This is a genomic window from Streptomyces sp. NBC_00490, from assembly GCF_036013645.1.
Classification (GTDB): Bacteria; Actinomycetota; Actinomycetes; order Streptomycetales; family Streptomycetaceae; genus Streptomyces; species Streptomyces canus_F.
Map to the genome: position 1 here is coordinate 8,198,990 of NZ_CP107869.1, position 57,030 is coordinate 8,256,019.

Below are 57,030 nucleotides of genomic sequence, written 5' to 3' on the forward strand. Positions count from 1 at the left end.
TGTACACGTCGTCGCAGACGCCCTTGCGCAGCGGGATGAAGGTGGCCATCTCGCAGGAGACGGTCTTCCACGTGTCGCCGTCGCGTTCGAAGGCGAAGGATCGGGAGATGCTGCCGCGGATGCGCATCGGCAGGACCAGGCGTCCGCCGGGGGCGAGCTGGTCGAGGATCTTCACGGGTACGTCGCCGGCGCCGACGGTGAAGATGATCCGGTCGTAGGGGGCGTGCTCGGGCAGCCCGGCCGCGCCGTCGGCCATCACCGCGGTGGCGTTGTCGACGCCGGCCTCGGCGAGGTGCTTGCTCGCGCCGGAGACGAGGTCCTGGTCGACGTCGAGGGTCCACACTTGCCCGCCGGGGGAGACGATCTTGCCGAGAAGGGCGGCGTTGTAGCCGGTGGCGGCTCCAGCCTCCAGGACCTTGTGACCGGGCTGGGCGCCGAGCTGTTCGAGCTGGGTGGCGACGATGGACGGCGCGGAGATGCAGGAGATCATCTCCCCGTGCTCGTCGTGCTTGATCGGGACGGCGTCCTCCTTGTACGCGCTATCCAGGTCGACGCCGGGCAGGAAGGCGTGCCGGTCGGTGGTGCGGAAGGCGTCGATGGCCGCCTTGCTGCGCAGGTGGCCGCTGTCGACGAGCCGCTGGGCGAGGGCTTCGCGCAGCTGGTTGGGGTCGGTTACGGATGTCACGGAGGTCTCCATTCGAGGGAGGCTAGGGTCCGCTGAGGCGGACTTGGGGGTAGACACGTCAGCTCCTTCTCCGGTGGAGAAGGCGACGCGACGGCCGAGCCATGCGGTGGCGGCCTGCGCGTCGGCAGGCACGCCCGCACGGTTGAACGCGAAGATCGCGTGATGGGCGATGACGGCCCGGATTCCGCGTATCAGTCGGCCGTCTGCGGCGAGCCGGCGCAGGCGGCGGCCAGCGTCCTCGAACTCGGCGACGCGCTCGACCCAGCCCGCTTCCGCGTCTGGGCGCAGGGCCGCGTCCGCGTTCATCAGCCGCCGCATCGCGGAGACGGCTCTGTCCAGTGCGGGCCCCTGGGGCGGGGTGACGGTGGGCCGCAGGGCGGCCCACCGGGCCCATACGTCTCCGGCTTCGAAGGGGTCCAGTCCCGCCGCGCGGATCATGGCGGACAGCAGCATCACGCTGCGCTCGCGGGCGCCGGGGGTGCCGGTCTCGGCGAGCGCGGCCGGGCTGTCGGCGCAGAACACGTCGTGCGCGACCTCCATGCCCTCGGGGCCGCCAAAGGCGTGCGTCTCCGGCTCGTAGATCCCGCCCACCCAGCCGCTGATCACGTGGTCGGCGACGAGCTGGTCCAGCAAGTCGGCGACGGGCTGTTCGGTACGCAGGCGCACGCCGGCGTCCTTGCGCAGGAAGTGGAAGCGGCGCCCGGCCAGCGCGGTCGCCAGAGCCCGGGCGGCGTCCGCGTGCGGGTCGGGAAAGGCCACGGAGGCGTGCCACCAGGACGTGTCCGGGGGGACGGGCAGGTTCTCTTCGTCGAGGGTCATGAGGGGGGAACTCCTTGCGAGACGGCGGGGTGGGATCAGGTGAGCAGGAGGACGCGGGTCCAACCGGTGTCGTCGGTGGCCTTCAGGGCAAGTTGGGCCCCGGCGCGGCCTTCCATGAATCCGGGTTTGGGCAGGTGCTCCCAGTCGGCGGCCAGCCGTCGGTGCAGGTCTTGGATGATCGGGGTGAAGCGTTCGGGGCTGGTGCTGTCGGCGGCGACCGCGCGGGTGAGAGTCAGCAGCCCGGCCCAGCCGTGGCAGAGCGACGAGTCGGTGATCCGGGCGAGCCGCAGCGGGTCGGTCAGGATCGCCTCGATGGTGTCCTCGGCCGCTTGGCGCCGTACAGGGTCGCCGAGGGCAAGCGCGGCGAGCTGCTGGGCGCGGGCGATGCCGGGCTGGCCGTAGCACCAGGACTGGCGGGCCGGCTCCGCTGCGGGCGGCTGGTCGGCGTCCATGTGGGCTGCGGTGGACCAGTAGTGGTCGCCGTGCCGGTCGAGCCAGGTCGCGAACGTGCCGACGGCCTCCTCCTGGCCGGGGACGCTGACTCCGGCGCGCAGGGCGAGGGAGAGCACGGCCAGGGGCCCCGCGATGCCGTGGGCCATGCCGTTGTTGCCGTGTCCGCCTGCCATGTCCTTCCCGTCGGGGCCGACCGGCGACCACCAGCCGGGCAGGATCCTGCCGTCACTGCGGGCGGGGTGTGCGAGCGCGACGAGGCAAGCGAGCACGTTGGGCAGCCGGGGCGCGATCGGGCGGCGGGACAGCAGCAGTGCGGCGAGCCCGGTCATGCCGCGGATGAGGTCCCATTCGGCGAGGTGGGGCAGCATGCCGGCCTCCTGCCGGCGGTGGGCGGCGGCGAGCCGGGCGTCCACGACGCGGTCGACGGCCGCGCGGACGTCGTTTGCGGCCCCGTGGGCGCGGTCCAGGACGAACTCCAGGGCGGGTGCGCCGTGGAAGAGGCTGGCGTTGCTGCCGGTGCTGACGCCCCGGACGGTGGCCTGGGCGAGGTGGCGGCGGGCGGTGGACAGGTCACGGCGCTCGATGTCGAGCAGCGCCATCCCTAGGGCGCCCTCGGACAGGTCCTGCGTTCGGGGCACGGTCGTCGTGGTCATGAGCACCTGGCCAGGGGGACGACGATGCTGTGGGCCCGGCCGCCGATCCACCCGTCGGCGTCCGGCGGGGGCGCGTCGTGCAGGGTGGCGATGCCGAAAGGGCTGGCGTCCAGGTGCGCGCGCAGGAGGTCCAGGTCGACGTCGCGGGTGAGGTCGAGGGGCAGCTGCTGGTCGTCCTCGGCGAGCAGGACCCGATCCGGCACGCGGAACCGGGCACGCCAGGCATGGAGTTGGTCCGCCCACTGCTGGAGTGGGACGGTGCGGGCAGGCAGCGTACGGCTGCGGATCTTCCACCGGGCGGTGGTGAGGATGGTGCGACGGTAGGTGAGGGCCGGGGTGAAGGGCAGGGTCCAGGCGGCGCCCCAGTCGAACCAAGTCACCTGCGGGGACGAGGCCCGGCTGATCTCGCCGAGGAAGCGGGCCATCGGCGGGGTGTAGTTGTTCCACAGGAAGTTGATGGCGGTGGGGGCCAGCAGCTCCAGCGGCTTGCCCGTCGCGGACTCCACCAGCTGGGGGCGGCCGTCCGCGACGGTGACCGCCAGGTCGCGGGGGAAGAGTACGTGCGGTTCGGGACGGCGGAATTCGCCGACGCTGACGATCCGGGGCAGGGCCTGTGGTGCGCGGGTGAGCAGGTCGGCCGACACCCGCCCGGCGTGGAAGGAGAGCTGCGCGAGTTCCGCCTCCGGATCGACGGTGGGCAGGTTCGCGTACGCCGTCTCGGTGCCGGGCAGGAGGTGCCAGAACCGACCGGTCATGGATCCGGCTGAGCGGGAGACGGTCAGAACGTGCAGCCGGAAGTCGCCTCGGTCCAGGGCCGGAAGAGAGGAGGCGTGGACCTGTGCGGCCAGTTCGAGGTGGGGTGCCAGGGCTTGGGGCTTGTCGCCGGCCGCTGCTTCCAGCTCCCCGATCATCGCCCCCGTCAGCGCGACGGTGCGGCTGCCTTCGGCGGCTGCGGTGCCGGCCAGCTCCAGCAGCAGGCGGTCGCGCCGGGACATTGGCCGGGGCGGTTCGCTCGCCGTGACGAACCCTGCCGGGAAGCCCACGCCACGGTCGGGGTCAGTCACCGCTTCCACTGGCACCGCGGTGTTCTCGCCGTAGCGCTCGGAGAACTGCTCGATCCACCGGCGCCAGGTCGGTGTCCCGTTCGGATGGGTGACCAGGCGGGCCAGGACGGTGGCCGCGGTCTCCGATTCGGTCAGCACTTGCTTGGGTAGCCGCACGTCGGCGTCCAGCCGCAGGTCGCACGCTGTCCGCATGCCAACTGCCTGGGTGTGCGTTGCAGGCGGTAAGACGTCGGTGGGGTTGGCGATGGTGGCGGGAGCGCGCAGGGAGGAGCGCAGCAGCCGCACCCGCAGCAGTTCACCCAGTAGCCGGTCGCGCGCCGTGTCGCTCACGGCGGGGAACTCCGCGGCCAGTTTGTCGGACAACTGGCGGTACGTGATCGGCGATCGCGCGAGGTCGAGTACGAGACGCAGCGCGGGGCTGAGGGCGAGGCGGAACTCGGCATCGCCCTCGGACGGTACGTGGATGTGCTGGTCGCGCTGTCGGATCAGGGTGTTGACGCAGACCTCGGCGTCGGCCATGCGCGCAGCGTCGCTCTCCCAGGCACTGAGTATCTCTTCGAGCCCCACCGGGTCGGGGCGGGTGACCGCCTGGTGCTTCTCACCGAAGCGCATGGACGTGGCCTGGGCGAAGCCGAGCGGGGCGACGCCGGCGAACAGGCCGTAGGGGGTGGAGCGGCGGGCGTAGCGGATCGCGTAGCGGGCGGTGGCCAGCGCCGCCCGGCGCATCCGGCGCACCTTCGGTGTGCGACCGTCGATGATGGCCTGCACCTGGTCCGCCAGGTGAGGGCTCGCCTGCGACACGGTCCGGCGGAAGTCGGTGTCGGACCACACCGTGCTCAGCCACACGCGCCACTCCTCCACGGGCGCCGTCGTCGCCGGCCAGGGCGGCAGGGCGGGCTCGGTCGTGTGCACCGCGGCGCGCAGCATGGCCTGCCCCGCGCCCTCGTACAGGCTGGACCGGTGCCGTGTCATCAGCGCTCTCCTCATCTTCTGCGTGGCGTGGCGGGGCGGGGCGGGGCGGGCCGGACGGGGAGAGCCCCGTCCGGCCCGCGTTGCCGGGGTGTCCCGGCTTACGAGGTGGTGCAGGCGCTGGGGCAGGAGCTGCCGCAGGTGTCGCCCGTGCTGCACATCAGGACCGTCTCGGTCGTCGGCGTGCCCTCGATGAAGGTGATGTCGAGTCCGAACGGGTCGGTCTCATCGGTGGTTGCCAGGTCCGACTGCACGGGGGCGGTCGGCCTCTCCGTCTGCACGGCGGTCATGCTTGCCTCCTAGTGGCGATGGGTGGTGCGGGATCCCGGGACCCGGTCGGGGCCCGGAGCTTGGTGGCAGGCGAAGGCGTCGCCTGGTCCAGGACGTCTGGGAGTCGATGGGCCCCGTGCCGTCAGGCTGCTACGGGCTGCGCTTCCTGGTGGGCCTTCGCGGCCTGGTTCAGGACCTTGGTAAAGTGCTCGGCGCGTTCGTCGCCCTCGGCCTCCTGGGCGCGGAGGTCTCCGAAACGGGCCCAGTAGCGCCGGCAGACGTCGCTGTTCATGAGCATGGAGGCGTAGAAGGGCAGCTGTCCGTCGCGGACGAAGCCCAGGCGGTCGCGCAGGCTGAGGGTGCAGATCTGCTGGTTGGCATGGAGCAGCTGCATGTACTCCTCGACGTCCATGTCCTCGGGGGCCCAGAGCTTGGCGAGGTCGGTGTTGGTGGACATCTGCGCCAGCCAGTCGAGCTGGTTGCGGGCGACGACCGCCTCGTTGCGCTCGGCCTGGTGCCGCGCGTCCTGCCTGAGCCGGGCGGCTCCGACCACGGCGGTGGTGACGGAGACGGCAGCACCGGCAGCGAGGACGGCGGTGGTGAGCTTCATCTGTCAACGATCCTTTCGCAGAGCGGAGTTGCGGCCGGGAGGCCGACTGGTGGAGAACCTGGGGTTCCGCTGCTTCACGCGGCCCCCGCGAGGACGACGGTCGGGGCTTCATCGGCAGAGCTATGCGCGGTGTACCGGCGGCGCACCGCCTTCAGAGCGACAGCGATCGGCGGCAGACCCACGGTGGCCCTGCGTGCGTCGACTGACTCCGGCGCGCGCAGCGGGCACAGCTCGATGCCGTCGGCGCACAGCAGGAGCTGGGTGCCGTACTCCTGGTCCCGCCCGCTGGTGATGAGGGCTCGGTCGTGCAGGTGCGCCCAGTGCTGGACCAGCGCGTCGCCGGCCTGGACCGCACGTCCCAGCAGGGTGGTGGCGGCGCGCTGGAAGTCGGGTTCGTCATCGCTGTGCAGGGCGATGCTCCAAGCGGCGCGGGCCGCGTCGGTGCCGACGAGGCGGTGGCCGGGCCAGTCGTGGTCGGCCAGGATGCGACGCAGCACCTTGGTGTTGACGTGGTCGGTGTGCCGGCCCTGTCCGAGTTGGACGGCGTCGAGCTGGTCGCGCACGCGCTTGGCCCGGTGCGCGGCCGATTCCGTGGCGCGGGCGATCAGCTCGCGGGCGAGGTCGGGCCGCTGCGGTTCGTCAGTTGTCACGCGTTGCTCCGATCATCCGGGGCCGGCTGAGGCGCGTGGACCTGGCAGCTGATCAGCGCGCGGAGCCCGGGGCGGTGCTCGGCGGGGAGTTCGAGGCGGGCGACTCGATCGCCGTCGCGTCCCGGGCCGGATCCGCACACGTCCCAGCCGTTGTCGGTGAGCCGACGCAGGAGGGCAGCGAGGGGTTCGGCTTCGAGAGTGTGGCGGGCCAGCGTCTCGGCCCGTACGACTTGGAGGTCGAGTCGGGCGGCGAAGTCGGACGCCCACAGGGTGATCAGGCGGGTGATGTCATCGGACTGGCCGGGCAGGGTGTGGACGCTTTGGAGGAAGAGGCACGGACCCTGGCCCCATCCGAGGTTTTCGGGGTCACGCTCGGGGATCATGCAGGCCAGCAGCTTTCCGTCCTCGTACAGTCCGGCGGACATGGTCTGCGCCTCGCGGAAGAGTGCCGGGATGTCGGCGCGGGCGGGTACGGGCAGGCCGTGCATTGTGAGCCAACGCTGGCGGTCCTGGACGAGGGCCGCAGCTTCCTCGCGCTCGGCCGCCGTGCGCAGCATGCGCATCTCGTAGATGGCGGCCGGCGGCGTCTGCGTGAAGGGGACGGGGGCGGAGCGGTCCTCGCTGGCCGTCGAGGTCGTAGGTCGGGTCACTGGCTTGCCCCGTTTCGCGTCGCGTGGGCGGCCTGCTCGGCCGGCAGCAGCTGCCAGCTGTGCGCCAGGACCACCAGTTCGGCGGTGTCCTGTGCGCCCGTGTCGGCGAGGAGCTGGTCGAGCGCGGCGCGCTGGTCGGCCGGGGCGAGCTTGGCGGCGACGGCGATGTCGCGCGTATCGCTGTGCTCAGCGACGGTTCGCAACAGCAGCAGCTGCTCGGGGCTGAGCTTCGGAGCTGGCCTGTCCGCCGTGGGAGAGGCCACCTGCTGGGTGGTGAACAGGCGGTGCACGATGACGGGGGGCTTGCAGCGGGGCGGGCAGTGGAGGCTCGCGCGGATGTCGCGGATGTACTGGCGGACGGTGACCGCCGAGAGCCCTGTCTTCGCGGCGATCTCTTGGGATGCACAGCCGTTCGCGAGGTGTTGGGCGACGCGCTGCAGCGTCGGCGTCAGAGGGGTGATCGGTGCGCTGGTCGTCACGGGCGGGGTCACGGTGTCTCCTTCTCGGCTGGAACGGACGGTCACCGGGGTGGGTGCCGCCGGTCCCCGCGGGGGACGGGGCCCGGCAGCACTGGCCCGTGCGCGGCGGTCGGGATTCACGGGGTGCCGCGTACGGGGGCTCATGCGGCGGTCGGGTCGGGGCGTGCCCAGGCGGCTTCGGCGGCGAGGCGTTCGGACCACTGGATGTGGTCCTCGTCGAAAGCGGCGTCGGCCAGGCGTATGCGCTGGACCTCGCCGGTTCCGGCGGGCGGGTAGGTGTGCTGGATGTCGCGCCACAAGCGCTGGAGAACGTAGTCGCGGTCGAAGGCGTGGGCGCCGTGCAGTTCCATGGCGTCCTGGGCCGACTGCGCGGCCCACTGGTGGCCGAGGTACTTGGCGTTGATCAGGTCGGCGTCGCAGGGCAGGCCCTGGTCGAGAAGGTGCACGGACTGGTAGGCGAGTATCCGGCCGGCGCGCAGGCGGGCCTCCATGCCACCGATGCGGTCCCGCAGTACGGGCAGGTCGGACAGGCTGGCCCGATAGCGAGGACGGGTCTTCAGACGAGCAGTAGTGGCGGCCACGACCGCTTCGTGAATGCCGAGGCTCACGGCGGCCAGGTTGGGACGGCCGTACAGAATGCTGCTGCTCTGGGCCACGCTCAGCCCCTGGCCGATCTCTCCGACCACGTTGTCCTCGGGAACACGGACGTGATCGAGGTCGAGTCGGCCGGCGGAGAAGCCGTGCAGACCAAGGCCGGGGCGGTGCTCGGGGACCGAGAGCCCGCGGCGGCTTGATTCGACCATGAACGCGGTCAGCGCCTGGGAGGTGCTCACGCCCGCCTCGGCGGTGCGGGCGACGACGAGGTGGGCACCGGCGAGGTGACTATTGCCGATATGGACCTTGCTGCCGGTGATCACCCACTCGCTGCCGGCGCGTTCGGCTGTGGTTTCGATGCCACCGATGTGCCCGCCGGCATGTGGTTCGGTCACGGCGATCGATAGCAGCAGGGAACCGTCCGCGACACGGGGCAGCCAGCGGCCCTTCTGCTCGTAGGTGGCGAAGTGCAGCAGGGCGCCGACGGGGATCAGGGTGGCCTGCAGGATGGCTGCGGCAGCCGCCGAGATCCGCGCGATGCGGTGGACCAGGATGGTCTTGGCCACATGTCCGGCACCCAGCCCGCCGAAGGAGGCCGGGATGGTGACGGCGAACCAGCCCCGTGCGGCCATCAGGTCGGCGACCTTGCGCTCCACCCTGCCCGGAGCGGCCTCCATACGCGCGACGCGCGACGCGATGTGCTCGGCCGCGAAGGCGTCCGCCTCGTCCCACAGCACTTCGTGGCGGGCGGTGAGGTAGGGGCGCAGCGCCGGTGGCGGTGTAGTGGGTGTGGCGGACATGGTCTCCCTCTCCCTGGGCGAAGGTCGCAACGTGGAGCGGCCGGGGATCGACTACGGCTCCCGGGTGGGGGTGGTGGAACGGCCTAGCGGACGGGGGCGCGGACCATGTGGTCCATCACCTGGGCACCGGCGTTGATGACGATGTCCCTGAGCCGTCGGGCCTCGCTCAGGGGGCGCTTCTCGGGGTCGATGACGCACACCGTGCCCAGCACGGTGCCGCTGTCATGGACGAGCGGGGCGCCGAAGTAGGAGCGGATCCCGACGGCGTCGGCCACGTGGTTGCCGCTGAAGCGCGGACTGGCGTGCACGTCGTGCAGCGGGAGAGCCTTCTTGCGGGCCATGACGTCCGGGCACCAGCCGTGGTCGCGACTCATGGTGCGGCCGACGATGAAGTACCCGCTGTCCGCTGGCGGCTGGTGCAGCCCGACGAAGGTCTGCTCCTCCAGGAAGAGATTGACGAACCCGTACAGGAACCCGGCCTTGGCGGCCATGTCGCGGGCCAGGTCGTCGAAGTCCTCGCTCGCCACGGTAGGCACGCTCAGGCGGTTGAGCAGCTCGTACCGCTGCGCCAGCTCCGGTGCCTGCTGGGTCTGCGGCCCGGTGACGGCGGTGGCGGGCGGGGTGATCAGCCCGCGGTCGGCGTCCCGCGTGCCGCGTCGCGGCAGGGACAGTGCGGGTGGGGCGGTCGGCGATGCGAGGTAGGGGTTGGGGTGATGTGACATCAGGCGTCCTGGAGGGTGGTAGTGGGCGTGTGGTGAACGCGACTCACGGAGGCGTTCTTCACGGCGTGGCCGACGAGGTTCAGCAGGACGCCGGCGACGTGGTTCGGGTCGCGGGCGTCACAGGTGATCACCGGTACGGAGGCAGGGAGTTCGAGGGCGGTGCGGACCTGCTCGGGCTGGTAACAGTGCGCTCCGTCGAACTGGTTGACGGCGACGACGAAGGGCAGGCCGATGTCTTCGAAGAAGCTGATGGGGGTGAAGCTGCTCTCCAGACGGCGGGTGTCGACCAGGACGACTGCCCCGACGGCGCCGCGGGAGAGGTCGTACCAGAGGTCGACGAACCGGTCCTGACCGGGCGTGCCGAACAGGAACAGTTCCAGGGGTACGGGCGCGTCGGGCAGGCTGAGGCGGCCGAAGTCGAAGGCGACCGTGGTGGTCTGCTTCGCCTCGATGCCCGCCAGGCTGTCCACGTCTGCGCTCGCCTCGGTCAGGTACTCCTCCGTGCTCAGCGGCGCGATCTCGCTGACGGCGCCTACGGCGGTGGTCTTGCCCGCGCCGAAGCCCCCGGCGATCACGACCTTCAGCACGGTCGGCGCGGCGCCGGCGCGCGGGTGCGGCGAAGTACGCAGCACCGCGGCCGGGTCATCCGGCCTGGGGGTAGGCGATGGCATCAGGCCACTTCCTCTTCAAGCCCGCTGAAAGGGCTGCCAGCAGTTGGGTAGACGGACCGGATTCCGCGCCCGTATCGGCATAGGGGTGGGTGAGGGGGACGACCAAGGCGTCGGCGTCCAGGAGGTCCGAGACGAGGATCTTGACGGCGGTGACGGGCCGGCCAAGTCGTCCTGCCAGTTCGACCACCGATCGTCGGCGCTCCCGGCACAGGGCGAGGATCTCCTCGCATTCCTCGGCCTGTGCCGGGCCGGGCCTTCCTGGTCCTGCTTCCAGCACGGTTTCCAGACCGAGCAGGTGCCGCGGCCTGGTCCGCCCGCGCGTCAGGGTGTAGGTCCGCACGAACATCGACTCCTCAGTCGCGCGGCCGTGTGTGCTCACCGGACCTCTCCGCCCCTGCCGACGCGGACCGGGATCACCATGTAGGGGGCGAACTTCTGGACGAGGCGCCCCATCTCGAATCCGACGGTGCCCGCATCGGCGTCCGTGGTTGCGATGACGGCAAGAATCGTGTCCACCTCACCGCGTTCGTTGCCGGGGTGGTTGTCGAAGGCCGCGCTGCGCCCGGCGCTCTGAACGAAGAAGAGGCAGTCGTCGCGCTCGATGATGACCTGCCGGGCCGGCCTCTTCTTGTGGCTGGGGCCGGTGATGTTCGCCGCGAGGGAGGCAACTCCGCTGAGGGCGGCCGACAGTTCGTCCGCCCAGTCCTTGTCGACGTCGCTGTCCAGCAGCCGCAGTCCGTCGCGCGACAGCAGGACGGCGTGCGTGACGCCCGGGACGTCGGAGGCGAACTGACGCAACAGCCAGGCCATGTTGTCCCGCTGTCCGCTTGCAGTTGTCTCGGTTACGGGCGCGTCGCCCGTCACGTTGTCCATCGCGGGGTGGGTGCTCATAGGGATCGCTCCAGAAGGGGGAAGGGCGCCCGTGGATGTAACGGGCCACCGGGAACGTCGAGGGACGGGGGCTCAGGGCGCGGGCTGCTCTGTCGAAGCGGCGGAAGAACCGGCTCTCCCGCCGGCCTGGATGCCGTTGCGGAAGGCGGCTGCGAGCCCTGGCGTCGCCCCGGTCACGGGGGCTTGCTCCCGCTCGCGCGATGGACGGAACGAGCCAGCCTGACGTCTACGCGTGGGAAGAGCGGGCGCATCAGCAGAGTGACCTGCCTCTACGGCTCCTGGTGCCCCCACATTGCCGGGGTGTGTGACCTGGCCTGCCGTCGGGACGGCTGGAGCCGCGGCGACCTGCTGCGGCGGAGCGGATGGGCGGGCTTCCTGGTGCCGCGCGGTCGCATCGTCGACAGAGGGAATCGCTACCAGGAGCCGTGCCGGGATGACGACGAGGGCGGTGGTCCCTCCTGTTACGTTCTCCTGAAGGAGAACAGACAGCCCGTGCGACTGGGCGATCTTCGCGGCGACCAGCAATCCGAGTTGGCCAGCCCGGACTTGGCCGCTGACGTCGACTTCGTCGGGGGCTTTGAGCAGGTGATTCATCTGCGCCCGCGTCTGCGGATGCATGGGGATAGCCCGGTCCTCGACTTCGACCGCCAGCCCGTTCGCCACGCGCTGCGCACGCACCATCACCTTCGTCGCGGGATCGGAGCACTCGCAGGCGTTCTCGATCAGCTCGGCCAGCAGGTGCGTCAGGTCCGGGCCCACATGGCCGGGAAGACCTAGCTCGGCGCCCACGGACCCGGCGGCGACGGACACACGTGGATACTGCACGACCTCGGAGACGGCGCCGCGCAGTGCCGTCGCGACGGGAACGGGCCGGCGCACGCTACGCAGGGACTGGCCACCCAGCACCGCAGTGCTCTCGACCTGGCGACGCATCCGCGTCACGAGGTGATCGATCTCGAAGATCTTGGCCAGTAGCTCCGGGTCGTCGGTCAGCATCTCCAGCTCGCTCAGTGCCTGAAGCGCCTTGCCGACCAGTGCGTGCTCGCGCATGGCCAGACGGCGCAGCACTCCCAGGAGGACGACGGACTGGGACTCGTCGTGCACCCGTATCAGCGACGCGATGGCCTGCACCTGGAGGGCACTCAACGCCGTGTTGATCTCGGCGTTCGGAATGGCCGACGTTGGCGCCTGCAGGTCCGGCAGCGGCGGGCGTCCCCCGCGGCACAGCTCATCCGCCGACCACTGCACCGACTTCTCGACGGCCGCCGCTGCCCCCGCAACCGCTGCCAGTGCCGCTGCCCAGTCCTCCTCCGCGGTCGCCTGCACGGCCCCTGCCGCCGCACGCGCTCCGCGAGCCGCCGCCGTGGCGACCCCGGCCAGTCCGCAGACCAGGCAGGCCAGGAGCCACCCGGGGCCTACGGCGGACACCGACCAGAGGGGGAAGGCAGCACCCAGCAGCGCGGCTAGCAGCACCAGGGGCAATGCCACGGCGCGGCGGACACGGTGCAGCGTGAACGCGTCGATCGGAGGCCGCCGTCTACGGTGGCCGGTAGCGGCCGGCCGTGCCGGGAAGGCGCTGTCAGGCATGGGAATCCTCGTCAGGTGGGGGTGACTAAGCGTGTTGCGGCGTCAGGTCTGCGCAGATCTGGCGTGTGCTGCGTGGGGCTGAACGGGGCGTCGGAACCGCGACCGCGCCGCGGTCGTGTGAGGACTGCGTCGACAGGAGCTGAAGGAGCCGGGCGCTCTGGATCAGGCCCATGTGGCTGAACGCCTGCGGAAAGTTGCCGAGCTGGCGCCGTTGGACGGGGTCGTACTCCTCGGCAAGGAGCCCGAGGTCGTTGCGCAGAGCGAGGAGGCGTTCGAACTGGGCGTGGGCCTCGTTGAGGCGGCCGACCAGAGCCAGGGCATCGACGAGCCAGAAGGAGCAGAGGACGAAGGTGCCCTCATCGCCCTTCAGGCCGTCCACCCCGGTACGATCACCGATGGTCGGGTAACGGCGCACGAGCCCGTCCGGCGAGGAGAGTTCACGACACACTGCGTCCACGGTGCCGATGACGCGGGGGTCGTCGGGCGGCAGGAAGCCGACGCGGGGGATCAACAGCGTGGCGGCATCCAGCTCCTGGGAACCGTAGGACTGGGTGAAGGTGTTGCGCACCGGATCGAAGCCCTTGGTGCAGACCTCGTGGTGGATGGTTGCCCGCAGCTCGATCAACGGGGCCACGTCGATGTGGAGGGCACCGGCCTCGGCCAGGCGGATGGTGCGGTCGACCGCCACCCAGGCCATCACCTTGGAGTGGACGAAGTGCCGACGTGCTCCGCGGATCTCCCAGATGCCCTCGTCGGGCTCCTGCCAGCGCTGTGCCAGAAGCTCGATGAGTCGCTGGTGCAGCACGGCGGTGTCGGCGCAGTGGGCGACACCGCTCTCGTGTGCGAGGTACAGGGTCTCGATGACCTCGCCATACACGTCGAGCTGCAGTTGATCCGCCGCCCCATTACCGACCCGTACCGGGGTCGAGCCCTCGTAGCCGGGCAGCCAGGACAGCTCCCGTTCCCGCAAGTCACGCTCTCCGGTGATCCCGTACATGATCTGCAGGTTCTCCGGATCACCGGCCACGGCGCGCAAGAGCCATCGCCGCCATGCCTGCGCCTCCTGCCGGTACCCGGTCCCCAGGAGCGCGGCCAGCGTCGTGGAGGCGTCCCGCAACCAAGTGAAGCGATAGTCCCAGTTCCGGTTTCCGCCGATCTCCTCGGGCAGCGACGTGGTCGGCGCCGCGACGATCCCACCGCTCGGCTCGTACGTCATCGCCTTCAGCGCGATCAAGGATCGGACCACGGCCTCGCGATATGGCCCCTCGTAGGTGCACTCCCGTGTCCAGTCCTCCCAGAACGTGAGTGTCTCGGTCAGCGCGGACTCGGGGTCGGGAACGTCGGGCGCCGCTGCGTGGGACGGGCACCAGCTGAGGACGAACGCCACGCTCTGCCCGGCGGCGACGGAGAAAGCACTGACCATGACGCCGTCCTTCTCCACCTGCGGGACGCAGGTGTCGAGCCACAGAGCGTCCGCGCCGGCCTCCGCGACCATGCGCCCACCGACATCGTGAATCCACGGGCTGACGCTGCCGTACCCCGGCCGTGGACGCATGGCCGAGATCATGGAGACCTCACCGGTCAGGCCCTCGACGATCCGGATCACCTGCGGTGCCCCGTCGCGCGGTGGCATGAAGTCCCGGACACGGACCGAACCGGCCTCGGTGCGCCATACCGATTCGAGGACGAGCGAGTCACCGCGGTACCGGCGCTCAGCGACTGCTTCGGAGCTGGAACGGTCGGCAGGAGCGGCCGGAGCGATCCGCCAGGTGCCGTGTTTCTGCGTGCCGAGCAAGCCGGTGAAGACGGCCGGCGAGTCGAACCGGGGCAGGCACAGCCAGTCGATCGAACCGTCATCGCAGACGTGGGCACTGGTCTGCATGTCGCCGATCAATCCGTACTGCTCGATGCGCCGAAGCCGTTTCATCGTGTCGATCTCCGTGAGCCCCGCAGGTCCGGGGCGGTATCGGGACCGCCGCAGCGGCCGGGAACGGTGGGAAGAGGAGAGGCCGGTGGTTACCGGAGCGAGGAAGGGGCGTTCCGGGGCGGCGGCAAGTCCTCGTCGGCCCCCGCAGGGCCGGCCGCGCGCTCGCCGCGAAGAACCAGCCAGGCCATCGGCCCGAGGACCAGCCCGATGACGACGGCCCCGGTCACCGTCATGTCCGCGGTACCGAAGCGGCGAAGACCAGACAGGCCAGGGCGACGGCGAAGACCGCCCCGCGCAGCGCGTTGATCTGCGGCTTCCGCCAGCGCCGCCCGCGCTTCGATCGGATCGGCCCGGGACCGCCCCGTTCCACGTGTGCCATCAGCTCCCGGGTGGCTTCGGCGAGCTTGACCAAGTACACCCGGCTCGGCATGTAGCCCTCGGGAATGCTTTCGGAGCAGAGCCGTTGCGCTCGCACCAGGACGGGGCTGCCCACAGCGGTCCGTGCTCCCAACTGGGCGACATGACCGCGCAGAAGCCGAACGAGGTCCTCCACATCGGCAGCGTTCTCGGGCAGCGGTGAATCCTCGCCCAGCACGAGCGTTACCGTCTCCGACGCGGCAACCACGTGATCGCGCTCTGGCGCCAGCACCACGGTGGCGGACTCTCGCCGCCCGCGCCCGCCTCCGAGCTGGCTGTCGCCCCGGCGAGGGTCCAGCGAAAGGCGCATGACACAACTCCTGTTCGGATCAAGCCAAAGTGAGCCCAAGTCACCAAGTGGCACCGAGGACTGACGTGCGAAGTGAGTGATCTGGTCGCTACGTTGAGCGAACCGTGAATCACGGCCGAGCGGTATGCCCACACCGCCCGCAGGGCCGTCAAAGGCGTCAAAGATCATTTCGGAACCGAGGGGCAGTCCATGGCCCGTGAACGCAACGTCGCCCTCGCCGCACTTCTGCGCGCTGCAGGCTGGTCCCAGCCACAAGCCGCCGCCGCGGTGGCCCGCGTGGCCGCTGAGAGCGGAGTGCGCGAACTCGACGCGATCTCCCGCTCGCACATCGCCATGTGGGTCCAGGGCACAAAGCCCAGCGGCAGAGCACCGCATATCCTGCGCGAGACGCTGTCCCGCAGACTCGGCCGCCGCCTCTCCCTGGCCGATCTCGGGCTGGAAGAAGAGCCGACAGGCACGACCGACTGCGGTTCCGACTGGAGCGTCGACCCTCTGACCGCACTGGCCGAGCTGGGAAGCGACGATCTCGACATGCACCGACGCAAGCTGCTGGCCACCGCCGCCTACTCCGCAGCCGGCCTTGCCCTGCCCACTACCTCGTGGTGGGCAGCCGCCCCCGCTGCAGCGGCGAACCGCCGACCGGCCTCCTCGCGCTCGGTGACCCGGGCGGACATCGACGACGTCCGCGATCTCACGGTCTACTACTCCGCGCGCGACCAGCAGCGAGGCGGCGCATCCGGCCGCAAGGCCCTCGCCAGCCACCTGCTCGACGGTGCGGTACCGCTGCTCGGCGGCCGATTCCGCACAGATCAGCTCCGCCGCGACACGTACTCCGCCGTGGCGGAGATGACCTACCTCGCCGGTTGGATGGCCTTCGACGCCAGCGAACACCGCACTGCCCAGCGCTACCTCACCATTGCCGCCCGCATCGCGGCGGAAGCTGGAGACGGACCGCTCGGTGGTCACGTCCTGCGCGCCCTCGCCCACCAGGCCGTGGACCTCGGGCATCCACGCCGGGCACTGGCCCTGGCCGACGCCTCGATGTCCCGCGACCACTACGGCCAGGCCAGCCAGCGTGAGAAGGCGTTGCTGGCGATCGTCCATGCACGCGCCCTTGCGTCCGACGGCGACCGGGCCGGCACCCTCGCGGCCATTAGCCGCGCGGAGCGGGACCTCGCCCGCGCCGACGCCACCGAGGCACCGGCCCGCGTCGGCTTCTTCCAGGAAGCCTCCCTCGCCCACGAGACGGCCTGCGCTCTGCGCGACATGGGCCAGCCTCGGGACGCGGAGATCCACTTCAAGCGCAGCGTGGCCACGCGCCGACGCCAGCAGTTCGCCCGTACCCACAGCGTGACGCTCGGCTACCTCGGCGCTGTCCAAGTCCAGCAGGGACGCCTCGATGAGGCATGCGCAACCTGGAACGAAGCACTCGACGCCATGGCCGGTATCCAGTCCGGGCGTGCCCGCGACGTCATCGTCCGCATGCAGAGCGACATCTCGCCCGTCCGGCAGCGTGGTGGTCGCCACGTCGCCGAACTGGACCGCCGCGCGCGAGGCATGTTGCGCGCCATAGGCTGACCACAGAACGGTTTCGCGGCGCTGACCGGAGGCCGCCGCGCACGCTACGCCCAGGGAGAGGAACGAGCGCTGATGTCGACCTACGAGGTCAAGTCGATCGCAACGGTCGTCGGCGGCCACACCCGCGTACAGGACGACTACCAAGGCGGGGTCGAATCGATCATCCGGCTCGACGACGCGTATCCCCTCGAAACGCTGCAAGGAATCGAGGAGTTCTCCCACCTGACCGTGACCTGGCGCTTCCATCTGGCCCGACCCGAAGACGTCCAGCTCCACGCACGCAGTCCAAGGGGAAACCAGAACTGGCCGGCGACCGGTACGTTCGTCCACCGTAACCACCGGCGCCCCAACCAACTGGCGGTCAGTTACCCGCGGTTGCTCAAGGCCGAAGGCAGGGACCTCCTGGTCACCGATCTCGACGCCGTCGATGGGACGCCCGTGATCGACCTGGCACCGTACTTCGAACAGATGGGGCCTCAGGGCTCGATCCGTCAGCCAGCATGGCCTGGCGAGATGCTTGAACCGAACTACTGGGCGAAGGCAAGCGAACGGCCCTCCGGCAATCCCCTGTAGGGGAAGTGGCTGAGCTGCCCGACTCGTCAACCGCATGGCCGGGAACCAGTTGGAAGTCTGGCTCAACCCGCAGCCCTCGCGTACCGGAACTCACACCACGTCTCCTTGCCGCTGCTCTCCCACGCGTCTGAGATCGCATCGACAAGCCGGATCCCGCGACCGGATTCACCGTCGGGCCCGGCTTCCTTGAGTACGGCTGGGGCCGGGTTGTGATCGGTGACCGAGACGCGCACCACGTCGACGGCCACCGTGATCCGGAGCACGACTTCTCCCTCACCGTGAATCACGGCGTTGGTGACCAGCTCCGAGACGGCCAGTACGACGACCCCCGCCACCGGCTCCGAAACACGGCACCGCCGCAGGAACGCCCCGGCTGTCTGCCGCATCTCCCCAACTTTCGCGAGATCAGGGAGAAAGGCCGCCTGACAGCCATGGGAAGCCGCCGGTATGCCTGCCCTCGCCGATGTGCTGTGCCGGTCTTCGTGAACCGACCTCGCGCATGACATGCCTGCCACGTCGGCAAAGCTACGGATGCCCCCGCCGGGCGGGGTCTCCTCTTGGAGCCTGGTCATGGGGGCTATCGCACCGCGTGGCGACGCCGTCGACCAGGGGAATCCCGAGGGGGAAATATCTGTCAAGGGGGAAAGTTGGAGGGGGAATTGAGGCCATGATTGGATTCCGCCCACCAACAGAGGTCACACTCATGCCAGATCCGTTCGCCGACCTGCTCCTCCGGCTCCGGCAGGAGGCGGGCAGGACGCAGGAGGAGCAGGCAGACGCGATCAACGCTGTCTCCGGCCGGGACACCATGACCCGCCGAGAGATCAGCCGCTATGAGAACTTCGAGAACGTCCCTACCAATCACACAATCGCCCACATCGCGGCGGCCTGCGGTGTGCCCTTCGAGGAGCTACAGCGGGCGGCCAAGGCTGCCCGCGCTCGGAAGAGAAAGGGGCATGCCAATGCGGAGGAGGACCGGGACGCCGTGAAGCGTCGCACGCTGCTGGGTGGCGCCGCTGTCGGCGTGAGCGCGGCTGCCGAGCCCTGGGGGCGCCTCGCCTTCGCCCTCAGCAAGGGGTCCAAGATCGATTCGCCCTCCGCCGTCGCGCTCATCGACCGGGCCGCTGAACTACACGTCCAGGAACTCAATCTCAGCGCCCGGCGGCTACAAAGCACGGTCGAGTCGCATCTTGACGCGATCACCGCGGCTCTGCCTCGTGCCGGCGAGCACGAGCGGGCTCTCACTATCGCCGCCGGAGAAACCGCCGCCCTGGCCGGTTGGGTTGCCTGGGACCTGGGTGAGCACGACAAAGCCGACGCCTACTACAAGGTCACGTCGCAGTGTGCGACGACCGCCGGGCACCCTCCGCTCCGAGCCCTGGCCCTGACCTACAGCAGCTACGGCGCCTCGACGCCGAAGGCGAAGTTGGAGTTCCTTTCCCAGGCGGCCAGCGATGTGCGAGGCCACGGCAACGCTACTGCTGCCGCTTGGGTCCTCGGCAGGCACGCCGAGGAGGCTGCGGCGGCCGGTGACGAGATGGGGGCGCTCCGGGCGTTGGAGCGAGCGCGCTTCGCCTACGACTTCGCGGATCACACCAACGAGCAGGCGTGGGTCCGGTTCGTGACCCCGTACCGCATGGACTCGCTGGCCCTCTCTGTATACGGGCAGTTGGGGCGTCCCGAACTCACCGCTGCAGCAGACACCGCAGTCGACCGCCTCGGAGACGAACTCCCGGACGGAGGCGTCGTGATCCTCGGTGATCTCGCTTCGGCCCTGCTGCGTGGAGGTGACGTCGACCAAGGGGTCTACGTGTCACGCCAGTTCGCCGCAGCAGCTCAGGCCAAACCCAACACGATGGGCAAGGAGCGCGCATCGACTATCGCAGCGTCGCTCCCAGACCGTGAGCAGGAGCTCGGCAGCTATCTACGGCAGTTCGCTTCCTGAGTCCCCACACGCCGTTGGCGGGTAAGCCCAGGACGCGAACGCCGTCGTACGGCCGGCCCGGCGCTCCGCAGAACCTATGCCGTCTCCTCGACAACCCAAGACAGGTATGCCTCCGACCCTCCGGTCACGGGCAGCGTGATCCACTGGGGAACGTCGTACGAGTGCTTCTCGTGCAGCCACGCCTCCAGTGCCGGGAGACGGTCCGTCGTAGTCACATACGAGATCCGCCACTCCTGCGCCGTCTCGACCTTCCCCTTCCACCAGTAGAAAGCTGTGATCGGCGCATCAATGTGAACGCCTGCTGCCAGCTTGCTCTGGACCGCGCCACGGGCCAGCGCCTTCGCCTGATCCTCGTTGTCGCTGGTCGTCTGCGCGATCACAATCTCGTTGGCCATGCGACTACCTCTCCAGCTCGGGTACCGCGACCCTACCCAGCCGTCCAGCGCGCATCGAAGTCGGTAGCTACCGGTGAAGGCGGGCGGGACTCAACCAGCGACCTGGACCACTGAGACAGGCAGCAGGCCATTCAAACGCTTGGCGACCTGAACGCGTGGACCGCATAGATGCGTGACCTCACCGGGGTGTTGTGTCGTCCGTTGGGCTTCGTACTGACCGCAAGGCAGGCCGGCGAGCCCCTGACTTCCGAGGGCGACAGCGCGTCGGCGGGTGCCTAGCGGAGAGCGAGCGGCGGCCCGGACGAGGTCGGCCGATAGGGCGAATTCTTTCTGTGTCCTCAGGCTGACTCGGCATTTCGCCCATGGCAGACGAGAAAGGGGCTCGAAGGACTGGAACCCTCTCCGGGTGTATGTCAACGTACAACACCTCGGAAGTGCGAGGTCGGTAAGCGACCCGCCTGGAGATCCAATGAGGAGTATTTCCGCCGATGCGCGTCCTCCGATCAGTCCGGCCGACCGCCCCTGTCCGCTTACTCTTTGTGCGATACACGGTGGACCGTTCATGCCGGATCCACATACGGGGGCGGATCGATTGGCGTCGAGGCTGGCAGTCGGGGCGAGCCTCTTTTTGGAGCGCGAGCGCAACATAGACCAAGATTGCCGGTTAGCCAAACCGGCGATCGTCGCGACCATTGAGCAGGTCCGCATTTGGCTGTACTTGGCAGTGGAGCCGTAGCGGACACAGAAGAAGGCAGCGCTCCCCAAACCCCCGGGGAGGGAGAGGAGGAGCATCGGCTACCGCAGCGGTGATACCCGCGGCACCCTTCGCTGAAGCGCAGCGGCCCCTCCGCCCGCGTGCAGTTTCCACACCTCAAGGAGAGTGAGTACTCTGTCCGATCCCATCAAGAAACTTCCACCGAACTCGAAGGGGAAGGTTCGATACCGGTTTGTTGTCGACGCAGGAATCGACCCCGATACTGGTAAGCGTAAGCAGTTGAGGCGCACCTTCGACTCGTTGAAGGAAGCTAGGGTTGAGTACGCGAACATAACTAACCGGCGGCATGATGGGTCGCTTGTGCCGCCCAACAAGATCACCGTGAATGAGTGGCTTGACCGATGGCTGGCCATGAAAGCGGAGGATCTCGAAGAAACCACCATCTACAACTACGGCATTACCCTGGACCGAGTTCGGGGGAGGCTCGGTAATATCCGTCTCCAGGACCTTACTGAAGAGCACGTGGAAGAGTGGAGGGACTGGGCGCTGGCGCATGGCCGCGTGCGTGGTAAAAGGGCCGGGACGCCACTCAGTGTCACGAGTGTGGATATGAGCCTCGCTCGGCTGAAGGAAGCGCTGGGGAGAGCCGTTACCCGGCGGTTGGTGTACGTCAATGTCGCTGCGCACGTGACCATTCCCCGGAGAGCGCGCAAGGAAGAACGGAAGACTAAAGAGGAGGTGCCGCCCTGGAACGTCCAGGAGGTTCAGAAATTCATCCATGGAATTAGGGGTGAGCGTCTCTATGCTGCGCTTCTTCTTTCGCTGATGGGGCTTCGTCCAGCTGAAGTCTGCGGCCTCCGGTGGGAAGACGTTGACTTGGAGAACGCCACGATCGTCATTGCCAACACGCGCACGATGATGGGCAACCGGTACGTGGTGGAGAAGGACACCAAGTCTCTTGCGGGTGAGCGGGACCTGCCGCTGCCGGCGCTGGTACTGGGAGCCCTCAAGGCATTCCGGGCTCTCCAAGCCGAGGAGAGGCTTGCTCTGGGGGAGGCGTACACGGTGTCGGGCTACGTGCTGGTACATGAGACGGGCGACGCCTTCACGATCAAGCAACTTCGCCGACGCGCGTACCGGCTTATGGAGCTTCTCGGGCTCCGTCGCGTCAGGCTCTACGACGCACGCTCGTCGTGCTTCACCTTCCTGGCCAACAACGGCGTCCCGGACCACATCCTCGCGCGATGGGCCGGACATACGAACGTAAAGACGACCAAGCGGTGGTACGTGAAGCCGGATGTAGAAGATCTTCGCGGAGCCGCCACCACTTGGGATGGCCTGCACGGGGGTGCGGCAGAGGGGCAAGAGTGAGCCACGCGGACTATGAGCCGAGCGACTTGCGCGCCGTATGGCCTGCAGGAATGGGGCGAGGGGACTTCGGAGACCGCTTGCTGGTTTTGGACCGGTGGCTGTAACTGAGAGCATCCGGCTACGGCCAAGCCTTCTACCAAGCGTTCACCGTGTGGTGTTTAAGCTGCTGTTGGGCGGGATTTCGGAAGGTTTCCAGGTGGATCACGCCGAGCCTCGTTCGTGCCACCACACTCGATGCTGCTTCCTGAACCGCCTGGAGGCCGTGATCAAAGAGGAAAGCGTCGCTCGTAGCGACTGAAGGAGGGCACTCGCCCGGAGGGCCCACTGCCGACACGGCCACGAGTACATGCCGGAGAATGTATACCTGGGTTCTCGTTGGCAGGACCGGAGCGGGGCAAGGCCCGCTAGGTCCACCCCGGCGATGTGACATCTCGTGACAGATGAGAGGCTCAGACGGGTGAGCGAGACACCACCGAACACCTTGCAATACCGCTTTGACGGGCCGGAAGACGCACCTGTCCTGATCCTGGGACCCTCCCTGGGTACCACATGGCACATGTGGGACCGGCAGGTTCCCGAGCTGGCCAAGCAGTGGCGGATCTTCCGGTTCGACCTGCCGGGGCACGGCGGCGCCCCCGCCTACCCGGCGGGCTCGGTCGGCGACCTCACCGCCCGGCTGCTCGCCACCCTGGACCGGCTCGGCATCCAGCGCTTCGGCTACGCGGGCTGCGCGCTCGGCGGCGCGGTCGGCCTGGAGCTGGCCCTGCGCCACCCGGAGCGGGTCGCCTCGCTCGCGCTGATCGCCGCCTCGCCGAGATTCGGCACGCCGGACGAGTTCCGGCAGCGAGGCGTGATCGTGCGGACGAACGGGCTCGACCCCATCGCCCGTACCTCCCCCGACCGCTGGTTCACCGGCGGGTTCGCCGCCGCGCAGCCCGCGATCACCGACTGGGCCGTGCAGATGGTCCGCACCACCGACCCGGGCTGCTACATCGCCGCCTGCGAGGCCCTGGCGTCCTTCGACATACGGGCCGACCTCGCCCACGTCGGCGTGCCCACCCTCGTCCTCGTCGGCTCCGACGACCAGGTCACCGGCCCGGCGGAGGCCCGTACGCTCGTCGCCGGCATCCCCGACGCACGGCTCGCCGTGGTGCCGGGCGCCTCCCACCTCGTACCGGTGGAGCAGCCCGCGGCCGTCACCGACCTTTTGGTCCGGCACTTCTCCACGGCCTGGCAGCCCGCCTACGACTCCGCCACCGGGCAGACGGCCATCCCGGCCGCCCCGGTCAAGCCGGTGCTGGCCGCCCCGCCGCAGCTCTCCCCGATCGCCGAGATCGCCCCCGCCGTACCGGCGCCCTTCGTGGGCGGGGGACGGCCCGACCCGTACGACGCCGGGATCAAGGTGCGCCGTGAGGTGCTCGGCGACGCGCACGTCGACCGGGCGCTGGCGCAGGCCGACGAGTTCTCCGGCGACTTCCAGGAGTTCGTCACCCGCTACGCCTGGGGCGAGATCTGGGACCGCCCCGGCCTCGACCGCCGCTCCCGCAGCTGTGTCACGCTCACCGCCCTCGTCGCGGGCGGCCACCTGGAGGAGCTCGGCTTCCACGTCCGGGCCGCCCTGCGCAACGGGCTGACCCCGGTCGAGATCAGGGAGGTGCTGCTGCAGGCGGCGGTCTACTGCGGGGTGCCGGCGGCCAACAGCGCGTTCAAGGTGGCCCAGCAGGTCATCCGGGAGGAGACGACTCCCGAGGAGTGAGTGCCTCAGCCGGGCAGCGCGACCACCAGGCTGAGCCGCCCCGGCGCCCCTTCCAGGAGGCAGGATGGAAGCCATGAAGCTCACGAAGATGTCGCACGCCTGTGTCCGCCTCGAGAAGGACGGACGCACGCTCGTCCTCGACCCCGGCGGGTTCAGCGAGGCGGACGCCGCACTCGGCGCGGACGCGATCCTCGTCACGCACGAGCACCCGGACCACTTCGACGAGGGGCGGCTGCGCGCGGCCCTGGAGGCGAACCCGGCGGCCGAGATCTGGACCCTGAAGTCCGTCGCGGAGAAGATCTCCGGTGCCTTCCCGGGCCGGGTGCACACCGTCGGCCACGGTGACACCTTCACGGCGGCCGGCTTCGACGTCCAGGTCCACGGCGAGCTCCACGCCGTCATCCACCCGGACATCCCGCGCATCACCAACGTCGGCTACCTCGTCGACGGCGGCCGCGTCTTCCACCCCGGCGACGCCCTGACCGTCCCCGGCCAGACCGTCGAGACGCTGATGCTCCCGGTCATGGCCCCCTGGAGCAAGATCTCCGAGGTGATCGACTACGTCCGCGAGGTCAAGCCGCAGCGGGCCTACGACATCCACGACGCCCTGCTCACCGACCTCGCCCGCCCCGTCTACGACAACCAGATCGGTGCCCTCGGCGGCTCGGAGCATCTGCGGCTGGCGCCCGGGGAGAGCACGTCGCTGTGAGTGTCAGTGGCGCCCGGTAGGTTGTCAGGCATGCGCATCGCGACCTGGAACGTCAACTCGATCACCGCCCGCCTGCCGAGGCTCCTGGCCTGGCTGGAGAGCAGCGGCACCGACGTGCTCTGCCTCCAGGAGGCCAAGCTGGCCGAGGAGCAGTTCCCGTTCGACCAGCTGCGCGAGGCGGGCTACGAGGCGGCGGTCAACGCCACGGGCCGGTGGAACGGGGTGGCGGTGATCTCCCGCGTCGGCCTGGAGGACGTCGTCAAGGGCCTGTCCGGCGACCCGGGCTACGACGGGGCTCCCGAGCCCCGCGCCATCTCCGCGACCTGCGGCCCGGTCCGCGTCTGGTCGGTGTACGTGCCCAACGGCCGCGAGGTGGACCACCCGCACTACGCCTACAAACTCCAGTGGTTCGAGGCCCTCAAGGCGGCCGTCGCGGGCGACGCGGCGGGCAGCCGCCCCTTCGCGGTCCTGGGCGACTACAACGTGGCGCCGACCGACGACGACGTCTACGACGTGGCCGCCTTCGAGGGCCTCACCCACGTCACCCCGGCCGAGCGCGCCGCCCTCGCCTCCCTGCGCGAGGCGGGCCTGTCCGACGTGGTCCCGCGCCCCCTCAAGTACGACCACCCCTTCACGTACTGGGACTACCGCCAGCTCTGCTTCCCCAAGAACCGCGGCATGCGCATCGACCTCGTCTACGGCAACGAGCCGTTCGCGAAGGCCGTCAGCGACGCCTACGTGGACCGCGAGGAGCGCAAGGGCAAGGGCGCCTCGGACCATGCCCCGGTGGTCGTGGATCTCGACGTCTAGTCACCGCAGCAGACCGAGGTCCACGGACCCGGCGAGCGCCGCGAGACCCGTGTCCCCCGGGTGCAGATGGTCGCCGCTGTCGTAGGCGGGCAGCATCCGTGCCGGGTGGTCCGGGTCGCGCACCACGCCGTCGAAGTCGAGGACGCCGTCGAACACACCGGCGTCCCGGATCCAGGCGTTCACCGCGACCCGCTCGCCGTCCACCGCGGCCGCGTCCTCGCAGGGCAGGATCGTCGCGGCCAGCATCCGCAGCCCGCGCGCCCGGCCCCGGTCGGCGATCTCCCGCAGGCCCGCGATCACCTCGTCCGCCGTGGCGCCCCACCGCAGGTCGTTGACGCCCTGGAAGACGACGGCCGTACGGACCGACGTCTGCGCGAGGACATCCCGGTCGAACCGGTGCAGGGCGCTCACCCCGCCGGTGTCCGTGGAGACCCCGTCACCGGGATAGCGGTCGGTGACCACACGGTTCGCGGAGATCCCCTGGTTGAGCACCCCGTAGTGCGGGACCACGTCCTGCGCCGGCAGCCGTGCGGCCAGCACGTCGGGCCAGCGCCGGTTGGCGTCCACCGTCGACTTGTCCCCGTCGGTGATCGAGTCGCCGAGCAGCACCACGGACCCCGGCCCGCCGCCCACGTCCACCCCGGTCAGCAGCGGCCAGCTCGTCAGGACGGTGGTGTACGCCGTCCCCGGGCCGTCGGCCGTGTGGTCGCCCGCCTCGCTGACGTAGGACCGCTGCTGCGCGAGCCGGTGCACGGGCGCCGCCGTCACCGTCCCCGGCAGATGGAAGCTCACCAGCAGATTCGCGTCCGCGGGCACCTCGAAGTCGAGCGGATCGCTGAACACCTGCGCCCCCGCGGGCACTTCGACACCCATCGCACCCCGGAAGGCGACCGGCACCGGCACGTCCCGCGCCGCCGCACCGGCCTCCTGGACCGCCACCGTCGCGCTCCCGATCCGCACGGGAGCCGCCGCGAAGGTGTTGTCGAACCGCAGCCGCACCCGCGGCCCGCCCACGGAGGGGTGCACCACCAGCCGCAGCGTCCGCTCGCTCCACGGCCCCACGGCCGGATACCCGGCGGTCGCGGCGGCCCAACTCCCGCTCCAGCCCGCACCGGTGGCCCGCACCGACACCGCGAACACATGCAGGGCGGGTGAGTCGGGCAGCCGTACGGAGACGACCTGGCGGCCGCGCGTGAGCGGGACGGTGATGACGTACAGCCGTGCCTTCTCGGCGAGTTGACCGCCGGGCGTGTTCACGTGCGGCAGCGGCACCGCCTTCGTGGCGAGCGGGCCGGTGCGCCAGTCGGGGGCGGTGAGCCGGTAGGAGGAGCTGCCGCCGTTCGCGTACGACACCCTGCCCGTACCCGTCACGTCGCTGCCGCCCGTGCCCGCCACCAGGAAGGCGAGCGCGTCGCCCCGGCCGCCGACGCGCACCGACTGCCCGGCGGCCCGTACGTTGTCCGGCGCCCCCGCCTCCCGGCGCGGCCACGACAGCCGCGCCCCCTGCACGGTCGGCGTCCCGCCGGGTGTCCAGCCCGCCGCGGTGAGGTCCTGGGCCGACAGGGAGGCGCCCGACCCGTCGAAGTCCGCCGCGCCGGGCCGGGTGTCGTCGCTGACCGCCGTGTTGTCGAAGAGCCGCTCCAGCGGCAGCGTTTCGGCTCTCTCCGCTCGCCGCGGGGCACTGGCCTGCACCGGTCCTGCCGGTACCAGGACCGCGCACAGGGCGAGGGCGAGCGCGGACATCCGTACACCTCGGCGCACCTGGTTCCCCCGTTCAGCACCGGTCAGGACGAGACGAACGACGCTCCGTGAAGTTAGGGAGGCGCCGGTGGCGCGTCAACGAGCCATGCGCGAACTCGGCGTGAAGTCGCCCCGAATCGACTCCCGGCGCGCGCCTGTGGTGCTGGGACGTATGCCAATGACACGCTGGGCATATGAAGATCCCTTTTCTGGGCAACCGGCGTAAGGAACCCGAGGTGCACGACGCCGAGGGCATCGCCGAGCTCCTCTCCGAATGTGAGCTGCTGCGCCACCAGGCGTACCGCAGCGGTGTCCAACTCGACGACACCGTCGCCTCGTTGGAGGCGCTCGACCAACTGGTGCCGCGGTGGCGGGACGACGCGGAGGTCCTGGAGTGGCTCGGCAACGACGCCGGGCTGTATCTCGGGACGGTGATCGTACGGACCGTGGAGGGGGCGAGCTGGGGGATCCGCTCCGACGGGCAGCCGGTGATCCGGCTCACCTCCGGCCGGGAGTTCGATGTCGTCGCCGACGGCCATGAGTGGGCGGCGAGCGGGGTGCCCGAACTCTCCCAGTTGTACGCCGAGGTGGCGGAGGCCTAGAGCGGACGTATAAGCACGGAGTAAATACGGCTAATGCCCGAAAAGTGCGTGTCGTGTATTAACTCCAGTCCTGTCTGGATAGTTTGCGGCAATCGCGACACAGCTGAGAGTGGGTAGGGCTGGGCATGGCCGTCGATCCGTTGATCGAGCTGCGTGACGTCAACAAGTACTACGGGGAACTGCATGTCCTCCAGGACATCAACCTCACTGTCGGCAAGGGGGAGGTGGTCGTGGTCATCGGCCCGTCAGGGTCGGGAAAGTCGACCCTGTGCAGGGCGATCAACCGGTTGGAGACCATTCATTCCGGTGAGATCCGGCTGGACGGACAGCCGCTGCCGGAGGAGGGCAAGGCCCTCGCGAAGCTCCGCGCCGAGGTCGGCATGGTCTTCCAGTCCTTCAACCTCTTCGCCCACAAGACGGTCCTCCAGAACATCTCGCTGGCTCAGACCAAAGTCCGCAAGCGCGGGAAGGGCGAGGCCGACAAGCGGTCCCGTCAGCTTCTCGACCGGGTGGGTCTCGCCGACCAGGCGGACAAGTACCCGGCGCAGCTCTCCGGCGGCCAGCAGCAGCGCGTGGCCATCGCCCGCGCCCTCGCCATGGAGCCCAAGGCCCTGCTGTTCGACGAGCCGACCTCGGCCCTCGACCCGGAGATGATCAACGAGGTCCTGGAGGTCATGCGGCAGCTCGCGAAGGACGGCATGACCATGGTCGTCGTCACCCACGAGATGGGCTTCGCCCGTTCGGCCGCCAACCGCGTCGTGTTCATGGCCGACGGCCGTATCGTCGAGGACCGCGCCCCCGAGGAGTTCTTCACCAACCCGAACAGCGAGCGAGCGAAGGACTTCCTCTCCAAGATCCTCACGCATTGACCCGGCGGGAGTGCGACCCATGTTCCGCACCACACGTGTGTGCAAGGACCCGATGGTCGGCCCCCATGCCGGCGACCTCCTCGCGTCGGACCTCTACTACGCTGTGCCGTTCATCCCCGTGGTGACGGTGATCCCGCCGGGGAGGCCGCTGCCGGGTGGGGATCCCCCCACGGTCCCGAGACCGTAGGGGGGTGGCAGCTCACAGGGCCATACCCGACCGGCGCCGGCCGGAGATCACTGCTCGCGCAGCGGAATCGACACGTACGACGGGTCGTTCGACGGCGAGGAGAAGGTCAGCCGCGCGCCGGACGGGTTGTGCTCGATGTAGAGCGGGTCGACCGTGTCGACGACCAGGGCGAGACGGTGCCCTGCCGGGACGTCGTAGGCCGTGGAGTACAGCTCCAGGTCGACGCCGAACGGCTGGCCGGGCGTCTGCCCGTGGAAGGTGTACGGCGCGTTGCTGACCAGCTTGCCGAGGCCGAGCGGCCCCACGTCGTACAGATAGGCGACGAGGGTGCCGCTCTCCTTGGTGGGAGTGACCGTGGTGTGCAACTCGGCGGTGCCGCGCACCTGCTGGGCCGTCGCGTACTTCTCCGACTGCCATACGGCCGCCCAGGCGCGGGGGAGCAGGGGGATCGAGGCGACCGGGGGCAGCTTGGCGATCTGGTCGAGGATGCTGGACAGGAGGACGATCCCGCCGTTCGCGCCCGAGTCGACGTTGGTGTGGATCGTGGTGGTGCCGGACAGGGCGAGCTTCTTGCGGGTCGCGCCGACCGACTTCCAGTCCGGGTAGCCCTCGTAGCCGCCTGTGGAGCGGGACTTGAGCCGGACCGGCAGCTCCTTGTCGATGCCGTTGGTCTCACCCTTGAGGTAGTGGTCGAACCAGCGCTCGGTGTCGGTCCACACGTCGTTGGGCAGCCCCAGCAGACCGGTGAGCTCGGGGGTCGCGTGGTCGCCGGGACGGAGCTCGAGTCTCTTGGGGCCGGTGAGCTTCTCGTAGAAGTCGGCGTACTGGTTGGGTGAAAAGACCGTGTCGCCCCAGGCGTTGGCCATCATGACCGCCGCGCCGTTCTTGTTCAGCTGATCCACGTATGTGGCGGCCGAACGTTTCTTCCCCCAATTGATCATGTCCTGTTCCCTGGACAGGTCGGAGGCGTAGAGGTTGTCGAAGATCTCCCGGAGTTCGGCGCTCTGGCGCCCGGTGACCAGGCTCGCGCCGTCGAGGAGGGCCGCGGCCTGGACGTGCTGGGTGCGCCCCGAGTAGATCGAGTCGATCAGGTCGGCCCAGCCGCTGAGGGCGGCGACCGCCTTGACGCGCTTGTCCTGTGCGGCGGTGAGCAGGCTGATGCCGGCTCCGTAGGAGACGCCCGCCATGCCGACGTTCCGGGCGTCGGCCGGGGTGTGGGCGAGGGCCCAGTCGATGACCTTGCGGGCGTCGGCTATGTCGGGCGGGCCCGCCACTTCTATCTCCCCGCCGGACTGCCAGAAGCCGCGCACGTTGTAAGTGAGCACCACATAGCCGGAGTTCGCGAGTTTCTGGGCCTGCGCGACGTACTCGACCTGGGGCAGGCCCCAGCTCGTGGGCAGCACGAGCAGCGGATAGGAGCGGCTGCCGTCGGCGCCGGCCGGGGTGATGACGTTCGCCTTGAGGACGGTGCCGCCCTCGCCGGCGATGTCGACGAACCGGACGTCGTTCGTCGCGGCCTGCGCGGCGGGGGCGGTGCCGAGGACCCCACCGGCGATCAGGGTCGCGGAGACGGCGCCCACGGCGGTGGTGCGCAGGGCCTTGCGATGGTGTCCCACGGGTCACTCCTCACTCGTGTCAATGCAAAGTGACCCGACGGTAACCGCGGTTTCTTACCGTAGGTAACCCGTCGGTAAGTTACGCGGCAGTAACGATTGGTGTCATGTGAATGAATTCAGGACGCGCGGTGGGAGTTGCGCGGAGCCGCGGGCGCCGGCAGCGGTGCCTGTGCCGCCCGGGTCACGTCCGCGATCAGTTCGGCGACATCCGGGCCGTACGCCTGGGAGTTGACCACCTTCAGCAGCAGGACGAACGTGTTGTCGCCGTACTTGCGGGACAGCCGCTCGTGGTTGCGGGCCAGGTAGCGGGTCGCGGCCTGGTTGGTGATCGCGGTCTGACCGCTGAACAGGAAGACGGGCCGGTTCAGGCCGGGCTGCCCCGCGGTGAGCCGGGCCAGCAGCACGTACTCGGACACGCCCTTCTCCATGCGGTAGCGCTCGCTGCCGATCTGGAGGGCGAGCCGGTCCGGGCCCGGTTCCGGGTCGGTGTTCACCCGCACCCCGGGCAGCATGGCGTGCATATGGGCCGCCATGCGCCGGTTGGACCCCGGGCCGCCGACACAGAACTCCGTGCGCTCCCCGAAGCCCTGCCGGGCCGTGTCCTGGGTGATCACCTCGGCGTGCGCGCCGCAGTCCTTGATGAGCGCGGAGAGCTCCAGGAGCGCGAAGACGTCGTAGCGGTGCACGGCGAGGTCCGGGCTGCCGGCGTCGCGGTTGACGACGAGGAGGGACTCGGAGTTGTCCGGCAGCCCGAAGAACGCCTGCTTCTTACGGAGCTTGCGCTTCCACAGATAGGTGCGGGCCACCCAGCCGAGGGCGGCACTGATGCCGGCCGCGACCACGCCCAGGACGATGTTGCGCACGTCGTCATTCATGGGCGCGCATGGTAGCGGGCCGACCTGGCTGGTACGTACCCGTGTTCGAAGTGTGGCGTTCTCGTGGCAGGTGCCCTGAATGGGGCTGTCGGGCCCCTGGTGTTGTGGTTACGCTGCGCGGACGGTCCCGGCCTGGAGGTACGCATGCGTCGCCCTGTCGCGCGGAAGCTTCTCGTCCTGGCGGTTTCGGCCGCCGTGGTGTCGGTCGGGGCGACAGCTCCGCCAGGGAGCTCCCCGGCCTCTCCGGCGCCGCAGAAGGTGCCCGTCGCCGTCGGCTACGGCGGCGCCGTAGCCAGCGTCGACCTCGACGCCTCCGCGGCCGGCATCGAGGTGCTGAAGAAGGGCGGCAACGCGGTCGACGCCGCCGTCGCCACGGCCGCCGCGCTCGGCGTCACCGAGCCCTACTCCTCCGGCATCGGAGGCGGCGGCTACTTCGTCTACTACGACGCCAAGTCCCGCAAGGTGCACACCATCGACGGCCGGGAGACGGCTCCGCTGACGGCCGGCTCCGACCTGTTCGTCGAGAACGGCAAGGCGATCGCCTTCGCGGACGCCGTCAGCAGCGGACTGAGCGTCGGCACGCCGGGCACCCCTGCCACCTGGGCGACGGCGCTCGGCAAGTGGGGCAGCAAACGACTCGGCACGGTCCTGAAGCCCGCCGAGCGGATCGCCCGCGACGGGTTCACCGTCGACGACACCTTCCGCACGCAGACCGCCGCCAACGAGACCCGGTTCCGCTACTTCCCGGACACCACGAAGCTGTTCCTGCCCGGCGGACAGCTCCCGGTCGTCGGCTCCACCTTCAAGAACCCCGATCTCGCCCGCACCTACGAGGAGTTGGGCAGGAAGGGCGTCGACGCCCTCTACCGCGGCGCCCTCGGGGACGAGATCGTCGACACCGTGAACCACCCGCCCGTGGACCCGGCCTCCGGCTGGAACGCCCGCCCGGGCGAGCTGTCGGAGAAGGACCTCGCGGCCTACCGCGCGAAGCTCCAGGCGCCCACGAAGACCTCCTACCGCGGACTCGGCGTCTACTCCATCGCGCCCTCCTCCTCCGGCGGCACGACCGTCGGTGAAGCCCTCAACATCCTGGAGAACACCGACCTCTCGAAGGCGAGCGAGGTCCAGTACCTGCACCGGTACATCGAGGCCAGCCGCATCGCGTTCGCGGACCGGGGGCGCTGGGTGGGCGACCCGGCCTTCGAGGACGTACCGACAAAGGAACTGCTGTCGCAGAAGTACGCGGACTCCCGCGCGTGCCTCATCAAGGACGACGCGGTGCTGACGAGCCCGGTCGCGCCGGGAGACCCGCGCCGTCCGGCGGCCTGCGCCAGTGGGGGAACGGCGGCGCCGACGACGTACGAAGGCGAGAACACCACCCATCTGACGGTGGCCGACAAGTGGGGGAACGTCGTCTCCTACACGCTGACCATCGAACAGACCGGCGGCAGCGGGATCACCGTGCCGGGACGCGGGTTCATCCTGAACAACGAGCTGACGGACTTCTCCTTCGTCCCGGCCAACCCGGCCGTCCACGACCCGAACCTGCCGGGTCCCGGCAAGCGGCCGCGCTCCTCGATCTCGCCGACGATCGTGCTCGACCGGCACGACAAGCCGGTCGTGGCGCTCGGTTCACCCGGCGGGGCGACCATCATCACCACCGTGCTGCAGACGCTGACGCGGTTCGTGGACCGGGGCGAACCGCTCGTCGACGCGATCGCGGCGCCGCGGGCGAGCCAGCGGAACGCCGCGCAGACAGAGCTGGAGCCCGCGCTCTTCAACGACACGAGCCCCGGGAGCCTCAGGTCCCGGCTGGAGGCCATCGGGCACTCGTTCAGGCTCAACCCCGAGATCGGGGCGGCGACCGGTGTGCAGCGGCTGCCCGACGGGAAGTGGCTCGCGGCGGCCGAGACGGTACGACGGGGCGGCGGCTCGGCGCAGGTGGTGCACCCGGCGCCGTAGTCACAGCTCAGGGGCGGGCGTCTCGTCCCGCGTACGGAACGCGAGACGCCCGCCCTCCAGGTCCACCGTCACCCGGCCGCCCTCCTTCACACGGCTGTCCAGCAGCAGCCGGGACAGCTCGTTGTCCACCTCCCGCTGGATCGTGCGGCGCAGCGGGCGGGCGCCGTACTCCGGCTGGTAGCCGCGCTGGGCGAGCCAGTCGACGGCCGGGTCCGTGAACTCGACCGTGATGTCCTGGGCGTGCAGCATGCGGCGGGTCCGGTCCAGGAGCAGGTTGGTGATCCGGCGAAGCTGCTCCTGCGTCAACTGGCGGAAGACCACGATCTCGTCGATGCGGTTGAGGAACTCCGGGCGGAAGTGCTCGCGCAGCGGCCGCAGGATCTGTTCGCGCCGGGCCTCCTCGTCGGCCTCCGCGCCGCCGGGGCCGAAACCGATGCCGGCGCCGCGGCGGGTGATGGCCTCGGAGCCGAGGTTGCTGGTCATCACCACGACCGTGTTGGTGAAGTCGACCGTGCGGCCCTGGGAGTCGGTGAGGCGGCCGTCGTCGAGGACCTGGAGCAGGATGTTGAAGACGTCCGGGTGCGCCTTCTCGACCTCGTCCAGCAGCAGGAGCGAGTACGGGTGCCGGCGGACGGCCTCGGTGAGCTGCCCGGCCTCCTCGTGGCCCACGTATCCGGGCGGGGCGCCGACCAGGCGGCTGACGGTGTGGCGTTCCTGGTACTCGCTCATGTCCAGGCGGACCATGCGCTCCTCGCTGCCGAACAGCGCCTCGGCGAGGGCGCGGGCCAGCTCGGTCTTGCCGACGCCGGTCGGGCCGAGGAAGAGGAAGCTGCCGATGGGGCGGTCGGGGCTGGCGAGCCCGGCGCGGGAGCGCATGACCGCCTCGGCGACCACGCTCACCGCCTCCTCCTGGCCGACCACGCGCTGGTGGAGATGCTCCTCCAGGCCGAGCAGCCGTTCCTTCTCCTCCTGGGTGAGGCTGGCGACCGGGATGCCCGTCTGCCGCGACACCACCTCGGCGATCGCCTCCGCGGTCACTTCCAGGTTCTGCCCCTCGTCGGCCTCGTCGTGCCCGGTGGCCTTATCGATGCGCTGCTTCAACTGCGTGATGCGGTCGCGCAGTTGCATGGCCTGCTCGTAGCTCTCGTCGGCGACCGCCTGGTCCTTGTCCCGGGCCAGCTGCTCGACCTCGCGCTCCAGGGCCCGGACGTCGGTGCCCTTGGTGCGGGCCCGCAGCCGTACCCGGGCGCCGGCCTGGTCGATGAGGTCGATGGCCTTGTCGGGCAGCCGGCGGTCGGTGAGATAGCGGTCGGACAGCTGCACGGCGGCCACCAGCGCCTCGTCGGCGTAGCGGACCTGGTGGTGGGCCTCGTAGCGGTCGCTCAGTCCGCGCAGGATCTCCAGGGCGTCCGCGACGGACGGCTCCGGCACCAGGATCGGCTGGAAGCGGCGGGCCAGCGCCGCGTCCTTCTCGATCCGGCGGAACTCCTCCAGCGTGGTCGCGCCGACGATGTGCAGCTCGCCGCGGGCCAGGGCGGGCTTGAGGATGTTGCCGGCGTCCATCGAGGCGGCCTCACCGCCGCCGCCCGCGCCGACGACGGTGTGCAGTTCGTCGATGAAGACGATCAACTCGTCGGAGTGGGCGCGGATCTCGCCCACGATGATGGTGAGCCGCTCCTCGAAGTCGCCCCGGTAGCGGGTGCCCGCGACCACCCCGGTCAGGTCCAGGGCGACCACGCGCCGCCCGGTCAGCACGTCGGGCACATCGCTCTCGGAGATCCGCTGGGCGAGCCCCTCCACGATGGCGGTCTTGCCGACGCCCGCCTCGCCGATCAGCACCGGGTTGTTCTTGCCACGCCGGGAGAGCACCTCGATGGTCTGCTCGATCTCCTCGTCGCGGCCGATCACCGGGTCGATACGGCCCTGCTGGGCCAGCTCGGTGAGGTCACGGCTGTACTTGTCGAGGGTCGGGGTGCCGGTGGCGCGGGGCGCCTCGGTGCGCGGCTGCCCGGCGTCCGGTGCCGTCTCGGGCGGCAGGGGCGAGGGCGCGAAGTGGGCGGAGTTGAGGATGTGCCCGGCCGCGGAGTCGGGGTTGGCGGCCAGCGCGCTGAGGACGTGCTCGGGGCCGATGTAACCGGTGCCGCGGGCCCGGGCCAGGTCGTGCGCGTCCAGCAGGGCGCGCTTGGCGGCCGGGGTCAGGGAGAGCGAGGTCGGCGGCGGGACCTCACCGGGCGGGTGCTGCACCGGGCCGGACCGTTCGTCGATCTCCTCGGCGAGCTCGTCGGGATCCGCGCCGGCCCGGCTGAGCAGGCTCCTGGTCGGCTCGGCGGACAGTGCCGCCCGCAGCAGATGCTGGGTGTCCAGGTCCCGGCTGCCGTGCTCGGCGGCGTACTGGGCGGCACCCCGGACCAGTTCACGGGCGGGCTGGCTCAGCAGCCGGCCGATGTTGATCTGCCGGGGTCCGGGCCGGGGTCCGCCGAAGAACCGGGCGAGGAACTCGCCGAAGGGGTCGTAGCCTTCCGATCCGTTGAAGCCGCTGGTCATGGCCGTTCCCATCCGGCCTCCCCGCAGGGCCCGGGGACGCCTCGCCGATCGACGTGCCGGGGTCGGGTAACCCACGTGGCTGTCGGCTACACCTCTGGCCCGTCCTCGCCCGGACGACCCACCTGTGCCGCGGACCAGGTGTACTCCACCTCGTCCACCACGAGGTCCGGGGCCAGCCGCAGCGGGCGCTCGGCCGTGCGCAGGCCGCCTTGGCGCTCGTAGAACACGATCGCACGATCGTTGCCCCGCAGCACCTCCAGGAAGACGTCCCGGCCCGGGTGCGCGGCGGCCGCCCAGGCGAAGCCGCGACGCAGCAGGCTCCGGCCGAGACCGGTGCCGACGCGGTCCGGGCGGACATGCAGGTTGTCGACGTGGACACGACCGTCCGCCACGGTGCGCAGGTAGAGGAAACCGTGCAGCTCACCGTCCTCGTACGCGACGAGAAGCAGCTGGTCGGGACCGAGCGAGGCGGTCCGGGCCCGCCACTGCGCGCGGTGCTCCTCGGCCACCGGGCCGTGCAGATAGGAGGCGGGCAGGAGCGCGGCGTACGCACTGCGCCAGCTGGCCGTGTGCAGCGCGGCGATACGGTCGGCGTCGGCGGCGGTCCCCGGTGCGATGGGCATGGGGCAGGGTAACTCCCGTCCGCGGCAGGGCTGTACGGGCGGCGAGGGCGTGACCCGCATGCCGCCGGGACGCGGGGGCGGTGGTCCGGGGCGGGCGTCCTCGGCGCCGTCACGGTCACGCGCCCCGTCGGCGGCCACGTGGCACGACGGGGTCGTCCGCCACGTGGCAGGCCGCGGCGGCGTAGGCCATCCGTCCCACTGCCGGGCCTCGGCCCCCCGCGGTTTTCCTGGCGGGCGGTGCGACGGGTCTGCCGATCCGGGCGCCCCGGACCCGGAGACCAGGCGCCCGTCAGTCCGCTCGTGCCGTCAGGATCCTCGGGCCCGATTCCGTGATCGCCACCGTGTGTTCGGCGTGTGCCGCGCGTGAGCCGTCGTTGGTGCGCAGGGTCCAGCCGTCCGCGTCCGCGTGGTAGCCGTCCGTGCCGCCGCCGATCAGCATCGGCTCGATCGCCAGGACCATGCCGTGGCGCAGCTTCATGCCGCGGCCGGGGCGCCCCTCGTTGGGCACCCCCGGGTCCTCGTGCATCCGGCGGCCGATGCCGTGGCCGCCGAAGCCGTCCGGGATGCCGTACCCGCCCTCGCGGCACACCGTGCCGATCGCGTGCGCGATGTCGCCGATGCGGTTGCCGACGACGGCCGCCGCGATACCGGCGGCGAGGGCCCGCTCCGCCGTCTCGATCAGGCGCACGTCGGCCGGGCGCGGTGTGCCGACCGTGAAACTGAGCGCCGAGTCGCCGACCCAGCCGCCCAGTTCGGCGCCGAAGTCCATCGAGACCAGGTCGCCGTCGCGCAGTTTGTAGCGGGTCGGGATGCCGTGCACGATCGCGTCGTTCACGGAGGCGCAGAGGACGGCCGGGAAGGCGGTCGGCGCGAAGGAGGGCCGGTAGCCGAGGAAGGGCGAGGTCGCGCCCGCCTCCCGCAGCACGTCGTGCGCCACCTCGTCCAGCTCCAGCAGGGAGACGCCCACGTCGGAGGCCTTGCGCACGGCCGTGAGGGCACGCCCCACGACCTGTCCGGCCTCGTACATGGCGTCGATCGATGTGTCCGTCTTCAGCTCCACCATGCCAATTACTATACCGGTATTAGAATGGTGTCATGGTACGCACCCCACTGACCCAGGCAGAGCGTGAACGCGGCGAGCGGCTCGGCCGGTTTCTGCGCGAGGCCCGCGGCGGCCGCAGCATGGCCGACGTCGCGGCATGTGCGGGCATCTCCGCGGAGACCCTCCGGAAGATCGAGACCGGCCGGGCGCCGACGCCCGCGTTCTTCACGGTCGCCGCCCTGGCGGGAGCGCTGGGGCTGTCCATGGACGACCTCGTGGTGAGGTGCGTGCTGGTGCCCGCCTGACGGCGGGCGGGGCGCACAGCGTCGGACGGCCCGGCCGGGGATCTTTGCGCCCGGTTCGCAAAGCCGCTGTAGCCGCGCCGTAACACAACTGGTGTTTTCTACGGACCGGAGTACTCCGGTCTGGCGGGAGTTGTGCGATGGCAGTGGATCAACTCCCGGGTCGGGTGCGCGAGTTCGCGAACTACCTGAACGGTCTGCTGGCGCGCCTGGACCAGGGCGGCGGCTGGTGCGCGGTGTTCTGGCAGCGCGACCCCGACGGCATGCGGGCCTGTCTCGAGGGGCGTGAAGTGCCGCCCTGGGACGTGGTGGAGGCGCTGCTCCAGGACCTGGCCACCGAGTACGGCCCGGGCGCCGCCACCGCCGAGGCCGAACACGCCAGGGTGCTGCATGCCGCGGCGCTGTCCGCGTTCGACGCCCGGCCCGGTGGCCGGGACGCCCTCGGTGACCGGCTCGACGTCATGCTCCGCGAACAGCGCTACGCCGCCGAACGCCAGGCGCAGTTGGGTCACGCGCTGGCCGCCGCCACCTCCCAGGAACAGGCCGACGCCCTCCGCCTCGACCTCGCCTGGGCCCGCGACGACCACGAACGGGCGACCGTCCGCTGCGCTGAACTCCGGTCCCGGATACAGCAATTGGACCACCGCTCGGCGGAGGGCCGGGCCCAGGCGATCCGCCGCGGCCGCATCGGCGGTGTGTTCCGCATCGAGAGCGAGTACGGCCCGGGTGACGCGGACGACGCGGACCGGCAGGGCGGCCGGGTCCCGGACATGCCGCAACAGCGCGACGCGGGTACGGCCGCGGAGACGACGGTCCGGCACGAGGACACGGGGTGGGGTGACGGGTGGGGCGGGCAGGATGCCGGTTCCGCGACCGGCGCCCACGACGCTCCGGAAGCCGCCGGGGGACCCGGGTGGGCCAGGACGCCGGACACGGACACCGTCGACGTGCCCCCCGCCGCCGAACCCACCCCCAAGCAGCGCAGACGCCGTCGCGGCGGCGCCCGCTTCGCCGGGATCGCCGAGGAGGAGACCGCCCCCGTCGTCGTACCGCCCGCCGCCGAGCCCGCCCCGCCCGTGCCCGCCGCCCGCACCCGCCGTACTCCGCGGGGTGCCCGGTTCGCCGGGGCCGCGGACGAGCCCGAGGTGCGCCCGGAGCCGCAGACCGAGCCGGTGGACGCGGGGGCCGGGCGGGAGGTCGTCCAGACCGTCGAGACGCTGGTGCGGCTGCGTGCGGAGGGGCGCAGCGGTGAGGCGCACGCGCTGCTCGTCGAGGCCGCCCACTGGCCCGCCGCCCGCTTCCCGCGGCTCGCCGGCGAACTCCAGCGCGCCGGGCTCGGGCACGACTGGGCGAGCCTGCTCTGGGAGGCCGCCTCGCTGCCCGCCGACCGGCTGGTCGCCGCGGCGGACGCGTTGGTCGAGGCCGGGCGCGGCGGGGACGGGGAGCAGATCCTGCGCCAGGGCGTGGCCCGGCCCGCCGAGGAGATCGGCGCCGCCGTGCTGGGCCTGACCGCCGAGGGCCGCCGCCGCGAGGTGCGGGCGCTGCTCGACGCCTACGTCCGCGTCCGCACCCCCGAGGAAGCGGCCCGCAGTGCCGCCCCCGGCCCGGCGACCCTCGTGCCCCTGCTGCTGGAGGCCGCCCGGGGTGTCTCGGAGGAGCGTCACTGGGACCTCGTCCACGCCCTGAGGGTCGCGGGCTTCACCGCCTGACCGGCGGGGCCGATCACCCACGAGAGTGTGAAACGTGATCGACTCAGCGGGTTAACGACGATGGTCTTGGCAAGGCTGCCGGGGAGGCTTACTTTCGACCCTCTACGGCCTGTGTCTACGGGCGTAGAGGCTCTGAGGTCCCGTCGAAGGAGCAGCTCATGGCCAATGTCGTACGTGCCGCCCTGGTCCAGGCCACCTGGACCGGCGACACCGAGTCCATGGTGGCGAAACACGAGGAGTACGCCCGGGAGGCGGCCCGGCAGGGTGCGAAGATCATCGGGTTCCAGGAGGTCTTCAATGCCCCCTACTTCTGTCAGGTCCAGGAACCCGAGCACTACCGCTGGGCCGAGCCGGTGCCCGACGGGCCGACCGTCGTTCGTATGCAGGAGCTCGCCCGCGAGACCGGCATGGTGATCGTCGTACCGGTCTTCGAGGTCGAGCAGTCCGGCTTCTACTACAACACCGCGGCCGTGATCGACGCGGACGGCACCTTCCTCGGCAAGTACCGCAAACACCACATCCCCCAGGTCAAGGGCTTCTGGGAGAAGTACTACTTCAAGCCGGGCAACGTCGGCTGGCCCGTCTTCGACACCGCCGTGGGCAAGGTCGGCGTCTACATCTGCTACGACCGGCACTTCCCGGAGGGCTGGCGGCAACTCGGCCTCAACGGTGCCCAGTTGGTCTACAACCCGTCGGCCACCCACCGCGGGCTCTCCTCCCACCTCTGGCGCCTGGAACAGCCCGCCGCGGCCGTCGCCAACGAGTACTACGTCGCCGCGATCAACCGGGTCGGCGTCGAGGAGTACGGCGACAACGACTTCTACGGCACGTCGTACTTCGTGGACCCGCGCGGCCAGTTCGTGGGGGACACCGCCAGCGACAAGGTGGAGGAGCTCGTCGTCCGGGACCTCGACTTCGACCTCATCGAAGAGGTACGGCAGCAGTGGGCCTTCTACCGGGACCGACGGCCCGACGCCTACGAGGGGCTGGTGCAGCCGTGACCGACAAGGACCTGCTGGGCCGCCACCGGTCCGTCCTGCCCGACTGGCTCGCCCTCTACTACCGGGACCCGCTGGAGATCACCCACGGCGAGGGCCGCCACGTCTGGGACGCCGCGGGCAACAAGTACCTCGACTTCTTCGGCGGCATCCTGACCACGATGACCGCCCACGCACTGCCCGAGGTCACCAAGGCGGTGAGCGAACAGGCCGGGAGGATCATCCACTCGTCCACGCTCTACCTCAACCGGCCCATGGTGGAACTGGCCGAGAGGATCAGCCAGCTGTCCGGGATCCCGGACGCCCGGGTCTTCTTCACCACCTCCGGCACCGAGGCCAACGACACCGCCCTGATGCTCGCCACCACCTACCGGCGCAGCAACACGATCCTGGCGATGCGCAACAGCTACCACGGCCGTTCCTTCAGCGCGGTCGGCATCACCGGCAACCGCGGCTGGTCCCCGACGTCGCTCTCCCCGCTCCAGACGCTCTACGTCCACGGAGGCGTGCGGACGCGCGGCCCGTACGCCTCCCTCGGCGACGACGAGTTCATCGCGGCCTGCGTCGACGACCTGACCGACCTGCTCGGTCACACCCGCCCGCCCGCCGCCCTGATCGCCGAGCCCATCCAGGGCGTCGGCGGCTTCACCTCACCGCCGGACGGCCTGTACGCCGCCTTCCGCGAGGTGCTCGCCGAGCGCGGCATCCTGTGGATCGCCGACGAGGTGCAGACCGGCTGGGGCCGCACCGGCGACCACTTCTGGGGCTGGCAGGCACACGCCTCCTCGGGGCCGCCGGACATCGTCACCTTCGCCAAGGGCATCGGCAACGGCATGTCCATCGGCGGGGTCGTGGCCCGCGCCGAGATCATGAACTGCCTGGACTCCAACAGCATCTCCACCTTCGGCGGCACCCAGGTCACCATGGCGGCCGGTCTCGCCAACCTGTCGTACCTCCTGGAACACGACCTCCAGGGCAACGCCCGGCGGGTCGGCGGGCTGCTCATCGAGCGGCTGCGGGCCGTCACCGCGCAGATTCCCGGCGTACGGGAAGTGCGCGGGCGCGGGCTGATGATCGGCATCGAGCTCGTCAAGCCCGGCACCGACCAGGCCGACCCGGACGCGGCGAGCGCCGTGCTGGAGGCGGCCCGCGAGGGAGGGCTGCTGCTCGGCAAGGGCGGCGGCCACAACACCAGCGCCCTGCGCGTCGCCCCGCCCCTGTCCCTCACCGTCGCGGAGGCCGAGGAGGGCGCCGCGATCCTCGAGAACGCTCTGAGGAGCATCCAGTAGCAGGACCGACAGCAGGACAGAGCAAGGGACCGACCGCCATGACCACCGCCTTGGACCACCTGGAACCGGCCCTGTCCGTACGCCAGGTCCTCACCCTGGAACGGGTGCTCGCCGGGGAACCCGAGGTGGTGGCCGGCGCGGCCCAGCTCGACCGGGCCGTGCGCTGGGTGCATGTCGCCGAGGCACCCGACGTCGGCGTCATGCTCACCGGCGGGGAGATGGTCCTCACCACCGGGGTGCTGCTCGCCGGCGACGAGGGCGCCCAGGCCGAGTACATCCAGTCCCTGCACCGCGCGGAGGCCGCCGCGGTCGTGCTGGGCCTCGGGCGGGCGTTCCCGGCTCCGCCGGACGTGATGCGGCGGGCCGCCGAGCGGTGCGGGCTGCCCATGGTCGTCCTGCACCGGCCCTTCCCCTTCGCCGAGCTGACGGAGGAGGTGCAGTCCCGGCTGGTGCGGCGCAAGTTCGCCGCCGTCAGCCTCTCCGAGGCCGTGCGCACCAGCCTCACCGGGCTCATCACCGCCGGCGCCCCGCTGCAACGGCTGCTCGACGACGTCGCCCAGCACAGCGCCTGTCCGGTCGTGGTCACCAACCTCGCCCACCGCGTCCTCGCCACGGCGGGGGAGCGGCCGGCCGTGGACGACGTGCTGCGGGACTGGGAGCGCATCGCCCGCCAGGCCGGCGGCAGCGAGGGCGACGGCTGGATCCGCGCCGAGCTGGGCGGGCGCGGAGAGCGGTGGGGGCAGATCCTGCTGTGCGGGTACCGCGGGGACACCGCCACCGGGCGGCTGCTCGCCGACCGGGCCGCCGAGGCCCTGGTCCTGCACCGCATGCTCGCCGGGAACTCCGCCCACACCTGGGAGGAGCAGTCCGCGCAGAGCCTGCTGACCGACCTGGTCAGCGGGGTCGTCCCGGCGAGACAGCTGCTGCCGCGGGCGCGGGCGGCCGGACTGCCCGTCAACCGGCGGACCTTCGTGCCCCTGGTCGTCAGGGACGGTGACCCGGCCGAACTCGACCGCGTACTGCGGCTGTTGGGGCTGCCCGGCATCGTCGCCGAGCTCGCCGACGGGGCGACCGCCGTACTGCTGAGCCTGGCCCGGGACCAGGACGCGGCGGTCCTGACGGCGAACTTCGCGGCCCGGCTGACGGAGACGGTGGTGGCGGCGGCCGACCCCCGCACGGACTGGGACGACGTCCCCGCCGGAATGCGGGAGGCCCGGCACGTCGCGGACGCCGTCGCCTCCGGAGTGCTCGACCTCCCGGCCGTCGTACGCCTGAAAGACGTCCATCTGCGCGGTCTGATACGGCTGTTGCGCGACGACCCGCAGGTGCAGTCCTTCGCGGAGCGGGAACTGGACGGACTGCTCCGCGGGGCGGGCGAGGGCCTGCTCGCCGTCCTGCGGACGTATCTGGCCACCGGCCGCAACAAGTCCCGCACCGCCCAGCTCCACCACGTCTCGCGCCCCGCGCTGTACCGGCGCCTCGAAGCGATACAGACCCGGCTCGGGGTGGACCTCGACGACTTCGAACAGGCCGCCTCGGTGCACATCGCGCTCCTCGCGCACGACGCGCAACAGGGCTGAAACATGCCACGACCTGGGAAAACGGCGGTGAAACATGGGCCCACGACAGGGTGACACCGTGGCACGCCGAGCGCCCGCAGACGTGACACCGTGCAACTCAAAGCCTGCTTTCGGACTTTCTAGCCTTCTCGCACACCTAGCGACCGGAGGTCCCGATGAGCAGAGTGATTCGTGCCGCCCTTTTCCAGACCGCGTGGACGGGCGACAAGGAGTCGATGATCCAGGTACACGAGCAGGCGGCCCGCGACGCGGCCGCGCAGGGTGCTCAGGTCCTGTGCTTCCAGGAGCTGTTCTACGGGCCGTACTTCTGCCAGGTCCAGGACAAGGCGTTCTACGAGTACGCCGAGCAGATCCCGGGCGGGCCGATCGTCAAGCGATTCCAGGCGCTGGCCAAGGAGTTGGGCATCGTCCTCGTCCTGCCCATGTACGAGGAGGAGCAGCCCGGCGTCCTCTACAACACCGCCGCCGTGATCGACGCGGACGGCTCGTACCTCGGCAAGTACCGCAAGCACCACATCCCGCAGGTGCCGGGCTTCTGGGAGAAGTTCTACTTCCGCCCGGGCAACAGCGGCTGGCCGGTCTTCGACACCAAGGTCGGCAGGATCGGCGTCTACATCTGCTACGACCGCCACTTCCCGGAGGGCTGGCGGGCGTTGGGCCTCGCGGGCGCCGAGATCGTCTTCAACCCCTCGGCCACCTCACGCGGCCTGTCCGCCTATCTGTGGCAGCTGGAGCAGCCGGCCGCGGCCGTCGCCAACGAGTACTTCGTCGGCGCGATCAACCGGGTCGGTGTCGAGGAGCTCGGCGACAACGACTTCTACGGGACGACCTACTTCGTCGACCCGGAGGCGCAGTTCGTGGGCGAGGTGGCCTCCGACAAGGAGACCGAGCTCGTCGTCCGCGACCTCGACCTCAACAAGCTCCGCGAAGTGCGCGACCGCTGGCAGTTCTACCGCGACCGCCGTCCCGACGCGTACGCCCCGCTGACCGCCCCGTAACCGTCCTGGACCGCCGTCGGTCCGAGCACGGGGGCCGGACCGGCGGCAACGATCGACTCGTACGACACCAGGAGAGGGAACATGAGTAGCCGTACCGTCATCCGCGGTGGCCTCGTCGTCACCGCGTCCGACGAGATCCACGCCGACGTCCTGATCGAGGACGGCCGTATCGCCGCCCTCGCCGCCTCCGGCACCCCGGCCGCCGAGGCCTGGAGTGCCGAGCGGACCATCGACGCCACCGGCAAGTACGTCATCCCGGGCGGCGTCGACGCCCACACCCACATGGAGCTGCCGTTCGGCGGCACCTTCGCCTCCGACACCTTCGAGACCGGCACCCGGGCGGCTGCCTGGGGCGGCACGACGACCATCGTCGACTTCGCCGTGCAGAGCGTGGGTCACTCGTTGCGCGAAGGGCTCGACGCCTGGCACGCCAAGGCCGAGGGCAACTGCGCCATCGACTACGGCTTCCACATGATCGTCTCCGACGTGAACCAGGACACGCTCAAGGAGATGGACCTGCTGGTCGAGGAGGGCGTCACCTCCTTCAAGCAGTTCATGGCCTACCCCGGGGTCTTCTACTCCGACGACGGCCAGATCCTGCGCGCCATGCAGCGCTCCGCCGAGAACGGCGGACTGATCATGATGCACGCCGAGAACGGCATCGCGATCGACGTGCTGGTGGAGCAGGCGCTGGCCCGCGGCGAGACCGACCCGCGCTACCACGGGGAGGTGCGCAAGGCGCTCCTGGAGGCCGAGGCCACCCACCGCGCCATCAAGCTCGCACAGGTCGCCGGAGCGCCCCTGTACGTCGTGCACGTCTCGGCCATGGAGGCAGTGGCCGAGCTGGCGCGGGCGCGCGACGAGGGTCTGAACGTCTTCGGCGAGACCTGCCCGCAGTACCTGTTCCTGTCGACGGACAACCTCGCCGAACCCGACTTCGAGGGCTCGAAGTACGTGTGCAGTACGCCCCTTCGTCCCAAGGAGCACCAGGCGAAGCTGTGGCAGGGCCTGAGGACCAACGACCTCCAGGTCGTCTCCACCGACCACTGCCCCTTCTGCTTCGTGGGCCAGAAGGAGCTCGGCCGCGGCGACTTCTCGAAGATCCCCAACGGTCTGCCGGGCGTCGAGAATCGTATGGACCTGCTCCACCAGGCCGTCGTCGACGGGCACATCAGCCGCCGCCGCTGGATCGAGATCGCCTGCGCCACCCCGGCCCGGATGTTCGGCATGTACCCGAAGAAGGGCACCATCGCCCCGGGCGCCGACGCCGACGTCGTCATCTACGACCCGCACGCCGAGCAGATCATCTCCGCCGAGACCCACCACATGAACGTCGACTACTCGGCGTACGAGGGCAAGCGCCTCACCGGCCGCGTCGAGACGGTCCTGTCGCGTGGCGAACTCGTCATCACCGAGCGGGAGTACACCGGGCACGCCGGGCACGGCACGTACACCCCGCGCTCCACCTGTCAGTACCTCACCTAGGAGTGGCGCACATGGACTTCGGACTCGTCCTGCAGACCGACCCGCCGGCCTCGAAGGTCGTCAGCCTGATGAAGCGGGCCGAGCGCAACGGCTTCACCTACGGCTGGACCTTCGACTCCGCCGTGCTCTGGCAGGAACCGTTCGTGATCTACAGTCAGATCCTCGCCAACACCTCCAAGCTGACGGTCGGCCCCATGGTCACCAACCCGGGCACCCGCACCTGGGAGGTCACCGCCTCCACGTTCGCCACCCTCAACGACATGTTCGGCAACCGCACGGTCTGCGGCATCGGGCGCGGCGACTCCGCGATGCGCGTCGCGGGCCGGGCCCCGAACACCCTCGCCCGCATCAGCGAGGCCATGAAGGTCATCAAGGCGCTCGGCTCGGGCAAGGAGGCGGACCTCGGGGGCACGGTCGTCAAGTTCCCGTGGATCAAGGAGGACGCCGAACTCCCCGTCTGGATGGCCGCGTACGGTCCCAAGGCGCTGAAGATGACCGGCGAGGAGGCCGACGGCTTCATCCTCCAGCTCTCCGACCTGTACCTCACCGAGTACATGGTCAAGGCGGTCAAGGACGCGGCCGTCGCCGCCGGGCGCGACCCCTCCGAGGTGAAGATCTGCGTGGCCGCCCCGGCCTACGTCACCGAGGACGACTCGCCCGAGGCGCTCGCCCACGCGCGCGACCAGTGCCGCTGGTTCGGCGGGATGGTCGGCAACCACGTGGCCGACCTGGTGTCCAAGTACGGCGAGCACTCCGCCGCCGTACCCGACGAACTCACCGACTACATCAAGGCCCGCGAGGGGTACGACTACTCCCACCACGGCCGCTCCGACAACCCCGACACCGCCTTCGTGCCCGACGAGATCGTCGACCGGTTCTGCGTCATCGGGCCCGTCGAGAAGCACATCGAGAAGCTCAACGCCCTGCGTGAGCTCGGTGTCGACCAGTTCGCCCTCTACGACATGCACGACGCGCAGGAGACCGTCATCGACGCCTACGGCTCGAAGGTGATCCCCGCCGTCAACGCCTGACCCCCACGGTCCCGTTCCCCCCGACCCCCCACACCTTGTCCCCCCTCTCCGTCCCGCCGTCCCGGGGCGGAGAGGGGTGGCGGGACCCGCCGTTCCCCGGTCCCGCCGGCCCCCGCACGGCCTATCCCGTCCCGCTCTCATCGATTGGCCTGCCCATGACCGACACAGTCCCCACGGGGTCGCCGATATCCCAGTCCGCCGGCCCCGACGGCCGGATCGAACTCAGCCCCGGGGCCTACCCCGCCGACAGTCCCTTCGCCAACGAGGACCTGCGTCCCGTACCGGTCTCCGAGCGCAAGTGGACGACGTACAACTTCGCGGCCCTGTGGATCTCCATGGCCCACTGCATCCCCAGCTGGACCCTGGCCTCCGGCCTGGTCGCGCTCGGCATGGACTGGAAGCAGGCCGTCTTCACCATCGCGCTGGCCAACATCATCGTGCTGCTGCCGATGCTGGCCACCGGGCACGCCGGACCCAAGTACGGCATCCCCTTCCCGGTCCTGGCCCGTGCCTCCTTCGGGCTGCGCGGCGCCAACGTCCCGGCACTGATCCGGGCGGCCGTGGCCTGCGGCTGGTTCGGCATCCAGACCTGGATCGGCGGCAGCGGCATCTTCGCGCTGGGCTCCAAGCTCACCGGCGGGCACTGGGAGAACGCGGGGCAGATCGCCGGCAACCCGTGGCCGCTGTGGCTGTGCTTCCTGCTCTTCTGGGCGCTGCAGATCGCGATCATCTACCGCGGCATGGACTTCCTGCGGCACTTCGAGAACTGGGCCGCGCCCTTCGTCATCGCCGGCGCGCTCGTGCTGCTCATCTGGATCGCCGTCAAGGCGGACGGCTTCGGCGCGCTCCTCGACCAGCCGTCCAAGCTGGGCTGGGGCGCCGACTTCTGGCCGGTCTTCTTCCCGTCCCTCATGGGCATGATCGGTTTCTGGGCCACTCTGTCCCTGAACATCCCCGACTTCACCCGCTTCGGCGCCAGTCAGAAGGCGCAGACGTGGGGCCAGACCCTGGGCCTGCCCACCACGATGACCCTCTTCGCGGTCCTCGCGGTGCTGGTCACCTCCGGCTCCGAGGCCATCTACGGCGAGGCCATCTGGGACCCGGTCGCGCTGGCCGCCAAGACGGACAACGCCTTCGGTCTGCTCTTCGCGCTCGTCATCGTGCTGGTCGCCACCGTCTCCGTGAACATCGCGGCGAACGTGGTCTCACCGGCGTACGACCTGTCCAACCTGGCCCCGAAGTTCATCAACTTCCGCACCGGCGCGCTGATCACGGGCGTCGTCGGCATCCTGATCTTCCCGTGGAAGCTGATCTCCACGCCGGAGTTCTACATCTTCACCTGGCTCGGTGTGGTCGGCGGTCTGCTCGGCACGGTCGCGGGCATCCTCATCGCCGACTACTGGATCGTGCGCAGGACGGTGCTGCACCTGGCGGACCTGTACACGCCCGGCGGGCGCTACTGGTACTCCAACGGCTGGAACTGGCGGGCGATCGCCGCCTTCCTGGTCGGCGGTGTCCTCGCGGTCGGCGGGTCGCACTCGGCCGTCGGCGCGGACGGGGTCAAGACGGGGCCGTTCCCGACCGACGGTCTGATCCCGTTCCTCAAGCCCCTGGCCGACTACGGCTGGGCCGTGGGCCTGGGCACCTCACTGGTGCTGTACGTCGCGCTGATGCTGCCGAAGGGCAGGGCGCAGGAGGGCATCCAGGTCTGATGTCCAGGACTGGGAGGGCGGTCGCTACTGACCGCCCTCCAGTGCTGCCACCGCGTCCTTGGCCGCCTTGATGGCGCCCTTGTTGATCACATCCGTGTCGGGCGCCTTCTTCGACTCGAAGTCGCTGCCGTTGTAGGTGATGATCACCAGCGCGTTGGAGGCCTGGACGACGACCGTGCCCTCGCGGGTCTGCTGCTTGTCCTCGGTGGTGAGGTTCACGACCGAGTAGCCCTGGTCGCCCACGCCCGGCACGTCCCCTCCGCCGCTCTTCTCCTTGACGCGCTCCTTGTACGAGGTCTGCGCCGCTTCGTCCGAGTCCATGATCTCGAAGGACACGTCGAGCCAGCGGTAGTCGTACCCCTTGAGCGCGTTCCAGGAGCAGGTGCGGCGGAGCTTCGTGTCCGTCGACGGGATCTCCTTGCCGGCCGCCTTGGCGCCCGGGACCAGGGACTTGATGTTCTGCGTGGAGACGCTGCCGCAGGGCGAGGGAGCCGCGGCGTACGTCTTCGAGGCCGCCGCCGTCGCCGGGGCCGACGCGGATCGCGTACCGCCGCCCTTGGACGCGGAGTCGTGGTCGGCGGTCGGAGCCGGTCCCGAGGAGAGCGACCAGCCCGCGGCGGCGAGCACGACGACCGGGGACAGACGCGCGGTCAGGGCGAGCGGCAGAGGAAGGGAACGCACAGGCGCACTTTTCCGTGGGGGACGGTGCGGAAGGTGTCCGCACTGCGGACGGGACGACAGTGTCACACGACTCCCTGTGGGGCGAAAGTGCCAACTCGCTCCGTACATGTGCGGTGACAGCGGCCTGTAGTTGACGCGTTGTGTGTCCTGTTATGTCCGCACGGAGTTGCGGGTGAACGCCGATTCGATCCGGTCGACCGCCAGGAACGCCCCGTACGCGACGAGGTGCACCAGACAGTGGTCGGAGTGCTCCGGGCGGCGCCAGGCGGCGACGTCCTCGTCGGTGATGCGGTACGGCGCGAGGGCGGCCAGCAGCGCGAGGCGGGCCCCGGGCCGCTCGCGCCGGTCGGGGAAGGGGTCCGGGGTGAGGGACGGGTGCGCTCCGTCCCAGTCCAGCAGGACCTCCTCCACGAGATCCTGGTCGTCGGTGTCGAGCAGGGCGCCACCCGCCATCGCCGCCCTGAGCAGCGCCGCGTAGGCGGGACCGACGGCCGTGCCACCCGCCCACGCGGGGGACTCACCGGGGTCGGGGAGGTCGAGCAGCGCGAGCGCGGCGCCGGGCCGGGCCGGGCGGCGTACGGCCCGGGCCAGCGTGCGGCCCGCGAGACTGCGGACCGCGCGGAAGCGCTGGACGTTGCCCGGCAGCAGGTTCTCGGTCACCAGCGCGGAGACGATCCGGTTGATGAAGTGGAAGGCGAGCGCGGTGCCGAGGTAGCCCGGGGCGTCCTCGCCCGGGAACGGATACGGCTCGGGGCCGAGGCCGCCCGGGACACGGGTCTGCTTTCCCCACTCCAGCACGCGCGCGTGCTCCTCGTTCTGGGGCCGCTCCCCGCGCGCCAGGCGTTCGGCCAGGGCGTGGTCGCCGGTGGCGTGCAGCAGCACGGTGTGCGCGTCCACGCAGAACGGACACCGGTTGGCGAGCGACACCCCGAGCGCCGCCAGCTCCTTGCCGGTGCGGCTGCCGGGGCCCGCGATCAACGACTCGCGCATCAGCGCCCAGGCGGGGGCGAGGAGTTCGGGGGCGGAGGAGAGGACCACGAAGGTGACCGGTTCGTCGATGCCGAACTCGCGGGCGAGCTGGTCGTAGACCTCGGCGACGCGACCGGTGGCCGCCCTGGGCGGCTGTGGCTCGGTGTAGCGGAAGGGTGTGGACATGGAGAGCAGCGTGCGCCGACCGGGTGCCCCCGGTCGTCGTACGTCCGAAGGGAGTTGACGCTGCGTCCGTGGGGCGGGAGGAGCCCGCCGTGTACTGCGGCGGGAGTAGTCGCAGAGTTGTCCACAGGGCTGACGCGGGTGTCGGCGGGGCCCTCTAGTGTGCGGACATGGGCGGGCACATGGTCACACACAAAGGGCTGGCCGACGCGGCGCTGGCGGTCGTGGTCGGCGCGTTGGCGATGACCACGGTCGCCTTCGACGGGGACAGGGGATGGCTGGACTACGCCCTGGTGGCGGTGAGTTCGGCCGCACTGGCCTTCTACCGGCCGGCCCCACGGGCGGTGCTGGCCGTCTCGACCGCCTCCGGCGCGGCGTACGTCCTGCACGCGCAGCCCGGACTGCCGGCCGCCCTGCCCGTCCTGGCCGCCGTGCACACGGCGGCCCGGGTGGGGCACCGGGGCTGGGCCCTGCTGGCGAGCGGGCTGTACCTGGCGGCGTACGTGGCGACGGGTCCGGCCACCCGGGACATCGTGGAGAACGCGGCGCTGCTCGCGGGCTGGTTCCTGTTCGCGGCCGTGACCGGCCTCGCCGACCGCAACTGGCAGGCGTATCTGCGCCAGACCGAACAGCGTGCCCTGGAGGCGGAACGCACCCGTGAGGAGGCCGCGCTGCGCCGGGCCGGTGAGGAACGCCTGCGGATCGCCCGTGAGTTGCACGACTCCCTCACCCACAGCATCTCGATCGTCAAGCTCCAGGCGGGCGTCGCGGTGCACCTCGCCCGCAAACGGGGCGAGGAGATACCGCCCGCCCTGCTGGCCATCCAGGAGGCGAGCGGCGAGGCCATGCGGGAACTGCGGTCCACGCTGGAGGTCCTGCGCACCGACGAGGTCGTCGGCACGCCCGCACTGCTGGTGGAGCGGGCGCGGGCCGCCGGCCTCGCGGTGGACCTGACGGTGACGGGCGAGGAGTGCGAGCTCGGCGCGACGGTCGAGAAGGCGGTGTACCGCACCGTGCAGGAGGCGCTGACGAACGCGGCACGGCACGCGGGGCCGGCGAAGGTGCGGGTGCGGCTCGCCTACGGGCAGGACCGGGTCACGGTGGCCGTGGAGGACGACGGGAACGCCGCCCCGGAGCGGCCCTTCGCGCCGGGCATCGGCCTGACCGGCATGCGGGAGCGGGTGACGGCGCTCGGCGGGACCCTGCACGCCGCCCCGCGCACGGAGGGCGGCTTCGCGGTGCGGGCCGAGCTGCCGGTGGGGGAGGCCGGATGATCCGGGTGGCGCTCGTCGACGACCAGGCGCTGATGCGGGCCGGGTTCCGGGCCCTGCTGGAGGCCGAGGACGGCATCGAGGTGGTCGGTGAGGCGGCCGACGGGGAACAGGGCCTGGCGCTGGTGCGGGCCGAGGTGCCCGACATCGCGCTGGTCGACGTGCAGATGCCGGTGATGACGGGCATCGAGGCGACACGCCGTATCGCCGCGGACCCCGCACTGACCGGGGTGCGCGTGGTGATCCTCACCAACTACGGCCTCGACAGCTATGTCTTCGAGGCGCTGCGCGCCGGCGCCAGCGGCTTCCTGCTGAAGGACACGGACCCGGCGGACCTGTTGCAGGCGATCGACGTGGTGGCGGGCGGCGAGGCGCTGCTGTCGCCGTCGGTCACCCGCACTCTGATCGGCGAGTTCGTCTCCAGACCCCCGGACCGCGCCACGGCCCCCGGCCTGGAGTGCCTCACCCCTCGCGAACGCGAGGTGACGGCCCTGGCCGCGCGCGGGCTGACCAACGAGGAGATCGCCGCGCACATGGTCATCAGCCCGTTCACGGTCAAGACGCACGTCAGCCGCGCGATGACGAAACTGGGGGCCCGGGACCGGGCCCAACTGGTCGTGTTCGCCTACGAGTCGGGGCTGGTACGGGCGCGCGAGTGAATTCCCGTTGCGTGGCAGAGGCACCGATCAGCACGCTGGTGCCATGACAGAGACGACACAGCCCCGGAAGCCCGCCGTCCGTGACGAGATCCTCGCCTACTACGCGCGCGGCGACGAGGACGCCCGCCTGCGGGACGGAGGGGGTTTCGCCGGGCGGCTGGAGTTCTGGCGTACACAGGACGTGCTGCGACGGCTGCTGCCCCCGACGCCGGCCCGGATCCTGGACGTCGGCGGCGGCAGCGGGGTGCACGCGGAGTGGCTGGTGCGGGACGGGTACGAGGTCGACCTCGTCGATCCCGTACCGCTCCACGTGGAGCAGGCGGCACGGATCCCCGGCGTCACCGCGCGCGCCGGTGACGCCCGCGAACTGCCCGCCGCCGACGCCGCCTACGACGTGGTACTGCTCCTCGGCCCGCTGTACCACCTGCCCGAACGCGCCGACCGCGTCAGGGCGTTGACGGAGGCCCACCGGGTGGTCCGGCCCGGTGGACCGGTGGTCGCGGCGACCATCAACCGGTTCGCGGGACTGCACGACCTGCTGCGCGCGGAACGCTACTTCGACCCGGCGCACCGCGCCCGCACCGACGCGGTCGGCGACCACGGGCGGCACGGCACCGAGGGCGGCCTGTTCACCACCGCCTACTTCGCCCGTCCCGACGAGGCGCCCGCCGAGTTCACCGACGCCGGGCTCACCGTCGACGGCCAGTACGGCCTGGAGGGCGCCGTCTGGCTGATGGGCGGCGTCGAGGACTGGCTGGACGACCCGGAACGCCGTGAGGCCGTCCTGGCGGCGAGCCGGCGCATCGAGTCGGAACCGACGCTCCTGGGGATCAGCGGACATCTCCTCACGGCGGGCACACGGCCCGCATAGCCTCCTTCGTACGATCATGTGCAGCGCCCCCGCAGTGAGGAGTCCGCCCGTGTTCACCACCCGCCCCACCCTCCAGGGCACCTTCGGCATGGTGTCCTCCACCCACTGGCTCGCCTCGCAGTCGGCGATGGCCGTCCTGGAGGACGGCGGCAACGCCTACGACGCGGCCGTGGCGGGGGCGTTCGTGCTGCACGTGGTCGAACCGCACCTCAACGGGCCCGCCGGGGAGGTGCCGATCCTGCTCGCCCCGGCGGGCGGCGAGGTACGGGTGCTGTGCGGACAGGGCGTCGCCCCGGCCGGAGCCTGCGTCGCGCACTACAAGGAGCTCGGGCTGGACCTCGTCCCCGGCACGGGACCCCTCGCGGCCGCCGTCCCCGGCGCCTTCGACGCCTGGATGCTCCTGCTCCGCGATCACGGCACCAAGCCCCTCGCCGAGGTCCTCCGGTACGCCATCGGGTACGCCGAGGACGGACACGCGCCCGTGGACAACGTCGGGGCGACCGTCGAGACCGTCCGGGAGCTGTTCGAGACCGAGTGGACCTCGTCCGCGGAGATCTACCTGCCCGGCGGACAGCCGCCCCGGCCCGGCGAGCTGTTCCGCAACCCCGCGCTGGCCGCCACCTGGAAGCGGCTGCTCGCCGAGGTGGACGCGGCGGGCGACCGGGTCGCACAGATCGAGGCGGCGCGGGACATCTGGCGGACCGGGTTCATCGGCGAGGCCCTCGTACGGCAGGCGCGACGGCCCACCCTGGACACCAGCGGCGAGCGGCACACCGGCACGCTGACGGCCGACGACCTCGCCGGGTGGTCCGCGACCTACGAGACCCCGGCGACGTACGACTGGAAGGGGTGGACGCTCTGCAAGGCCGGCCCCTGGAGCCAGGGCCCGGCGCTCCTCCAGCAACTCGCGCTGCTCCCGGCCGAGCTGCCCGCATACGGGTCCGCCGACTACGTCCACCTGCTGATCGAGGGCTGCAAGCTCGCCATGGCCGACCGCGAGGCCTGGTACGGCGACGCGGCCGACGTGCCGCTCGACGAACTGCTCACGGACGCGTACAACGCGCGGCGGCGGGCCCTGGTCGGCGACAAGGCCTCGTACGAACTGCGGCCCGGCAGCCCCGGCGGGCGCGCGCCCCGGCTGAGCGCGCACGCGCACGTGGTCACCACGGACGACCCCGGCTTCAGCCCCATGGGCGCGGGGGAGCCCACCGTCGCCAAGAGCCCGGCCTCCCCGGTGCCCGGCGAACCCGAGATCGCCGCCGACGGCACCACCCGCGGGGACACCTGCCACCTCGACGTCGTCGACCGCTGGGGCAACATGGTCGCCGCCACCCCCAGCGGCGGCTGGCTCCAGTCCAACCCCGTCGTGCCCGAACTGGGCTTCCCGCTCGGCACCCGGCTCCAGATGACCTGGCTGGAGGAGGGCCTGCCGAACTCGCTGACGCCGGGCCGCCGCCCCCGGACCACCCTCACGCCCTCGATCGCGCTGCGCGACGGCGTGCCCGTCATGGCCTTCGGCACCCCCGGCGGGGACCAGCAGGACCAGTGGCAGCTGCACTTCTTCCTCGCCGTCGCGCTGCGCCCGGCGGTGCGCGGGGGCCTCGACCTGCAAGGCGCGATCGACGCGCCCAACTGGCACAGCGACAGCTTCCCGGGGTCCTTCTACCCGCGCGGCATGCGGCCCGGCAGCGTGACGGTCGAGGCCCGGCTGGATGCCGGGATCGTCGAGGAGCTGCGGCGGCGCGGGCACGACGTGACGGTCGGCGACCCCTGGTCCGAGGGACGGCTGTGCGCGGTCGCCCGGGACCCGGAGACCGGGATCCTGTCGGCGGCGGCGAACCCGCGCGGGATGCAGGGGTACGCGGTGGGCCGCTGAGCCCACGCCCCGCCCGCTCCCGGCCGTTGATCCCATATCCCGGTATTCAGCGTGATTCCACCCACAGTCCACCCATCGGGTGGGGATTGTCAGTGGGGCGTGCTCTTATGGAGTCATGATCGACGACACGGAAACCATCGACGAGTTTCTCGCCCGCCACTCGGCCGACGTGGAGGAGGCCCTCCGCAAGGCCGCCGCGGCCGAGATCATGCCCCGCTTCCGTCAGCTCGCCGCGCACGAGGTCGACCAGAAGAGCGGACCGCACGACCTGGTGACGGACGCCGACCGGCTGGCCGAGCAGCACCTCACCGAAGCGCTCGGCGCCCTCCTGCCCGGCTCCGTCGTGGTCGGCGAGGAAGCGGTGCACGCCAACCCGGCCTCCTACGAGGCGATACGGGGCGACGCCCCGGTCTGGATCGTCGACCCGGTCGACGGGACACGGCAGTTCGTGCGCGGGGAGGACGGCTTCAGCACCCTCGTCGCACTCGCCCGGGGCGGCGTGCTGCACGCCTCCTGGATCTACGCGCCGGCTCGTGACCAACTCGCCACCGCCGTACGGGGCCAGGGCGCGTTCCTCGACGGCGAGCGGCTGTTCGCCGGACCGCCGGAGCCCGGCCGGGACCTCGAAGTGGCGACCTCCCACCCGGACTACACGACGGAAGAGCAGAAGCGCGCCCTGCTGGGGCTGTGGACGGACGGCATCGCTCCCCGCGCCTGCGGTTCCGCCGGCCTGGAGTATCTCGCCATCGCCCGTGGCCGGCTGGACGCCACCGCCTTCTCCTGGGAGGCGGCCTGGGACCATGCGGCGGGCCTGCTCCTCGTCGAGGAGGCGGGCGGCGCCCATCTGACCGTCACCGGAGAGCCGTTTCGCATCACCGGCGGCAACGCCCTGCCGTTCACCACGGCACGGGACGCGGCGACGGCACGGCGGATCACGGGGCTGCTGGCGGGCGGGGTCTGAGGCGCGGAACGGCGGGCAGGTGCGGCCGGTTCCGCGGTGCGGCCACCGAAGGTGACCGTCCGGACACCGTCCGCGCTCCAGTCCCCCGCGACCCTGGACCGACGGTGTCCCGTCCTATCCTGATCCAGTGGCCATCGGCTGACGAAGGAGTCCGAAGGTGCCGTCGATGCTTGACGCATGCGTGGTGGGTGCGGGACCCAACGGACTGACCGCTGCCGTGGAGCTGGCCCGCCGCGGCTTCTCCGTGGCCCTCTTCGAGGCGCGCGACACCGTCGGCGGGGGAGCCCGCACCGAGGAACTCACCCTGCCGGGCTTCCGGCACGACCCGTGCTCCGCGGCACACCCCCTGGGCATCAACTCGCCCGCCTTCCGCGCCCTTCCGCTGGAGCGGTACGGCCTGGAGTGGCTGCACGCCGACCTCCCCATGGCCCACCCCTTCACCGACGGCACCGCCGCCGTGCTGTCCCGTTCGGTCGCCGAGACGGCCGCCTCGTTCGGGCCGCGCGACGCGGGCGCGTACCGCAGACTGGTCGAGCCGTTCCTGCCCCGATGGGACACCCTGGTCCGGGACTTCATGTCGCTGCCGCTGACCGCGCTGCCCCGCGACCCGGTCACCCTCGCCCGCTTCGGCCTCGCCGGACTGCCCCCGTCGACCTGGCTGCTGCGCCGCTTCCGCGACGAGCGCGCCAAGGCGCTGTTCGCCGGTCTCGTCGCGCACGTCATGGCGCCCCTCTCCGGCTTCGCCACCGGCGCCATCGGCCTGGTCTTCGCGCTCGCCGCGCACGCGCGCGGCTGGCCCGTCGCCCGCGGCGGCTCCCAGTCGATCTCCGACGCGCTCGCGGCCTACCTCAAGGACCTCGGCGGCGCCATCCACACCGACTACGAGGTCAAACGCCTCGACGACCTGCCGCCCGCCCGCGCCTACATCTTCGACACCTCGCCCACCGCGCTGGCCCGCATCGCCGGCTTCGGCCGCTACTACGACACCTACCGGTACGGCCCCGGCGTCTTCAAGGTCGACTACGCCCTCGACGGCCCGGTGCCCTGGACCGCGCCGGAGCCCCGCACCGCCGGCACCGTGCAGATCGGCGCGAACACCGCCGAGATCAGCACCGCCCTGCGCGCGGCCTCCCGGGAGGGCAGGGCCCCCGACAGACCGTTCCTGATCACCGTGCAGCCCAGCGTGGTGGACCCCACCCGGGCCCCCGAGGGCAAACAGGTCTTCTGGGCCTACGGCCATGTCCCCAGCGGCTGGACCGGCGACCTCACCGACGCCGTCGAGCGCCAACTGGAGCGTTTCGCCCCGGGCTTCCGCGACCTGG

At 70.8% G+C, this 57,030-nt stretch carries 51 protein-coding genes (2 of these 51 only partly in view); 25 read left to right on the forward strand and 26 right to left on the reverse strand.

Translation table 11 applies throughout. The annotated features are described in order from the left end of the window. The 16 genes from fxlM to OG381_RS37395 form a co-directional block, all read right to left on the reverse strand. Positions 1-1,504, reverse strand: the 5' portion of a protein-coding gene (gene fxlM / locus OG381_RS37320; RefSeq protein WP_327720386.1) for a methyltransferase, FxLD system. The gene continues 542 nt to the left of window position 1, outside the view; only the first 1,504 of its 2,046 coding nucleotides appear in the window; it begins with the start codon at positions 1,502-1,504; its stop codon lies off the left edge, out of view. Positions 1,505-1,539: 35 nt separating this feature from the next. Next, on the reverse strand, positions 1,540-2,610 hold the full coding sequence (locus OG381_RS37325) for a lanthionine synthetase C family protein (RefSeq protein WP_327720387.1): 1,071 nt from the start codon (positions 2,608-2,610) through the stop codon (positions 1,540-1,542). Then, complete coding sequence (locus OG381_RS37330) at positions 2,607-4,646, reverse strand: lantibiotic dehydratase family protein (protein ID WP_327720388.1); 2,040 nt, start codon at positions 4,644-4,646, stop codon at positions 2,607-2,609. The genes OG381_RS37325 and OG381_RS37330 overlap by 4 nt, the downstream gene beginning before the upstream one ends. A 98-nt stretch (positions 4,647-4,744) precedes the next feature. Then, entirely contained in the window at positions 4,745-4,933 is a 189-nt protein-coding gene (locus OG381_RS37335) for an FxLD family lanthipeptide (RefSeq protein WP_327720389.1), read from the reverse strand. Positions 4,934-5,055: 122 nt separating this feature from the next. Then, positions 5,056-5,523, reverse strand: coding sequence for a DUF6082 family protein (locus OG381_RS37340; protein ID WP_327720390.1), 468 nt, complete (start codon positions 5,521-5,523; stop codon positions 5,056-5,058). Positions 5,524-5,597: 74 nt separating this feature from the next. Then, positions 5,598-6,173 (reverse strand): DUF6624 domain-containing protein, encoded by a 576-nt coding sequence (locus OG381_RS37345; RefSeq protein WP_327720391.1) that lies wholly within the window; start codon positions 6,171-6,173, stop codon positions 5,598-5,600. Next, the gene (locus OG381_RS37350) at positions 6,170-6,736 is read right to left on the reverse strand and encodes a hypothetical protein (protein WP_443062060.1); all 567 of its coding nucleotides are present in this window, start codon (positions 6,734-6,736) and stop codon (positions 6,170-6,172) included. The genes OG381_RS37345 and OG381_RS37350 overlap by 4 nt, the downstream gene beginning before the upstream one ends. 83 nt (positions 6,737-6,819) lie before the next feature. Then, positions 6,820-7,314 carry a LuxR C-terminal-related transcriptional regulator gene (locus OG381_RS37355; RefSeq protein ID WP_327720393.1) on the reverse strand — a complete coding sequence of 165 codons (495 nt, stop codon included), beginning with the start codon at positions 7,312-7,314 and terminating at the stop codon, positions 6,820-6,822. A 128-nt stretch (positions 7,315-7,442) separates the two neighbouring features. Next, on the reverse strand, positions 7,443-8,696 hold the full coding sequence (locus tag OG381_RS37360; RefSeq protein ID WP_327720394.1) for an acyl-CoA dehydrogenase family protein: 1,254 nt from the start codon (positions 8,694-8,696) through the stop codon (positions 7,443-7,445). An 83-nt stretch (positions 8,697-8,779) separates the two neighbouring features. Further along, complete coding sequence (locus OG381_RS37365) at positions 8,780-9,418, reverse strand: GAF domain-containing protein (protein ID WP_327720395.1); 639 nt, start codon at positions 9,416-9,418, stop codon at positions 8,780-8,782. Beyond that, positions 9,418-10,089, reverse strand: a complete 672-nt coding sequence (locus tag OG381_RS37370) for a GTP-binding protein (RefSeq protein WP_443061963.1) — start codon at positions 10,087-10,089, stop codon at positions 9,418-9,420. The genes OG381_RS37365 and OG381_RS37370 overlap by 1 nt, the downstream gene beginning before the upstream one ends. Beyond that, positions 10,061-10,468: a DUF742 domain-containing protein gene (locus tag OG381_RS37375; protein ID WP_327720396.1), complete on the reverse strand. Its 408-nt coding sequence runs from the start codon at positions 10,466-10,468 to the stop codon at positions 10,061-10,063. The genes OG381_RS37370 and OG381_RS37375 overlap by 29 nt, the downstream gene beginning before the upstream one ends. Beyond that, positions 10,465-10,980, reverse strand: a complete 516-nt coding sequence (locus OG381_RS37380; protein WP_327720397.1) for a roadblock/LC7 domain-containing protein — start codon at positions 10,978-10,980, stop codon at positions 10,465-10,467. The genes OG381_RS37375 and OG381_RS37380 overlap by 4 nt, the downstream gene beginning before the upstream one ends. Before the next feature lie 72 nt (positions 10,981-11,052). Then, positions 11,053-12,567 carry a sensor histidine kinase gene (locus tag OG381_RS37385; RefSeq protein ID WP_327720398.1) on the reverse strand — a complete coding sequence of 505 codons (1,515 nt, stop codon included), beginning with the start codon at positions 12,565-12,567 and terminating at the stop codon, positions 11,053-11,055. A 25-nt stretch (positions 12,568-12,592) separates the two neighbouring features. Continuing rightward, positions 12,593-14,494 (reverse strand): glycoside hydrolase family 15 protein, encoded by a 1,902-nt coding sequence (locus tag OG381_RS37390; protein WP_327720399.1) that lies wholly within the window; start codon positions 14,492-14,494, stop codon positions 12,593-12,595. Between the two features lie 229 nt (positions 14,495-14,723). Beyond that, positions 14,724-15,221 carry a DUF6415 family natural product biosynthesis protein gene (locus OG381_RS37395; RefSeq protein WP_327720400.1) on the reverse strand — a complete coding sequence of 166 codons (498 nt, stop codon included), beginning with the start codon at positions 15,219-15,221 and terminating at the stop codon, positions 14,724-14,726. A 189-nt stretch (positions 15,222-15,410) separates the two neighbouring features. Here OG381_RS37395 and OG381_RS37400 point away from each other — a divergent pair, with 189 nt between their 5' ends. Next, positions 15,411-16,799 carry a Tat pathway signal protein gene (locus OG381_RS37400; protein ID WP_327720401.1) on the forward strand — a complete coding sequence of 463 codons (1,389 nt, stop codon included), beginning with the start codon at positions 15,411-15,413 and terminating at the stop codon, positions 16,797-16,799. Between the two features lie 72 nt (positions 16,800-16,871). Then, a complete protein-coding gene (locus tag OG381_RS37405; RefSeq protein ID WP_327720402.1) occupies positions 16,872-17,372 on the forward strand; it encodes an SAM-dependent methyltransferase in 501 nt (166 codons plus the stop codon). 62 nt (positions 17,373-17,434) lie between these two features. Here the strand turns inward: OG381_RS37405 and OG381_RS37410 are convergent, their stop codons facing one another. Beyond that, complete coding sequence (locus OG381_RS37410) at positions 17,435-17,944, reverse strand: ATP-binding protein (RefSeq protein WP_327720403.1); 510 nt, start codon at positions 17,942-17,944, stop codon at positions 17,435-17,437. Positions 17,945-18,075: 131 nt separating this feature from the next. On the opposite strand from OG381_RS37410, the gene OG381_RS37415 reads away from it, so the two are divergent. Then, the gene (locus OG381_RS37415; protein ID WP_327720404.1) at positions 18,076-19,317 is read left to right on the forward strand and encodes a helix-turn-helix transcriptional regulator; all 1,242 of its coding nucleotides are present in this window, start codon (positions 18,076-18,078) and stop codon (positions 19,315-19,317) included. 74 nt (positions 19,318-19,391) lie between these two features. Here the strand turns inward: OG381_RS37415 and cutA are convergent, their stop codons facing one another. Continuing rightward, a complete protein-coding gene (gene cutA, locus OG381_RS37420; RefSeq protein ID WP_266405338.1) occupies positions 19,392-19,712 on the reverse strand; it encodes a divalent-cation tolerance protein CutA in 321 nt (106 codons plus the stop codon). An 880-nt stretch (positions 19,713-20,592) separates the two neighbouring features. On the opposite strand from cutA, the gene OG381_RS37425 reads away from it, so the two are divergent. The 4 genes from OG381_RS37425 (at position 20,593) to OG381_RS37440 (ending at position 25,073) form a co-directional block, all read left to right on the forward strand. Further along, positions 20,593-21,798 (forward strand): site-specific integrase, encoded by a 1,206-nt coding sequence (locus tag OG381_RS37425; RefSeq protein ID WP_327720405.1) that lies wholly within the window; start codon positions 20,593-20,595, stop codon positions 21,796-21,798. A 457-nt stretch (positions 21,799-22,255) separates the two neighbouring features. Continuing rightward, complete coding sequence (gene pcaDC, locus OG381_RS37430) at positions 22,256-23,554, forward strand: bifunctional 3-oxoadipate enol-lactonase/4-carboxymuconolactone decarboxylase PcaDC (protein WP_327720406.1); 1,299 nt, start codon at positions 22,256-22,258, stop codon at positions 23,552-23,554. A gap of 73 nt (positions 23,555-23,627) precedes the next feature. After that, positions 23,628-24,263, forward strand: coding sequence for an MBL fold metallo-hydrolase (locus tag OG381_RS37435; RefSeq protein ID WP_327720407.1), 636 nt, complete (start codon positions 23,628-23,630; stop codon positions 24,261-24,263). 30 nt (positions 24,264-24,293) lie between these two features. Further along, positions 24,294-25,073: an exodeoxyribonuclease III gene (locus OG381_RS37440; protein ID WP_327720408.1), complete on the forward strand. Its 780-nt coding sequence runs from the start codon at positions 24,294-24,296 to the stop codon at positions 25,071-25,073. Here OG381_RS37440 and OG381_RS37445 read toward each other — a convergent pair whose 3' ends face one another. Then, positions 25,074-26,816 carry an SGNH/GDSL hydrolase family protein gene (locus OG381_RS37445; protein ID WP_327720409.1) on the reverse strand — a complete coding sequence of 581 codons (1,743 nt, stop codon included), beginning with the start codon at positions 26,814-26,816 and terminating at the stop codon, positions 25,074-25,076. It abuts the gene before it with no gap. A gap of 191 nt (positions 26,817-27,007) precedes the next feature. On the opposite strand from OG381_RS37445, the gene OG381_RS37450 reads away from it, so the two are divergent. Both OG381_RS37450 and OG381_RS37455 read left to right on the forward strand, forming a co-directional pair. Beyond that, on the forward strand, positions 27,008-27,415 hold the full coding sequence (locus OG381_RS37450) for a DUF6278 family protein (protein WP_327720410.1): 408 nt from the start codon (positions 27,008-27,010) through the stop codon (positions 27,413-27,415). Positions 27,416-27,540: 125 nt separating this feature from the next. Then, on the forward strand, positions 27,541-28,284 hold the full coding sequence (locus OG381_RS37455) for an amino acid ABC transporter ATP-binding protein (protein WP_327720411.1): 744 nt from the start codon (positions 27,541-27,543) through the stop codon (positions 28,282-28,284). A gap of 234 nt (positions 28,285-28,518) precedes the next feature. On the opposite strand, the gene OG381_RS37460 is transcribed toward OG381_RS37455, so the two are convergent. Both OG381_RS37460 and OG381_RS37465 read right to left on the reverse strand, forming a co-directional pair. Next, the gene (locus OG381_RS37460; RefSeq protein WP_327720412.1) at positions 28,519-30,087 is read right to left on the reverse strand and encodes a CocE/NonD family hydrolase; all 1,569 of its coding nucleotides are present in this window, start codon (positions 30,085-30,087) and stop codon (positions 28,519-28,521) included. Positions 30,088-30,203: 116 nt separating this feature from the next. Continuing rightward, positions 30,204-30,962 (reverse strand): hypothetical protein, encoded by a 759-nt coding sequence (locus OG381_RS37465; protein WP_327720413.1) that lies wholly within the window; start codon positions 30,960-30,962, stop codon positions 30,204-30,206. Between the two features lie 144 nt (positions 30,963-31,106). On the opposite strand from OG381_RS37465, the gene ggt reads away from it, so the two are divergent. Further along, positions 31,107-32,924, forward strand: coding sequence for a gamma-glutamyltransferase (ggt, locus tag OG381_RS37470; protein ID WP_327720414.1), 1,818 nt, complete (start codon positions 31,107-31,109; stop codon positions 32,922-32,924). On the opposite strand, the gene OG381_RS37475 is transcribed toward ggt, so the two are convergent. From OG381_RS37475 to map, 3 genes are all read right to left on the reverse strand, one after another. Beyond that, complete coding sequence (locus OG381_RS37475) at positions 32,925-35,468, reverse strand: ATP-dependent Clp protease ATP-binding subunit (RefSeq protein ID WP_327722647.1); 2,544 nt, start codon at positions 35,466-35,468, stop codon at positions 32,925-32,927. Between the two features lie 86 nt (positions 35,469-35,554). Next, positions 35,555-36,091 (reverse strand): GNAT family N-acetyltransferase, encoded by a 537-nt coding sequence (locus tag OG381_RS37480; RefSeq protein WP_327720415.1) that lies wholly within the window; start codon positions 36,089-36,091, stop codon positions 35,555-35,557. Between the two features lie 289 nt (positions 36,092-36,380). Continuing rightward, positions 36,381-37,154, reverse strand: a complete 774-nt coding sequence (gene map / locus OG381_RS37485) for a type I methionyl aminopeptidase (RefSeq protein WP_327720416.1) — start codon at positions 37,152-37,154, stop codon at positions 36,381-36,383. 32 nt (positions 37,155-37,186) lie between these two features. Between map and OG381_RS37490 the strand changes: the two genes are divergently transcribed. The 9 genes from OG381_RS37490 to OG381_RS37530 all read left to right on the forward strand — a co-directional run bounded on the left by OG381_RS37490 (position 37,187) and on the right by OG381_RS37530 (position 48,237). Further along, positions 37,187-37,438 carry a helix-turn-helix domain-containing protein gene (locus OG381_RS37490; RefSeq protein ID WP_327720417.1) on the forward strand — a complete coding sequence of 84 codons (252 nt, stop codon included), beginning with the start codon at positions 37,187-37,189 and terminating at the stop codon, positions 37,436-37,438. Positions 37,439-37,575: 137 nt separating this feature from the next. Then, on the forward strand, positions 37,576-39,144 hold the full coding sequence (locus OG381_RS37495) for a hypothetical protein (RefSeq protein ID WP_327720418.1): 1,569 nt from the start codon (positions 37,576-37,578) through the stop codon (positions 39,142-39,144). Between the two features lie 158 nt (positions 39,145-39,302). After that, positions 39,303-40,145, forward strand: coding sequence for a nitrilase-related carbon-nitrogen hydrolase (locus OG381_RS37500; RefSeq protein WP_327720419.1), 843 nt, complete (start codon positions 39,303-39,305; stop codon positions 40,143-40,145). Next, positions 40,142-41,431, forward strand: a complete 1,290-nt coding sequence (locus OG381_RS37505; protein ID WP_327720420.1) for an aspartate aminotransferase family protein — start codon at positions 40,142-40,144, stop codon at positions 41,429-41,431. The genes OG381_RS37500 and OG381_RS37505 overlap by 4 nt, the downstream gene beginning before the upstream one ends. Positions 41,432-41,469: 38 nt before the next feature. Further along, complete coding sequence (locus OG381_RS37510) at positions 41,470-43,011, forward strand: PucR family transcriptional regulator (RefSeq protein ID WP_307024067.1); 1,542 nt, start codon at positions 41,470-41,472, stop codon at positions 43,009-43,011. 155 nt (positions 43,012-43,166) lie between these two features. Continuing rightward, positions 43,167-44,009 carry a nitrilase-related carbon-nitrogen hydrolase gene (locus tag OG381_RS37515; RefSeq protein ID WP_327720421.1) on the forward strand — a complete coding sequence of 281 codons (843 nt, stop codon included), beginning with the start codon at positions 43,167-43,169 and terminating at the stop codon, positions 44,007-44,009. Between the two features lie 81 nt (positions 44,010-44,090). Then, positions 44,091-45,494, forward strand: a complete 1,404-nt coding sequence (hydA, locus tag OG381_RS37520) for a dihydropyrimidinase (RefSeq protein ID WP_327720422.1) — start codon at positions 44,091-44,093, stop codon at positions 45,492-45,494. Positions 45,495-45,505: 11 nt separating this feature from the next. Further along, the gene (locus tag OG381_RS37525; RefSeq protein WP_327720423.1) at positions 45,506-46,525 is read left to right on the forward strand and encodes a TIGR03842 family LLM class F420-dependent oxidoreductase; all 1,020 of its coding nucleotides are present in this window, start codon (positions 45,506-45,508) and stop codon (positions 46,523-46,525) included. Between the two features lie 155 nt (positions 46,526-46,680). Then, positions 46,681-48,237 (forward strand): NCS1 family nucleobase:cation symporter-1, encoded by a 1,557-nt coding sequence (locus OG381_RS37530; RefSeq protein ID WP_327720424.1) that lies wholly within the window; start codon positions 46,681-46,683, stop codon positions 48,235-48,237. 24 nt (positions 48,238-48,261) lie between these two features. Here OG381_RS37530 and OG381_RS37535 read toward each other — a convergent pair whose 3' ends face one another. Both OG381_RS37535 and OG381_RS37540 read right to left on the reverse strand, forming a co-directional pair. Next, entirely contained in the window at positions 48,262-48,918 is a 657-nt protein-coding gene (locus OG381_RS37535) for a hypothetical protein (RefSeq protein ID WP_327720425.1), read from the reverse strand. 150 nt (positions 48,919-49,068) lie between these two features. Further along, positions 49,069-50,073 carry a carboxymuconolactone decarboxylase family protein gene (locus tag OG381_RS37540; protein WP_327720426.1) on the reverse strand — a complete coding sequence of 335 codons (1,005 nt, stop codon included), beginning with the start codon at positions 50,071-50,073 and terminating at the stop codon, positions 49,069-49,071. Positions 50,074-50,240: 167 nt separating this feature from the next. Here OG381_RS37540 and OG381_RS37545 point away from each other — a divergent pair, with 167 nt between their 5' ends. The 6 genes from OG381_RS37545 to OG381_RS37570 form a co-directional block, all read left to right on the forward strand. Then, a complete protein-coding gene (locus OG381_RS37545; RefSeq protein ID WP_327720427.1) occupies positions 50,241-51,344 on the forward strand; it encodes a sensor histidine kinase in 1,104 nt (367 codons plus the stop codon). Beyond that, positions 51,341-52,000 (forward strand): response regulator transcription factor, encoded by a 660-nt coding sequence (locus OG381_RS37550; RefSeq protein WP_327720428.1) that lies wholly within the window; start codon positions 51,341-51,343, stop codon positions 51,998-52,000. Before OG381_RS37545 ends, OG381_RS37550 begins: the two co-directional genes overlap by 4 nt. Before the next feature lie 43 nt (positions 52,001-52,043). Beyond that, positions 52,044-52,871, forward strand: a complete 828-nt coding sequence (locus OG381_RS37555; RefSeq protein ID WP_327720429.1) for a class I SAM-dependent methyltransferase — start codon at positions 52,044-52,046, stop codon at positions 52,869-52,871. A gap of 49 nt (positions 52,872-52,920) precedes the next feature. Beyond that, positions 52,921-54,747: a gamma-glutamyltransferase family protein gene (locus OG381_RS37560; protein ID WP_327720430.1), complete on the forward strand. Its 1,827-nt coding sequence runs from the start codon at positions 52,921-52,923 to the stop codon at positions 54,745-54,747. 115 nt (positions 54,748-54,862) lie between these two features. Then, positions 54,863-55,708 (forward strand): inositol monophosphatase family protein, encoded by an 846-nt coding sequence (locus OG381_RS37565; protein ID WP_327720431.1) that lies wholly within the window; start codon positions 54,863-54,865, stop codon positions 55,706-55,708. Positions 55,709-55,874: 166 nt separating this feature from the next. Continuing rightward, positions 55,875-57,030, forward strand: the 5' portion of a protein-coding gene (locus OG381_RS37570) for a phytoene desaturase family protein (RefSeq protein WP_327720432.1). 254 nt of this gene lie beyond the right edge of the window; 1,156 of the gene's 1,410 nt are visible here — the first part of the coding sequence; its start codon is at positions 55,875-55,877; the stop codon falls past the right edge of the window.

Bases quoted from the DNA above. Each gene is read 5' to 3' on its own strand.
- OG381_RS37325 (WP_327720387.1), bottom strand. From the start codon at position 2,610: ATGACCACGACGACCGTGCCCCGAACGCAGGACCTGTCCGAGGGCGCC.
- OG381_RS37330 (WP_327720388.1), bottom strand. From the start codon at position 4,646: ATGACACGGCACCGGTCCAGCCTGTACGAGGGCGCGGGGCAGGCCATG.
- OG381_RS37335 (WP_327720389.1), bottom strand. From the start codon at position 4,933: ATGACCGCCGTGCAGACGGAGAGGCCGACCGCCCCCGTGCAGTCGGAC.
- OG381_RS37340 (WP_327720390.1), bottom strand. From the start codon at position 5,523: ATGAAGCTCACCACCGCCGTCCTCGCTGCCGGTGCTGCCGTCTCCGTC.
- OG381_RS37350 (WP_443062060.1), bottom strand. From the start codon at position 6,736: ATGCGCATGCTGCGCACGGCGGCCGAGCGCGAGGAAGCTGCGGCCCTC.
- OG381_RS37360 (WP_327720394.1), bottom strand. From the start codon at position 8,696: ATGTCCGCCACACCCACTACACCGCCACCGGCGCTGCGCCCCTACCTC.
- OG381_RS37365 (WP_327720395.1), bottom strand. From the start codon at position 9,418: ATGTCACATCACCCCAACCCCTACCTCGCATCGCCGACCGCCCCACCC.
- OG381_RS37370 (WP_443061963.1), bottom strand. From the start codon at position 10,089: ATGCCATCGCCTACCCCCAGGCCGGATGACCCGGCCGCGGTGCTGCGT.
- OG381_RS37380 (WP_327720397.1), bottom strand. From the start codon at position 10,980: ATGAGCACCCACCCCGCGATGGACAACGTGACGGGCGACGCGCCCGTA.
- OG381_RS37385 (WP_327720398.1), bottom strand. From the start codon at position 12,567: ATGCCTGACAGCGCCTTCCCGGCACGGCCGGCCGCTACCGGCCACCGT.
- OG381_RS37390 (WP_327720399.1), bottom strand. From the start codon at position 14,494: ATGAAACGGCTTCGGCGCATCGAGCAGTACGGATTGATCGGCGACATG.
- OG381_RS37395 (WP_327720400.1), bottom strand. From the start codon at position 15,221: ATGCGCCTTTCGCTGGACCCTCGCCGGGGCGACAGCCAGCTCGGAGGC.
- OG381_RS37400 (WP_327720401.1), top strand. From the start codon at position 15,411: ATGGCCCGTGAACGCAACGTCGCCCTCGCCGCACTTCTGCGCGCTGCA.
- OG381_RS37405 (WP_327720402.1), top strand. From the start codon at position 16,872: ATGTCGACCTACGAGGTCAAGTCGATCGCAACGGTCGTCGGCGGCCAC.
- OG381_RS37410 (WP_327720403.1), bottom strand. From the start codon at position 17,944: ATGACCAGGCTCCAAGAGGAGACCCCGCCCGGCGGGGGCATCCGTAGC.
- OG381_RS37415 (WP_327720404.1), top strand. From the start codon at position 18,076: ATGCCAGATCCGTTCGCCGACCTGCTCCTCCGGCTCCGGCAGGAGGCG.
- cutA (WP_266405338.1), bottom strand. From the start codon at position 19,712: ATGGCCAACGAGATTGTGATCGCGCAGACGACCAGCGACAACGAGGAT.
- OG381_RS37435 (WP_327720407.1), top strand. From the start codon at position 23,628: ATGAAGCTCACGAAGATGTCGCACGCCTGTGTCCGCCTCGAGAAGGAC.
- OG381_RS37440 (WP_327720408.1), top strand. From the start codon at position 24,294: ATGCGCATCGCGACCTGGAACGTCAACTCGATCACCGCCCGCCTGCCG.
- OG381_RS37445 (WP_327720409.1), bottom strand. From the start codon at position 26,816: ATGTCCGCGCTCGCCCTCGCCCTGTGCGCGGTCCTGGTACCGGCAGGA.
- OG381_RS37450 (WP_327720410.1), top strand. From the start codon at position 27,008: ATGAAGATCCCTTTTCTGGGCAACCGGCGTAAGGAACCCGAGGTGCAC.
- OG381_RS37455 (WP_327720411.1), top strand. From the start codon at position 27,541: ATGGCCGTCGATCCGTTGATCGAGCTGCGTGACGTCAACAAGTACTAC.
- OG381_RS37465 (WP_327720413.1), bottom strand. From the start codon at position 30,962: ATGAATGACGACGTGCGCAACATCGTCCTGGGCGTGGTCGCGGCCGGC.
- ggt (WP_327720414.1), top strand. From the start codon at position 31,107: ATGCGTCGCCCTGTCGCGCGGAAGCTTCTCGTCCTGGCGGTTTCGGCC.
- OG381_RS37475 (WP_327722647.1), bottom strand. From the start codon at position 35,468: ATGACCAGCGGCTTCAACGGATCGGAAGGCTACGACCCCTTCGGCGAG.
- OG381_RS37480 (WP_327720415.1), bottom strand. From the start codon at position 36,091: ATGCCCATCGCACCGGGGACCGCCGCCGACGCCGACCGTATCGCCGCG.
- map (WP_327720416.1), bottom strand. From the start codon at position 37,154: ATGGTGGAGCTGAAGACGGACACATCGATCGACGCCATGTACGAGGCC.
- OG381_RS37490 (WP_327720417.1), top strand. From the start codon at position 37,187: ATGGTACGCACCCCACTGACCCAGGCAGAGCGTGAACGCGGCGAGCGG.
- OG381_RS37495 (WP_327720418.1), top strand. From the start codon at position 37,576: ATGGCAGTGGATCAACTCCCGGGTCGGGTGCGCGAGTTCGCGAACTAC.
- OG381_RS37500 (WP_327720419.1), top strand. From the start codon at position 39,303: ATGGCCAATGTCGTACGTGCCGCCCTGGTCCAGGCCACCTGGACCGGC.
- OG381_RS37510 (WP_307024067.1), top strand. From the start codon at position 41,470: ATGACCACCGCCTTGGACCACCTGGAACCGGCCCTGTCCGTACGCCAG.
- OG381_RS37515 (WP_327720421.1), top strand. From the start codon at position 43,167: ATGAGCAGAGTGATTCGTGCCGCCCTTTTCCAGACCGCGTGGACGGGC.
- hydA (WP_327720422.1), top strand. From the start codon at position 44,091: ATGAGTAGCCGTACCGTCATCCGCGGTGGCCTCGTCGTCACCGCGTCC.
- OG381_RS37525 (WP_327720423.1), top strand. From the start codon at position 45,506: ATGGACTTCGGACTCGTCCTGCAGACCGACCCGCCGGCCTCGAAGGTC.
- OG381_RS37530 (WP_327720424.1), top strand. From the start codon at position 46,681: ATGACCGACACAGTCCCCACGGGGTCGCCGATATCCCAGTCCGCCGGC.
- OG381_RS37540 (WP_327720426.1), bottom strand. From the start codon at position 50,073: ATGTCCACACCCTTCCGCTACACCGAGCCACAGCCGCCCAGGGCGGCC.
- OG381_RS37545 (WP_327720427.1), top strand. From the start codon at position 50,241: ATGGGCGGGCACATGGTCACACACAAAGGGCTGGCCGACGCGGCGCTG.
- OG381_RS37550 (WP_327720428.1), top strand. From the start codon at position 51,341: ATGATCCGGGTGGCGCTCGTCGACGACCAGGCGCTGATGCGGGCCGGG.
- OG381_RS37555 (WP_327720429.1), top strand. From the start codon at position 52,044: ATGACAGAGACGACACAGCCCCGGAAGCCCGCCGTCCGTGACGAGATC.
- OG381_RS37565 (WP_327720431.1), top strand. From the start codon at position 54,863: ATGATCGACGACACGGAAACCATCGACGAGTTTCTCGCCCGCCACTCG.